Source organism: Streptomyces sp. NRRL WC-3618, assembly GCF_001280005.1.
Classification (GTDB): domain Bacteria; phylum Actinomycetota; class Actinomycetes; order Streptomycetales; family Streptomycetaceae; genus Streptomyces.
The window spans coordinates 1-55,556 of the sequence record NZ_LGDW01000314.1 but is presented as its reverse complement, the minus strand read 5'-3'; the positions used below and the strand labels follow the sequence as shown (position 1 = coordinate 55,556).

Below are 55,556 nucleotides of genomic sequence, written 5' to 3'. Positions count from 1 at the left end.
GAACTCCTCCCGGCCGCCGTCGAACGCGGTACGTCCGTCGTGATCGGTGGCGCCTTCAACTCCGGTCTGCTGGCCGACCCGAAGCCCGGGGCGACCTACAACTACGCGGCGGTGTCGGGCGAGTTGCTGGACCGCGCCCTGCGCATGAAGTCCGTCGCCGACCGCCACGGCATCACCCTGCGAGCGGCCGCGCTCGCCTTCTGCGCGGCGCACCCGGCCGTCGCCGGCGTCCTCGTCGGCACTCGTACGGCGGCCGAAGTCCGCGACTGCGCCGAGCAGTTCGCCGTGCCCGTGCCCGAGGCATTCTGGCAGGAACTCCGGGACACGGGCCTGCTGACCACCGAAGCGCCGTAGGAGGGACTGTCCTGACCGCGACCAGCGTCTACGGCCTCTGAACCCGGCTGCGGGCAAGCCGCGTCGGAGGCATGAACTCCCGTACGTACACCCGCTCCCAGTACGCGCCCGTCGCTCGCCGCTCCCGCCAGGTCGTGTACCGGTAGCGGAAGAGGCGGGCGCGGATGTAGCGCGGGGGTGCGTTCGGTGGGAACGGGGAGCGGCGCAGCAGCCGGAGGGTGTCCTGGTCGTTGTCCAGGAGCCGTTCGACCATCGGGCCGAACCATGTACCGGCGTACGCGGGCGACAGCGCGGCGAACCACATCATCCAGTCGAGCCGCAGATGGTAGGGCGCGAACTGGCGTGGCCTGCGCGCCGGTTCACCCGGCTTGCCCTTGAACTCGTACTCCCGCCAGTCGGAGTCCTCGCGCGGTACGTCGTCGGCCGTGCCCTCGACGATCACCTCGTACCGGATACGGCTGACGCTGCCGAAGGCGCCGTAGGTGTTGACAAGGTGGAGCGGGTCGAAGGAGCGGTTCATGACCTGGCGGCGCGAGAGCATGTTGCGGACCGGGTGGTAGCTGAGGGCCACCAGTGTCACGGCGATCGTCAGGACCACGATCTCGTACCAGAGCGGGGTGTCCGGGAGGGTCTTCGGTGCCGTGTCCGGGAGGCGCACCGCCGACAGTCCCAGCACGATCGTGAGCCAGTTCAGCCAGGCGAAGTTGCCCGACAGAACCAGCCACAGCTGGGTGACGATCATCAGGGACGCGGCGGCCGTAGCCACCGGCTGCGGAGTGAACAGCAGGACGGGGACGCCGAGTTGGGTGACGTGGTTGGCGGCGGTCTCGATCCGGTGCACCGGCCTCGGGAGGCGGTGGAAGTACCAGCTCAGCGGGCCCGGCATCGGCTGGGTCTCGTGATGGAAGTCGAGGCAGGTCAGTTTCCGCCAGCAGGCGTCGCCGCGCATCTTGATCAGACCGGCGCCGAATTCGACGCGGAACAGGATCCAGCGCAGCAGGAACAGCACCACGACCGGCGGCGCCACCTCGTCGTTGCCCAGGAAGACGGCGAGGAAACCGACCTCCAGGAGCAGCGACTCCCAGCCGAAGCCGTACCAGGTCTGGCCGACGTTGACGATCGACAGGTACATCCCCCACGGCAGCAGCCACAGCGCCATGCCCGCCCAGAGCGGGAGTCGCGAGTCCAGCCCGGCGAGCAGCGCCACCGACACCGCACAGCCGGTCCAGGACCAGACAGCGAAGAAGCGGTCGGAGTAGTGGAGTTGGAACACGCTCGGTGCCTGCCGGAAGCCGACCCGGGCGACCAGACGGGGAACCGGAAGCATGCCCCGCTCGCCCATCAGCGCCCGGAACTGGAGGGCCGCCCCCAGGAACGCCACGAGGTAGAGGCAGGCCAGGCCGCGCTGGAGGACCAGTCGGCTCAGCCAGTAGTCGGGTGCGGTGAACCACTCCACGGTGCTCGCTCCTCTCTCCCACCAGTGTGGCGCTGGGTGACTGTTCTCCGCTTGCGTGCGCCGAGCGGGTGACGCAGACAATGGGGGATGCGCCGAACTCTTGTCACGACGTGCGTACTCTCCGCAGCCCTGATCGTCGGGGGCTGGGACGGCGACCCGCCGGGGGAGGAGATCCTGCCCTCGGACGACTCCGGCGTCGGTACGGCCCAGGACCCCTGCGACGAGATGGGCCCCGACACCGTCCCGGACATCCCCGACCTCCCGGACGGCGGCGGCCAGATCCCCGACGACGACACCGCGTACGGCCCCTATGCCGAGGCCGACCCCTGCGAGGGCGTCGGCGAGTGAGCGGAGGCCTGGCGAACCACGCCGGACAAGTCGAAGAATCAGCCGAAAACTGGCAGGGTGGGCGCATGGCTGATCGGGGAGCGAGCGCCCTGTCACTCCCGGAGGACTGGCCCGATCACCCGGATCCGGTCCTGGCGCTCAACCGCATGGGAACGTTCGACTGGGACCTGGACACAGGCCTGTTCACCATGGACGCACTGGCGTTCGAGATCTTCGATCTGCGCCCCGACGAATACGACGGCCACCCCGAGAGCCTGGCCCTCAGAGTGCCCCCGATGGAGGGCCGCCGGCTCGACTCGGTCGTCGCCGAGGCCATGAAGGACGGCAGCGAGAACTACGGCGCCTACTTCCGCCTCCGCCGCCGCGACGGCGCCACGCAGTGGACCCACACCCAGGGCTACATCCGCCGCGACGAGACCGGCCGCCCGCGCCGGGTCATCGGCATCGTCCGCGACGCCACGCAGGAGCTGCGGGACAGCCAGGCCCGTAACGAACAGGCCGCCCATGACGAGGTGCGACGCCGCCAGACGAACGTCGTGCAGGTCATCACGGCGGCCCTCGCGCACGCCCGCACCGTGGCGGACGTCATCGACGTCCTCACGGACTCCCACGGAGTCCCCCACCTCGGTGCGGCCAGTCTGGTCATGGGCCTGGTGGAGGCCGGCCGCATCCGGCTGGTCGCCGAGGGACCGGCCGGCGCCTCCGTGCCCGGCACCCGCATCACCCGTATCGACGAGCCCTACCCGATGGGCGACGTCGTACGGACCCTCAGCCCGCGTTTCATCGAGTCGCCGGAGGAGTTCGCCGCCGGGTACCCGGTCCTGTGGCCGCATCTCACCGATCTGCAGATCACCTCCGCCGCCTATCTGCCGCTCATCGCGCAGGCCCGGCCGATCGGCGCGATGGGCCTGCTCTACAACGACCGGTACGGCTTCTCGGCGGAGGACAGGGCCGTACTCGTCGCGCTCGGCACCAGCATCGCGCAGAGCCTCCAGCGGGCGATGCTCTTCGAGCAGGAGAAGGACCTCGCCCAGGGCCTCCAGCAGGCCATGCTGCCGCGCTCCATCCCCAACATCCCCGGCGCCGACATCGCCGTCCGCTACCGCGCCGCCTCCTCCGGCGGCCAGCTCGGCCGGGACATCGGCGGCGACTGGTACGACGTGATCCCGCTGCCCGGCGGCCGGGTGGGCGCGGTCATCGGGGACGTCCAGGGCCACGACACGCACGCGGCGGCCGTCATGGGCCAGCTGCGGATCGTCCTGAAGGCCTACGCGGCCGAAGGACACCCGCCCGCGACGGTGATGGCCCGCGCCTCCGTCTTCCTGCACGAACTCGACACCGACCGCTTCGCGACCTGCCTGTACGCGGAGGCCGACCTGTCCACCGGCGTGGTCCAGGTGGTCCGCGCCGGCCACCTCGACCCGCTGGTACGGCACTCCGACGGCACCTGCCGCCGCGCCCACGTCGAAGGCGGGCTGCCACTCGGTCTCTCCGCCGAGTTCGGCCGCCTCGCCTACCCGGTGGCCACCTTCGAACTGGACCCCGGAGAGACCCTGGTGCTGTGCACCGACGGGCTCATCGAACAGCCCGGCGCCGACATCGCCGACGGCCTGCGCACCCTCAGGACGCTCATCGCCGCCGGCCCGGAGAACGTCTGGGAACTGGCCGACCGGTTGATCGAGGTCGCCGACGAGCGAAGCGGGGACGACGACGTGGCCCTGCTGCTCCTGCGCCGCCGGGGCCTGGCCGCCGTACAGTCCGGCGGGCGGCTCCAGCAGCACGTCGGGGTGGCCGACCCCGACGCGCTGATCGAGGCCCGGCACATGATCGGCGCGGCGGTCCGGGCCTGGGGCGCCCGGGAGCGCGCCGACGAGGTCGAACTGGTGGCCGACGAGCTGATCACCAACGCCCTGATGCACACCGAGGGCGCGGCGGTCGTCACCCTGCGCGTGCTGAGCGGCTCCGAACGCCGGCTGCGCGTCGAGGTCGAGGACTCCTCCAGCGCCCTGCCGCGCCGCCGGGAGGCGGGGGAGTCCGGGGTCTCCGGGCGCGGTCTGCTCCTGGTCGACCTCCTCGCCGACGACTGGGGCGTGGAGGCGCGGGGCGGCGGCAAGGTCGTGTGGTGCGAGTTCGCGGTGCCGCCCACGAGCTGAGCACCGGGTCGGGCGGTGGCACTCTGGACGTATGCCGGAACTTCCCGAGGTCGAAGCGCTCAGGGACTTCCTCACCGAGCGACTCGTGGGCCATGAGGTGGTCCGGGTGCTGCCCGTCGCGATCAGTGTCCTGAAGACGTACGACCCACCGGTCACCGCCCTCGAGGGCCGTGAGATCACCGCCGTGCACCGGTACGGCAAGTTCCTCGACCTGACGGCGGACGGCGGCCCGCACTTCGTGACCCATCTGGCCCGCGCGGGCTGGCTGCACTGGCGCGACCGCCTTCCCGACGGCCCGCCGAAGCCCGGGAAAGGCCCGCTCGCACTGCGTGTCGCCCTGGAGACGGGCGAGGGCTTCGACCTCACCGAGGCGGGCACCCAGAAACGGCTGGCGGTGTACGTCGTCCACGATCCGCAGGACGTGCCCGGCGTGGCCCGCCTCGGTCCCGACCCCCTCGCCGACGACTTCGACGAGGCGCGCCTCACCGGTCTGCTGGCGGGGGAGCGGCGCCAGCTGAAGGGGGCGCTGCGCGACCAGAGCCTGATCGCGGGCGTGGGCAACGCCTACAGCGACGAGATCCTGCACGCCGCGCGGATGTCCCCGTTCAAGCTCGCAGCCTCGCTCACGCCCGAGGAGTACCGGCGGCTGTACGAGGCGCTGCGCACGACGCTCACCGAGGCGGTCGAGCGCTCCCGGGGTCTCGCGGCCGGACGGCTGAAGGCGGAGAAGAAGAGCGGGCTGCGGGTGCACGGCCGGACCGGCGAGCCCTGTCCGGTGTGCGGCGACACCGTCCGCGAGGTCTCCTTCAGCGACTCCTCGCTCCAGTACTGCCCCACCTGCCAGACGGGCGGCAAACCGCTCGCGGACCGCCGTATGTCACGCCTGCTGAAGTAGCCCGACGGCCGCCCCAGGAGGGGCGGTTCGGATCAGGAGAGGTCCAGGGTCACCAGGTGCAGACCGTCGTTGGAACGCAGCTCGTACTTGTCGATCTGGTTCGAGTGGAGGGTCGACGCGCCCATCATCGTGCTTTCACGGGCGTCATGCTTGGGCACGTTCCAGTTGGTGAGCGTCTCTTCCGTGCCGTCGTTCGCGATGGCGACGAGATGGCAGGCACGGGGGCCGGCGCCGTCCTTGACCTTCAGTTCGATCTGGCTGCCCCAGACCGTGTCCTCACTCGTGACCTGCGCCCATACGCCCGAGCGCTCGTCGGTCGCGGCGACCTGCTGCGTCCGGTCGACGTCGCCGCCGCTCGCCATGATCGCGATGCCGGGCCCGGCCACCGCGAAGACCACCGCGGCGGCCACGGCGTACAGCCAGCGCCGCCGGTCGGCGCGGCGGCGGTTCGCCACTTCGCCGAGCAGCCGGTCCAGAAACCTGGGACCGGGTTGGGCCATGGGGTGCACAGAGCGCGGCGTCGCCCGTCGGTACAGCAGCAACTGCCGTGTGGCGGGACCGAATTCGGTCACATGGGCGGCGCACTCAGGGCACTCCATGAGGTGGTCCTCGAAGCGGAAGGCGTCCGCCTCGTCGAGCACGCCCAGCGCGTATGCGCCGACGTCGCGATGCCGTTCCAGGGACCTCATGCCGAATCCTCGTGCCGATGGTACGGGTGGGGTGGTGTTGCTCCCACCGGTACGCACCGGACACCAGAATCACTCAAGCCGCATACCGAATCGAGACCAAAGTGTTCGGAGCGGAGGGGACCGCGGATTGGTCGGATTCTAAAAAAGATGGATCGCCAGATGACCGAGAGGCAGTCCCAGCCGCCAGGCCGGGGTCCAGACCTTCGGTCCGTCGTCCTCACCGAGCACGGGCCCGCCACCCGGCACGGCGTCGAGATCCGGGGCGAGCAACTCGGTCTCCTCCAGCCAGCGCCAGGCGGCGGCAGCCAGGTCCAAGTCGGGTGCCGGCGCCCTCGATTCGAGTGCGTCGGCCGCCAACCTGGAAATACGTGTCCGAACCCAGTCCTGCCAGGGCTGGTCGTACGCCGTGAGCGAAAGCCACTTCTCCAGTTGCGTGATGACCCGGATGCCCGAAAGTTCACCTCTGGTGTCGGACAGGAAGATGGTGAGTGCCAGCGCGTCCCGACCCGCGCGGAACTCGAAGGACGTGGGCGGCATCAGGTCGCCCGTCCGCAGCAGCTCGTCGGCGATGTACTCGGCGTACAACCAGGCCATGGGGATGGTGAGTTCGTCCCCGCCGGTGCCGTCCGTGCTCTCTTGACCTCTGTGCAGCATCCCTTCCTGCCTTCCTCCGGTGCGTGCGCGTCGCCCGACCCCGGGCCTCCGGGACTGTCGCCCGGTTCGGACACGGATGAAGACAGCTGATTGCCCAACCATGGTCCTCAGCAAGGCGCTTTACCGAGGTTTGACCCGACCATTGGTTTCACCGCAGGTCGGCTGCATAACCCGGAAGCACTCGGCGCAGGGCGCGCAGCGCGTAATACGCGCGAGATTTCACCGTACCGGGCGGGATGCCGAGTGCTGTCGCGGCCTCCGCCACACTCGCCCCGTGGAAATACACCAGCACCAGGACTTCACGGTGCTCGGGAGTGAGTGTCTTCACAGCCTCCCGCACATCGAGCGTCGCCGCTGACCGTTCCGCGTGATCGGCACACACCCGCGCGTTCTCCAGGACCGCGTCCCCGACCTCGGCGGGCCGCGCCTGACGGGCCCGCCGCGCGTCGATGGCGAGCCGCCGCCCCACGGTCAGCAGCCAGGGCCGTACGGACGCGAAGTCGTTCGCGCGCAGCGCCTCCGGATGCTGCCAGGCGCGTACGAGGGTCTCCTGCACCAGGTCCTCGGCGCGCTGCCGGTCGCCGTCGCACAGGCGCAGCAGCAGGGCGAAGAGCGGTCGGCCGTGCTCGCGCTGCAGCGCGGCCAGCTCGTGCTCGGCGGTCGTCGTCCCGGGCGTGATGGTGGTTCCGGCCGTCATGGCCGTATGGCATCGCAAGGTCCCGATTCGGGACAGTGCGTGGACCGGAGTCTGCGGCGGACGGTCGGACCCGTCGGCGAACGGTGCGACGAACGGTCCGAACGGGAGGTTCCCCCTCCGGCTGAGCCGGGGCGCGCGCCGGGACGGCGGACCGACAGGGCCTACGGCACGACCGTGACCGGCCAGCGGCCCGACTTCACCAACCGGATCGCGACCGAGCCGATGATCCGGTGGCCCGCCTGCTCGGACGCGCCGACGACCACCGCGTCCGCCTTGAGGTCGTCGGCGGCCTTCACCATGCCCGTGTACGGGTCCCCGCGGAAGGTGTGGAACTCCCACCGGACATCGAATATCCCCTTGACCTGCTCGGTCGCCTCCCGGATCTGCGCGATGAGATCCTCGGCGACCCCGCCCGTCGTCTCCGCCACCGGCACCCCGAACGCGGCGCCGGCCGCCATCACCGGTTGTACGTACACCAGGGCGAGCAGCGCGTGCTGGCGCCGGGCGAGGCCGGCGGCGTAGGACGCGGCACGGAGCGAGGACTCGGAGCCGTCGACGCCGGCGACGATGACCTTCGGCCCGTCCGTGCCCCGCTCGAACTGATGCTCACCCTGAGGTGAGTGCTGCTGTTCCGTCACACGTTCGAGGCTAGCGGGCGCCGGGGGTCCGCCGGGCACCCGGGGGAGGACATGATCGACACCCGGCCTCCGGGACCGGCCGGCGCTGCGCTCTGGCAGCCGCGGGCGCCCACTGGTCCCAACGGGTGCTTTCCTGCCGCCGCACCGGTGTCGAAGCGGGGCGTCAGGTCCGTACCGGGCGAGTGATGAGTCATGACGAAGGATCAGTTGCTCACACGGCGCCGGGTGTTGATGATCGGCGGAGCCGCCGCCGTGGGAGCGGCCGGTACGGCCGCGCTGCTCACCGCCGGCCCGGACGGAACCCCGCCCGCCCGGTCCGCCGCGGGCTCCCCGGCGCTCCGCGCGCTCAAGCCCTCCGCATACCGCCTCGAACCCCTCACCGGCTACGGCCCCCCGCACGCCACCGCCCACGGGCGCACCCTGGTCCGCCACGAACCGCTGCTGCGCGTGTCCGGACGCGGCCGCACCATGGTGCTGACCTTCGACGACGGACCCGACCCCCGCTACACCCCGGGCATCCTCCGGACCCTCCGGGAGCACGACGTCCGCGCGATGTTCTTCGTGTGCGGGGAGATGGCGGTCAACAACAAGGATCTGCTCGCTGAGATGACCGAGGACGGACACGTCGTCGGCAACCACACCTGGTCCCACCCGCTGCTGACCCGCCTCACGCGCTCCGAGATCCGCTCCCAGATGGCACGCACGTCCGAGGTCATCGAGGACGGCTGCGGAGAGGCCCCCGTCTGGTTCCGCGCCCCCTACGGCGCCTGGAACCGGGCCGCCTTCCAGATCGGCGCCGAACTCGGTATGGAACCGCTCGCCTGGACCGTCGACACCCTCGACTGGATGGCCCCGGGCACCCGCAGGATCGTCGACCGGGTCGAGCAGGGCGCCGCCCCGGGCGTCGTGGTGCTCTCGCACGACGCGGGGGGCGACCGCTCGCAGAGTGTCCGGGCGCTGCGCGACTATCTGCCGGAACTGCTGAAATCCGGCTACCACATCACTGTACCGACGCGGCAATACACGTAGTCGCGGTTGACGGAAATCGCCGGTCACGGGCTTTCGCCCGCCCGGCCGAGGAACGCTCAGCGAACCTCGACCAGGCGGGCGAACACCACGACATTCCCGTTGTAACCGTTCTGCTTGGAGAAACCGCCCCCGCAGGTGATGACACGCAATTCGGGGGTGTTCTTGCTGCCGTAGACACGGTCGCCGGGGAAGTTGCTCTTCTGGAAGACCTCGATGCCGTAGATCTCGAAAACGGCGACCTTCTTGTCCTGGCGCTGGACCTCGATGCGATGTCCCTTCTTGAGGGCCCCGAGACCGTAGAACACGGCGGGGCCCTGTTTGTTGTCGACATGTCCGACGATCACCGCGGTGCCCTTCTCGCCGGGCGACACGGCGCCGGTGAACCAGCCCGCCAGATTCGGGTCCTCCGGCGGCGGGGCGTCCACCCAGCCGGCCGCGTCCAGGCCCACCGGCAGCACCGGCGCGTCGACCGAGATCGACGGGATCCGCACGCGGTCGACCACCGAGTACGGCAGCTCGGCCGGCGCACTGGAGAAGGTGCCGTCGGGAAGGCGGCTGTCCGCCGCCGCTGCCGCCGCGGGCTGTGGCGGACCCACGTCGAACTCTCCCGAACCATTTCGGATGAGAGCGAGGCCGGTCAGCAGAACAAGCGCTATCACGCCCCATGGAGCACGCTTTTTCTGCCGCTCCTCCTCTTCCGCCAGCTCGGACGCAGACATTCGCCATCCCCTCTCGACCCGGCCGTCGCCGTGTCTTTCGCGCATACGAGAACGCTAAGTGCCCGGCGGGAAACCGGCGACGGGGCAGCGGCGAACGGGTGGCGGACGTGTCGTTCGTGCGCCATCCGAGTTGCCGGGGAAAGTATTTTTCTGACGGTCCGTGACCTGCGGCAATATCTGATTGTGTGGTCTTCCGTCGGCGTGTCCCCTCACCAGGACGGACCATTCCCGAAATGCGGCTGAGCGCACGGCATCTGAGGGTTCGTCTGGGAGGCGTTTTCTCGCCGATCGACCGGGGACGGGTCCCGGGGCGCCTTCCGCGGAGGTTCACATGCGTACTACTCGTGCCTTGGTGGTGGCTGCCGCCACGGCCGCCGCGGTGGGGCTCGCCGCTCCGGCGGCCTCGGCCTGGGACCAGCCGTCCAGCGTCACCGCCGCACCGAGCGTCATCGCGCCGGGCGGTCAGCTGGTGCTCACGGCCAACGGCTCGGCCTGCACCGTGGCCGGCAGCACCATCAGTTCCAACGCTTTCCCGACGACCAAGTTCAGGTCCATGGGCGGCAACTCGGCGACGGCGACGGTGACCGTCAACGCGAACGCCACCCCGGGTTCGTACAGCGTCACCACCAACTGTGAGAACCAGACCAGGTCCTTCAACAGCGTGTTCACCGTCATCGGCGGTGTCCGGGGCGGACTCGGTGGCAGCAGCTCCACCGGGGCCACCCCGGCCGACCTGGCGATCGGTGGCGGGCTGGTGGCCGCCGCGCTCGTCGGCGGTGGTGTGTTCTGGATGCGCCGCCGCTCCGAGAACCGGCTCTGACGCCCAGCACCTTCGGGCGCGCACCGACAGCCCTTCGCCCCGGAACCCGTCAGGGTCCGGGGCGAAGGGCTGTGCCGGTGCCGCCGGGTCAGGCGTTGTCGTCGCCCGCGCGACGGCGTGAGAAGTGGTACGCCACCGTCAGCGCCCCCGCGATGAGCGCCGCTCCGATGCCGATCTCCTTGAGGTCGAAGCCTGCGACGCTGCCGCCCTCACCCGCGTGCACACCCCGCTGGATCGGCAGCGGATACTGCGTGGGCTCGCTGGGACGCCCGATGGCGATGCTGAGGTCGGTGTGGCCGCTCTCGCCGCCACAGGTGAACGTCACCCGGTAGGTCGCCCCCGGTTTGGCGTCCCAGTCGACCTTCGCCGTCGCCGACGAGTGACCCCTGGGGATGGTGACCGGATCGAAGACACCGGAGGACACCCGGGTGTCGTCGTTGCAGTTGTCCACGCGCAGCGTGACCTCTCCGCCCGCGGCGACGGTCGACGGCACGACACTGAAACCGAACGACGTGACGCTGTTGCTCGCGACGACCGCGTGAGCGACGGGTGCGCTGAGGGCGAGGGCGGTGATGGCCGGCAGTGCGGCCGAGGCGACGCGTATCGCGCGCATGTGTTCCTCCGGGTCCCCGAGGAGCAGCCGCGGACCTTTTCCGCTCGCGCCGTACCGTTCGCGCCAGGAATGCACCTCGATATCCGAAACGCTAGGAACGCGTGTGCGTATGCGCGATCGGTGTCGGGCGAATGGGTCATGTATGTGGGCCACTCAGGGGACCCAGGGGCCTGTCGCACAAGCCGGGGGACACCCGCGTGTGGCGAGTGTCCCCCGTCGACTCGTGTGGTGAGGAACCGTCAGCCGGTCCCCGCCCGGTCGTGGCCGGTCAGTGGCCCGCGCCCGGGAAGAGCATCAGGAACGGATCGGCCGTGGCCGTGATGCCACGGCTGTAGGGCGCGTCGAAGTCCCAGATCAGGAAGAGCAGGAAGGCGATCAGGGTGGAGAACAGCCCGGCGAGGACCAGTTCGCGGGTTGTACGACGGATCTGGAGCGCGAAGATCATCCCTACCGTGATCACGGCCCCGGAGATCAGGCCGAACCACACGACGCCCGGCATGGTCGGCCCGGTCGAGTCGGCGCGGGCCGCGCGGGCCTGGTCCGCCGCGGTCACCTGGTCCACGAGCGGCTGGTAGGCCTGCGCCTGGAAGTCCGTCTTCGGCTCGTAGTCCGTGACGTCGACGCGAATGCGCTGCATCAGCTGGTCGCCGCGCTTGGTGAGCCGGCCGTTGTCCGCCATCTCCTGCCACTCGGTTTTGACGACGTGTCCGACGTACGCGTTGACGTCGTCCCGAATGCGGTCGCGGATGTCGGGCGGATAGACCCGGACCCTCTCGGAGATCTCGTGCAGTGCGTGGGCCTCGGTCGAGACCTGGTCCTGGGCGACGCCGCGTGCCTCCCAGACACCGGCGATGGCCAGGCCCAGCACGATGGCGTACACCACGCCGATCCACATCGTCATGTACTCAATCACGTCCGGGGTGTCGGACGGATCCTCGTCCTCAGGGGCCCTGCGGTCCCGTACGAAGGTGATGAGGATGACGACCGCACACGCGGCCGCGATCGCGACGGCGAGAACAAGCCATTCCGACAAGAGAATGCCTCCAAGGGGTCAGCGCGGACGCAGTGCGGCGACGGCGATCACGGCGGGAAGGGCGACGAGCAGCATGTAGGAGACCGGCGAGGTGCCACTGCGGACGGTCCGTCTGTGGGCGGACACGCGGTACGGCGGATAACTCACCGGAGCCGGAATCGGTGACGCGGTCGGGCCCGGGCGCGGCTCGGCGGCGCGCTTCGGTGTGTGCGTGGGGCTGGGCGCGGGAGCGGGAGGCGGCGGCGGACTCGGGGCCGGCCGGGGTGCCGGTGCGGGCGGCGCGGCCGGTGGCTTCGGCGCTGGTGCCGGCGACGGCTTCTTCGGGGGAGTGGGCTTCGGGGTCGGGGTGGGTGCGGGCCTCGGTTTCGGTGGCGGCGGAGGTTCCGGTGTCGGTGTCGGCGTGGGCGTGGGTGTCGGCGGAGGAGTCGGCTTCGGGGTCGGCGTAGGAGTGGGCGTGGGCGTCGGGGTCGGGCAGGGCGGCGACGGTGTCGGGCTCGGGCACCAGGTGCCGGTGCCGGCGACGACCGCCGTACCGTTTCCGGTCGCGGCCGCCCCACCGTTGCCCGCGACGACCGACCAGCCGTCTCCCGTGTCGACCGGGACGCCTGTGCCGACCGTGACCGTGGCGCCGTGCCCGGTGACCGTCACCGAGGTGTCGCTGCCCGAGCCGGTGGAGACGGAGACGCAGGTCGTCGCCTCCACCGCGCCGACCGGTACGCCGACGAGCAGCCAGGTCAGGGCCAGCAGCGCCAATACCCGTATGGCGAGGGCGAATCGGGTCCGTGTGGGTCCATACACGACGAAGATCATGTGTGCTGGGTGCTTCCGCGTGCGCGGGAGCGCGAGGAGATTGCCCCGAACGAGTGACATATGTCGTGCGATGGTTTGGAACGCGCGTTCTGGGCGGGCCTGGTGATCGTCCCTGTGTGCGGGTGTGACGGGTGGGGCCGCAGGGTTTCGAAAGAAATTTGAGCGGTGGTTGAACACAGTGACCACCCCCGCCCGTACCTAGGACCGTGCGGCGGCCCAGCAGGGCGTCGCAACACCCTAACGATTACGGGGAGTTTCACAATGAAGACCTCCTGGCGGAGCGCCTCACTCGTAGCCTCAGCTGCGGCCGTGCTGGCGCTGACGACGGCGTGCGGTCAGGACAAGGCCACCGACACGAGCAGCCAGAACGTCGGCGCGGCGGCCCCGGCGGCCGGCGGCTACGGATCCGTGGGCGGCACGGCGGGTGCGGCCGGCACGGCGGGTGCGGGCACGGGTACCGGAACGGACACGGGCGCCGACACAGGTACGGACACGGCTGCCGGCAACGGTGCGGAAGCCAACGGTGAGCAGGCCGCCGCGGGCAACTCGGCCGCGGCGGGCCAGCTGAACGTGGTCACCAACGCGAAGATCGGCAAGGTGCTGGCCAGTGGCAGCGGCCGGACGATGTACCGCTTCGACGCGGACACGGCCGAACCGCCGAAATCCAACTGTGACGGCGACTGCGCCACCGCCTGGCCGCCGGTTCCGGCGGACGACGTCTCGGCCGGTACCGGTGTCGACGCCGCACTGCTCGGCGAGGTGACCCGGTCCGACGGCAGCAAGCAGCTCACCATCGGCGGCTGGGCCGCGTACTACTACGCCAAGGACACCTCGCCCGGCGACATCAAGGGCCAGGGTGTGGGCGGCAAGTGGTACGGCCTCGCTCCCGACGGCAAGAAGGCGACGCTCGCCGCGCAGCCCGGCCTGTCCACCCGCAACGACCCCAAGCTCGGCACGATCGTCGTCGACAAGAACGGCATGACGGTCTACCGCTTCCTGAAGGACAAGGCGTGGCCGAAGCCGGTCTCCGCCTGTGTCGGTGCCTGCCTGGAGAAGTGGCCGGTCGTCGAGCCGGTCGCCTTCAAGAGCACCAAGGGCATCAAGGAGAAGGGCTACATGAACTTCACCCGGCCCGACGGCGCCGAGCAGCAGACACTCAACTGCTCGCCCATCTACACCTTCATCAACGACAAGAAGCCCGGTGACACCAACGGCCAGGGCGTCGGCGGCACCTGGTACGCCGTGGCACCCGACGGCAAGCTGGTCGGCGCGCCGAACCAGTAGGAACCAGCAACCGGCAACAGGGGAAACCGACCTCTGAGGGCCTGTTCCCTTCGTGTCCCGCACGCTCTGTGCGGCACGGAGGGAGCAGGCCGCTTCGGCATGTCCGGAACACGACGGCGGGCAGAGCGATGTGCCGCTGAATCGTCCCCGACTCGCCGTATTTCAGCGGGAGTCGGCAACCCCGCTTTCGTGACTTTGAGAACTCTTTGGAGCGCTCCGGCCACTTTTCGTGGAGAGTTCGCGGTACGTCAATTCGGCACGTGCCGCAGGCAGTGACCGGTAACGGATGGTCAATTTCCGTTTCCGCTCGCTCCTTTGGCGGGCGATCAGTAACCTCAGCTCGAACACTGGAGCGCCAACACCCTGCCAACTCCTGGAGAGAGATAGATGGAGCGTCCCGCCTGGGCCCCCCGGGGCATCGACATCTCGGTGCCGAGCGTGTCCCGGATCTACGACTTCTACCTGGGCGGTTCGCACAACTTCGAGGTCGACCGGGAAGCCGCCCGCAGGGCCATGGAGTTCATGCCGGGACTTCCGAAGATCATGCAGGCGAACCGTGCTTTCATGCGCCGGGCGGTCCGTTTCGCCGTCGCCGAGGGCATCACCCAGTTCCTCGACATCGGCTCCGGCATTCCCACCTTCGGCAGCGTCCACGAAGAGGCGCAGAAGGCCAGCCCCGAAGCGCGGGTGATGTACGTCGACCACGACCCGGTCGCCGTCGCGCACAGCCAGGTGGTCCTGGCCGGCAACGAGCGCGCGGACGTCCTCGCCGCCGATCTGTGCAAGCCCCGGGAGATCCTGGACAGCCCCCAGGTACGGGGCCTGATCGACCAGAACCGGCCAGTGGCCCTGCTTCTCGTTGCCATACTGCACTTCGTGGAAGACACGGACGACCCATACGCGGCGGTCGCCGAGCTGCGCGACGCGCTCGCGCCCGGCAGCCTGCTCGTCCTGACGCATGCCTCGTACGAGGGAATCCCGCTGCCGCCGGAGCGGGCCGAGGGCGCGGTCGACGTATACAAGGACATCCGCAACCCGCTGGTCATGCGCTCGCGTGACGCGATCGCGCGGTTCTTCGAGGGGTACGACATGGTGGAACCGGGACTGGTGGCGATGCCGCACTGGCGGCCGGAGACGGCACCGGAGGACGAGGACGCGTACGCGTTCTCCGGATTCGCCGGCGTGGGACGCAAGGCGTGACCGCCGAGCCGGACGGCCTCCAGGACAGACTGCGCAGGTTCGCCACCATCTGGAGCCGGGCGGTCTACCAGGTGACCTCCACGTCGCTCACCCGGGTGGAGCTCGAGGAGCGACTCCTGCCGCTCGCCGGGCGGTTGAGCCAGGCGCTGCGGGCCAGGACGTTCGACGCCGAGGAGGGCAGGGCGGTCGGCGCCGCGCTGGTCTCCGCGCACTGCACCGACCCCGAGTCGCTCAGCCGTTCGCTCGACTGCGTGGACGCCTACCTGGTGCTGTACTGCGGAGAGGACGGCCCGCAGGAGGACCTGCGCGCCCGTTCCTCGCGGCTCCAGCACGCCATGGCCGCCGGATACGCCGGCGCGCTGCGTGACCGGACGCTGGCCGAGCAGGAGGCGATCGCGTGGGCCGCGCAGAGCGCCCGCAGCGCGGTCGCCGAGGCGCTGCACGACAGCGAGGCCCGCTTCCGGGCGGTCTTCGAGGGCGCGGCGATAGGGATCGGCATCGCCGACCTCGACGGGAACATCCTGCAGATAAACGGCGCGCTGCAACGCATGTTCGGCGGCTCGGAACAGACCGTCCGGGGCCGCAGTGTCACGGACTGGACGCACCCGGACGACGCCCCGCAGGTCTGGAAGCTGTACGAGGAACTGGTCCGCGGCGAGCGCGACCACTACCACGTCGAGAAGGCGTTCTACCGCCCCGACGGAACGGTCCTGTGGACCAACCTCACGGTCTCCCTCCTCCGGGACGCCGACGGCCGGCCGCAGTACCAGCTCGCCCTGATGGAGGACACCACCGAGCGCCGGCTCCTCAATCTGCGGCTGCGGTACGAGGCCACGCACGACGCGCTCACCGGGCTGCCCAACCGCACGCTGTTCTTCGAACGCCTGGAGAAGGCGGTGTCGGCGGGCAAGGGCCAGCGCTTCGGCCTGTGCTATCTCGACCTCGACGGCTTCAAGACCATCAACGACAGCCTCGGTCACGCGGCCGGCGACCGGCTGCTCGTCGAGGTCGCCGACCGGCTGCAGTCGTGCGCGACCGCGCCGGGCGAGATGGTGGCCCGGCTGGGCGGCGACGAGTTCGTGGCGCTGACCACGGGCCCCGACACCGAGGCCGAGGTCGACGACCTCGCCGCCCGCATCATGCACGCGCTGGTCGCCCCGGTCAGCGTCGAGGGCCGTGAGCTGACGGTGCGCGGCAGCATCGGCATCGTCGAGGGTCCGGCGGGGGAGCGCGGCCCGGCGGAAGTGCTGCGCAGCGCCGACATCACCATGTACCGGGCGAAATCCGCGGGCGGTAACCGCTTCGAACTGGCCGACCCCGAGGCCGACTTGAAGGCGATCACCCGACACGGGCTCACCACGGCACTGCCGGCGGCCCTGGACCGCAGCGAGTTCTTCATCGAGTACCAGCCGCTGGTCCACCTCGGCGACGGCAGCGTCCGTGGCGCCGAGGCCCTGGTGCGCTGGCTGCATCCGCAGCACGGCGTCCTCGGCCCCGACCGCTTCATCCCGCTCGCCGAACACACCGGCCTGATCGTCCCGCTCGGCCGCTGGGTCCTGGAACAGTCGGTGCGCCAGGCCCGCGACTGGCAGGAACAGTACGGCGGACATCCGGCCGGCGGCCCGCTGCGCATCAACGTCAACCTGTCCCCGTGCCAGCTCACCCACCCCGGTCTGGTGCAGGACACCGTCGACATCCTGGAACGCGCGGGCCTGGAACCCGAGGCACTGTGCCTGGAGGTGACGGAGTCGGCGTTGATCGGCGCCGACGACGACCTCCTCAAGCCCCTGCGCCGCCTCGCCGAGATGGGCGTCGACATCGCCCTGGACGACTTCGGTACCGGCTACTCGAACCTGGCCAACCTGCGCCGTCTCCCGGTGAGCATCCTCAAGCTGGACCGATCCTTCACCCAGGGGATGCAGCAGTTCCCGGCGGACCCCGTCGACCTCAAGATCGTCGAGGGGATCGTCTCCCTCGCCCACAGCCTGGACCTCACGGTCACGGTCGAGGGCGTGGAAACGGGCGCCCAGGCGGAGCAGCTGCGCATACTGGGCTGCGACACGGCCCAGGGCTGGTACTACGCCCGCCCGGGCCCACCGGAACGCCTGCACGATCTGGCGCTGGCGGACGCGACGGGGTGATCCGGTGACCCAGGAATCAGCAGACGTGAACGAGGCCATCGCGGGTGAACTGCGCCTGATGGACCCCGAGTTCCGTTCCTCCGGAGGGGCCGCCCGCCTGCTCGACCCCGAGTTCGTGGAGGTCGGCGCCTCCGGCCGCCGCTACACGTACGAGGAGATGAGCGCTGAACTGCCCGGCAAACCGGGCAGCACGGCGGACGGCCCACGCTACGAGCCGTCGGCGATCACGGGCGTCGTCTTGGCCCCCGGTCTGGTGCACCTGACATTCGAGACCGTCTTCGACGGCCACAGGTCGCGCCGAAGCTCCCTGTGGCGCAAACGCGACGAGGAGACAGGCTGGCGCATGTACTACCACCAGGGAACGCCGGTGCGCGCCCCCTAGGGGCGCGGGGAACTGCGCGACAAGCCACGTACGACGTGAACCAGTCCACGGCCTCTGCGCCCAGCCAGCGCAGCGCTACCGTTCAAGCAGCATCCGCTGCAACTCCCGAGCCGCCCGAGGCGGAGCCACATCGCTGCGATGGGCCAGCGCGATCGCCCGGAACAGCCCAGGCCGGGCAAGAGGCGTAACCCTGAGCCCCCGCCCCGACCGGCTCGCCACCATGCGCGGTACGACGGCCACGCCCAGCCCCGCCCGCACGAACCCCAGTACCGCGTCCATCTCCCCGCCCTCCACCGCGAAGTCCGGCTCGAAGCCCGCGGAGCGGCACGCGGCGACGGTCAGTTCGCGCAGGTCGTAGCCGTGCCGGAACATCACCAGGCGTTCGCCCGCCAGGTCGGCGATGCGGACCGTGCGCCGGCCCCGGCCGGGGGCGGGTGCCTCGGGGGACGACACGACCACCAGGTCCTCGCGCAGGACCTCCACGGTGGTCAGAGCCGGTGACGGTGTGGGCAGCGGGAGGACGATCAGGGCGAGGTCCAGGGCACCGCGCGCCAGCTCCCGTACGAGGTCGTGCGAGCCGCTCTCCTCGATCAGCAGCCGGATGCCGGGATAGCGGTCGTGGAAGGCGCGCAGCACATCCGGCAGCAGACCCGTGCACACGCTCGGGGTCGCGCCCAGGCGAACACGGCCGGAGCGGAGATGGACCAGTTCCCGCACCTCGTGCCGGGCCGTGTCCGCGTCGGCCAGGATGCGCCGGGCCAGCGGGAGGAGCGCCTCGCCCGCGTCCGTGAGCGTGATGTTGCCGCGTGCCCGCAGGAACAGCTCGGCCCCCAACTCCCGTTCCAGCGACTTGATCTGCTGGGACAGCGACGGCTGCGCGACATGGACGAGATCCGCGGCGCGCGTGAAGTGCCGGGTCTCGGCGACCGCCACGAAGTACTGGAGCTGCTGGAGTTGCACACGCCCAGGATACGACCTCCATAGGCTCTGCCTATGGAAACGAGCCGGACCATGTCTTGGACCGATGAGCATCCCGCGGCCTAGCGTCTGACCCATGGCTCTGGCAACGCGGACGGACCGACGGCCGTCCATGGCACGCACCGTGTGGGACAGCTCCGTCGGCAAGAAGACCGTGATGGCCGTGAGCGGCCTGATCATGCTGCTGTATCTCGTCGTCCACATGATCGGCAACCTGAAGATCTTCTTCGGACCCGGCGAGTTCAACCACTACGCCCACTGGCTGCGCACGGTCGGTGAGCCCTTCATGCACGACGAGTGGACGCTCTGGCTCGTCCGGATCGTCCTCGTGGCGGCCGTCGTCGCCCACGCCACCTCCGCCTACCAGCTCAGCCACCGCGACCTGAGGGCCCGGCCCAGCAAGTACGCGCACCGGAAGGCGCGGACGAGCTACGCGACGCGCACCATGCGCTGGGGCGGGATCATCCTCGGCCTCTTCATCGTCTGGCACCTCCTCGACCTGACCACCGGCACCGTCCACTCGGGCGGCTTCCAGCCGGGCCACCCCTACCAGAACGTCGTCGACACCTTCTCCACCTGGTACGGCAACGTCATCTACATCGTCGCGATGCTCGCCCTCGGCCTGCACATCCGGCACGGCTTCTGGAGCGCCGCCCAGACCCTCGGCGTCGGCAGCCGCACCCGCGACCGCGCCCTCAGAACCGTCGCCAATGTCCTCGCGCTGCTGCTCACGGCCGGCTTCCTCGCCGTGCCCGTGGGCGTCATGACCGGAGTGGTGAACTGAAATGAGCACCGAATACACGCAGTTCATGACCGGCGAGCCCCTCGTCGACCACAAGGCGCCCGCCGGCCCGGTCAACGAGCGCTGGGACACCCGCCGTTTCGAAGCCAAGCTGGTCAACCCGGCCAACCGGCGGCGGCACACCGTCATCGTCGTCGGTACCGGTCTCGCGGGCGGCTCCGCCGGGGCCACGCTCGCTGAACAGGGCTACCACGTCGTCCAGTTCTGCTACCAGGACTCCCCGCGCCGCGCCCACTCGATCGCCGCACAGGGAGGCATCAACGCGGCGAAGAACTACCGCAACGACGGCGACTCCGTCCACCGGCTGTTCTACGACACCGTCAAGGGCGGCGACTTCCGCGCCCGCGAGTCGAACGTCCACCGGCTGGCGCAGATCTCCGTCGAGATCATCGACCAGTGCGTCGCCCAGGGCGTTCCCTTCGCCCGCGAGTACGGCGGGCTGCTCGACACCCGCTCCTTCGGCGGCGTCCAGGTCTCGCGGACCTTCTACGCCCGCGGCCAGACCGGCCAGCAGCTGCTGCTCGGCGCCTACCAGGCCCTCAGCCGGCAGATCGCCGCCGGGAACGTCGAGATGCACGCGCGCACCGAGATGCTCGACCTGATCGTCATCGACGGGCGGGCCCGGGGGATCGTCGCCCGTGACCTGGTCACCGGGGAGATCTCCAGCCACTTCGCGGACGCCGTCGTCCTCGCCTCCGGCGGCTACGGCAACGTCTTCCACCTCTCCACGAACGCCATGAACTCCAACGCCACCGCCGTCTGGCGGGCGCACCGGCGCGGCGCCCACTTCGCCAACCCCTGCTTCACGCAGATCCATCCGACCTGCATCCCGCGCACCGGCGACCACCAGTCCAAGCTCACCCTGATGAGCGAGTCGCTGCGCAACGACGGCCGGATCTGGGTGCCGAAGGCCATGGGGGACACCCGGCCCGCGAACGAGATCCCCGAGGACGAGCGCGACTACTACCTGGAGCGCGTCTACCCCTCCTTCGGCAACCTGGTGCCACGTGACATCGCCTCCCGCGCCGCCAAAAACGTCTGTGACGAGGGGCGGGGCGTCGGACCCGGCGGGCAGGGCGTCTACCTCGACTTCGCCGACGCCGTCCGGCGGATGGGGCGCAAGGCGGTCGAGGAGAAGTACGGCAACCTCTTCGACATGTACGCGCGGATCACCGCAGAGGACCCGTACACCGTCCCCATGCGGATCTATCCCGCCGTGCACTACACGATGGGCGGCCTCTGGGTCGACTACGACCTCCAGACCACCGTCCCCGGCCTGTTCGCGATCGGCGAGGCCAACTTCTCCGACCACGGCGCGAACCGGCTCGGCGCCTCCGCGCTGATGCAGGGTCTCGCGGACGGCTACTTCGTCCTCCCGGCCACCATCAACGACTACCTGGCCCGCAACCCCGGCCACCGCCCGGTCGACGCGCAACACCCCGTCGTACAGGAGGTGTTGGCGGAGACAGCGGACCGGCTGAACCTCCTCCTCGCCGTCGACGGCGACCGCACCCCCGACTCCTTCCACCGCGAACTCGGCGAACTGATGTGGGAGTTCTGCGGTATGGCCCGCAGCGACAGCGGGCTGCGCAAGGCCCTGGAACGCATCCCGCGGCTCCGCGACGAGTTCTGGCGCCGGATCAAGGTCCCCGGCACCGGGGAGGAGTTCAACCAGTCGCTGGAGAAGGCCAACCGCGTCGTCGACTACCTGGAACTCGCCGAACTGATGTGCCTCGACGCCCTGCACCGCGCCGAGTCCTGCGGCGGCCACTTCCGCGAGGAGTCCCAGACCCCGGACGGCGAGGCGGAGCGCGGGGACGACGACTTCTCGTACGTCGCCGCCTGGGAGTTCACCGGTACGGGCACGGCCCCCGTCCTCCACAAGGAACACCTCGTCTTCGAGTACGTCCACCCCACCCGGCGGAGCTACGCATGAAACTGACCCTGCGCGTCTGGCGGCAGCGCGCCGCCGCCGCCGCCGGCGCCATGTCCACGTACGAGGTGGACGGCATCTCGGCCGACATGTCCTTCCTGGAGATGCTCGACACCCTCAACGAGGAACTCATCCTCAAGGGCGACGACCCGATCGCCTTCGACCACGACTGCCGCGAGGGCATCTGCGGCGCCTGCTCACTCGTCATCAACGGCGACGCGCACGGGCCCGAGCGCACCACCACCTGCCAGCTCCACATGCGGTCCTTCACGGACGGCGACACCATCGACGTCGAACCGTGGCGCGCCGCCGCCTTCCCGGTGGTGAAGGACCTCGTCGTGGACCGGTCGGCCCTCGACCGGATCATCCAGGCCGGCGGCTATGTCACCGCCCCGACCGGCGCCGCCCCTGAGGCCCACACCACCCCCGTACCCAAACCGGACGCCGACTTCGCCTTCGAGCACGCCGAGTGCATCGGCTGCGGGGCCTGCGTGGCCGCCTGCCCGAACGGCGCGGCGATGCTCTTCACCTCCGCCAAGGTCAACCACCTGAACGTGCTGCCGCAGGGGGCACCCGAGCGGGAGACCCGGGTCCTCGACATGGTCGCCCAGATGGACGAGGAGGGCTTCGGCGGCTGCACCCTCGCCGGGGAGTGCGCCACCGCCTGCCCGAAGGGGATCCCCCTCGTCTCCATCACCGGGATGAACAGGGAGTGGCTGCGGGCGACGCGCAAAGTGTCCGGACGCTGACCCCAAGACGTTCGCCGACAAGGTGCGGACGGGCGGGACCGGAGTGGTGCTCGACCCCGGTCCCGCCAAGCACCCCTGGCATTCAACAAGCCCACATCCGCACTCTCCGCGAGAGTCACGCGCCGGACAGCCACGGTCGGAAGAACTGATACGGCCGGACGTAACGGGACCGGCCAGCTCGCCGCTTCGCCGTCCCCGGCCCGTGACCAGGAGAGAGCCATGACCGGCGTTTCCACCATCGAACGTCCCCCGCTCCCCGCCACACCCAGCCGCTACACCGTCACCCTCGCCCGCGACGAGGACGACGTACGAGCCGCGCAGCGGCTGCGGCACGACGTCTTCGCCGGTGAGCTCGGCGCCCTGCTGTCGTCCCCGCAGCCCGGCCTCGACATCGACCCCTTCGACGCCTACTGCGACCACCTGCTCGTCCGCGACACGCTCACCGGTCAGGTCGTCGGCACCTACCGACTGCTGCCCCCGGAACGGGCCGCGATGGCCGGACGCCTGTACTCCGAGGGCGAGTTCGACATCACCCGGCTCGACGCGATCCGCCCCGGACTCGTCGAGGTCGGCCGCTCCTGCGTCCACCCCGAGCACCGGGACGGCGCCGTCATCGGCCTCATCTGGGCCGGGATCGCGCGCTACATGGTCGACCGCGGCCACGAATGGCTGGCCGGCTGCTGCTCCATACCGCTCTCCGACGGCGGCACACTCGCCGCCGGCACCTGGGACCGCGTACGGGAGAAGAACCTGGCCCCGGAGGAGTTCCGGGTACGCCCGCTGCTGCCCTGGTCCGCCGACGGCGTGACCCGTCCGGCCGGCCGCACCGAACTTCCCCCGCTGCTGCGCGGCTACGTCCGGCTCGGCGCCTGGGTGTGCGGGGAGCCCGCCCACGACCCGGACTTCGGGGTCGCCGACATGTACGTGCTGCTGTCGATGCGCCGGATCAACCAGCGCTATCTGCGGCACTTCCTCTCCCTCGTCCCGGCCTGATGAGCGTCTGGCTGCCCAGCGCGCCCTGCACCCCGAGGGCGTGCGTGGAGACGTCGGGTGCCACGACGGCCCTGCCCGTGGCCGTCCTGCGCCTGCTGACCGTCCTGGTCGTCCTGGTCGCCGGGATCTCGCTGTGCCCGCTCGGCAGGAGGATCCCTGCCCGGTGGGTACGGCGCTGGGCCCGCACCATCGTGCGGGCGGCGGGTGTCCGGCTCCAGGTGACCGGCCCCGCCGCCCCCACCGGGGGCGTCCTGCTGGTCGCCAACCACATCTCGTGGCTGGACATCCCGCTGCTGGCCGCCGTACGACCGGCCAGGATGCTCGCCAAGGCCGAGATCCGGCAGTGGCCGGTGGCGGGCCCGCTGACCGCGTCCAGCGGCGCGCTGTTCATCGAACGCGACCGGCTGCGGGCGCTGCCGCAGACCGTCGCCAAGATCGCCGGCGCACTGCGTGAGGGTACGGCGGTCGTCGCCTTCCCCGAGGGCAGCACCTGGTGCGGCAAGGCCCAGGGCCACTTCCGCCGGGCGGTGTTCCAGGCCGCGCTGGACGCCGGGGTCCCCGTCCAGCCGGTGCGTCTGCACTACCGGCTCAGCGGGGGCGCGTCCAGCACGGCGCCCGCCTTCGTCGGCGAGGACTCCCTGCTCACGTCGGTGTGGCGGGTGGTGTCGTCCCGCGGCCTGATCGCGGAGGTCGAGGTACGGGACCCCATAGCAGCGGGCAGCCACCCGGACCGGCGGTCCCTGGCCCTGGCGGCACAGCTGCCGCCGGTGGGTCCGCATCCGGTTGTGGGCGGGTGCGGGTTCGTTGTGGCCGGTCGCGCAGTTCCCCGCGCCCCCAGAAGCAGAGGCCGGCTGCGCCACCTCAGCTTCTGGCCGGCCGGTCACCTCCGGAACAGTGCCGCCAGCCGTCGGTAGGAGTCCAGCAGGGCGTCCCGGTCGAACGTGCTCGTCGTGACCAGGACCTCCTGCGCGCCCGTCTCCTTCAGCACCGTCTCCAACTCGTCGGCCACCTCGTCAGCCGTACCGGCGAGCTGGCCCACAAGCCCCGACTCGTAGAAGCCGCGCTCCTTGGCGGTCATCGTGCGGGACTCGACCTGTTCGGCGGGCGGCAGCGGCGGGAAGGTGCCGTGGGTGCGGGAGTACGCCATCGACCAGGCCTCGGGGACCAGGAGCCGTCGGGCCTCCTCGGCGGTGGCGGCCACCGCGACCGTCCCCGAGATGACGACGTACGGCTCGTCCGCCCGGGCCGAGGGACGGAAACCGGCACGGTAGGTGTCGATGGCGCGCAGCATCCGCTCCCGGCCGCGCAGGTCGCCGATCACCATCGGCAGGCCCGCCCGGGCGGCGATCGCGGCGCCCTCACCCATGGCGAGCACGAAGGGCGGTACGGCGATCCCCTCGGCGGGACGGGCGTGCACCCCCGTCGAGGAGGTGCCATCGAACCAGCCGAGCAGATCGTCGAGTTGGGCCGAGAAGTCGTCGGCCACGTCCTTGTCGCGGCCCAGCGCCCGGCGTACCCCGTCCGTGAAGCCGACCGAGCGGCCGAGCCCCATGTCGATCCGGCCCGGGAACAGGGACTCCAGGACGCCGAACTGCTCGGCCACGACCAGGGGTCGGTGATTGGGCAGCATGACGCCGCCGGTGCCGACCCGGATCGTGCTCGTCGCGGCTGCCACGGCCGCCGCCAGCACGGTGGGCGCGGAGCCGGCGACGCCGGGCACACCGTGGTGCTCGGAGACCCAGAACCGGTGGTAGCCGAGCCGTTCCGCCTCCCGGGCCAGCGCGACCGTGTCCCGCAGGGCCTCGGCGTCCGGGTGGCCTTCCCGGGTACGGGACCGGTCGAGGACGGAGAACCGGGTCGCGGACAGCACCGACCCCGGACCGGATCGCGGTGACCGCTCCACCTGATCTGCTGGGTTCGGCATGACGGCTCCGGACGTCCTCGGGTGTGTTCTGTCAGTGATCTGTCAGCGATCTCCCAGCCGCCGGTATTCCTCGCGGCCGAGCGGGCACCTGTGCGAGGGTGCAGAACATGTCGACTACACCGGACGGCCGCCTCATACCTCCCGCGCACGCCGACGAACGCGCCATGCTGAGCGCCTGGCTCGACTTCCACCGCGCCACACTCGCCCTCAAGTGCCAGGGCCTCGACGACCGGCAGGCGCGCCTCGCCTCGGCGACGCCCTCGGAGATGACGCTGCTCGGACTCGTCCAGCACCTGGCCGAGGTCGAACGGAACTGGTTCCAGCGGGTGTTCGCCGGCCTGGACGTGCCCCTCGTCCACCAGGAGGGGAAGGGCGACGGTTTCACCCTCGTCCCCGAACGCGGTCTCGACGAGGCGCTCGCCGTCTGGCGCGCGGAGATCGGGCGGAGCCGGGAGATCGTCGCCGCGGCGGCCTCGCTGGACGAGTCCGGGCGGCTGTCGGAGAGGGAGGCGGCCCTGGCCGGCATGCAGCGGCTCTCGCTGCGCTGGATCATGGTGCACATGATCGAGGAGTACGCCCGCCACAACGGCCACGCCGACCTCCTGCGTGAACTCGTCGACGGGGCCACGGGGATGTGAGACCCCGGCCGGGGTCGAACGAGCGACGCAACCGACCAGCAAGGAGATCCAACGTGTCTGCGCCACGCCTGCGGGCGACCCCGCTGCCGGGCATCGGGGTTCAGTACGACCTGATCACCCGTGAGCACCGGCATCTGTCGGTCGTGGCCCACCGCGACGGCGGCCGTACCCTGAGCCTGTACCGGGAAGACGATCCGGACTCGTGCGCCCAGTCGCTGCGGCTGACCGCGCCCGAGGCCGCTTCGCTGGTCGACGCGCTGAGTCCCTCGCACCACAGCCCCAGTCTGCTGTCCACCACCGCGCTCGGGCTGGTGGCGGAGCGCGTGGAGGTGGCCGCCGGTTCGCGCTGGAACGGACGGGTGCTCGGGGAGACGCGGATGCGCACGGAGACCGGCGCGTCCGTGGTCGCCGTGCTGCGGCGGGCCGAGGCGATACCGTCCCCGACGCCCGCGTTCCGGCTGGCCGGCGGGGACGTCGTCATCGTGATCGGCACCCGCGAGGGCGTCGACGCCGCCGCGGCGATACTCGGACGGGAGTGACACCACCATGCACTCCCAGGTTCTGCTGATCGAGTTCGGCGCCATCATCCTCGCGCTCGGGCTGCTCGGCCGGATGGCCGCCCGGCTCAGCTTCTCCCCGATACCCCTCTATCTGCTCGCCGGTCTCGCCTTCGGCGAAGGCGGGCTGCTGCCGCTCGGCGCCAGCGGGGAGTTCATCGCCACCGGTGCCGAGATCGGCGTCATCCTGCTGCTGTTGATGCTCGGGCTGGAGTACACGGCCAGCGATCTCGTCTCCAACCTCAAGTCCCACTACCCGGCCGGCCTGGTGGACTTCACCCTGAACGCGCTGCCCGGCGCCGCCGCCGCGCTGCTGCTCGGCTGGGGCCCGGTCGCCGCCGTCGTGCTCGCCGGGGTCACCTGGATCTCGTCCTCCGGTGTCATCGCGAAGGTGCTGGGCGACCTGGGCCGGGTCGGCAACCGGGAGACCCCGGTGATCCTCAGCATCCTGGTCCTGGAGGACCTGGCGATGGCGGTCTACCTGCCCATCGTCACCGCGCTGGTGGCCGGTGTCTCCCTCGCCGCCGGCAGTGTCACCCTGGCGATCGCGCTGGGCGCCGCCGGACTGGTCCTGTTCATCGCCGTCCGCTTCGGCCGGGTCATCTCCCGCTTCGTCTCCAGCGACGACCCCGAGAAGCTGCTGCTGGTCGTCCTCGGGCTGACCATCCTCGTCGCGGGCATCGCCCAGGAGCTCCAGGTGTCCGCCGCCGTAGGGGCGTTCCTCGTCGGGATCGCACTGTCGGGGGAGGTCGCTGAGGGGGCACACACGCTGCTCAGTCCGCTCCGGGACCTGTTCGCGGCCATCTTCTTCGTCTTCTTCGGGCTGCACACCGACCCGGCCAGCATCCCGCCCGTACTGCTGCCGGCCCTCGCCCTGGCCGTCGTCACGGCGGGCACGAAGATCGCCACCGGATACTGGGCGGCCGGCCGCGCCGGGATCTCGGTCAAGGGCCGCTGGCGCGCGGGCGGCGCGCTGGTCGCGCGCGGCGAGTTCTCCATCGTGATCGCGGGCCTCGCGGTCACCGCGGGCATCGAGCCCGACCTCGGCCCGCTGGCCACGGCGTACGTCCTGATCCTGGTCGTCGCCGGCCCCCTCACCGCCCGCTGGACCGAGCCCCTGGCGGCCCGGGCCGGCACATGGCGAGCCGAGCGCGCCCGCCCCGATCCCCCGGCCACGGCCCCGACGGACGAGACGGTACAGCCGACGACAGTCGGCGACTGAGGAACAGGCGGGCGAGGCCGCCGACTCCGGTGGGGGTGGCTGCGCCCGGACGACTCGGCGGGTCGGGCGGCGCCGGGACGGGTGGTGATAGCGGGGGAGGACCGGCCATCCCCCCGGGCGGTGCCGCCGATGCCTGGTGACGCGGGCGAGGACCGGCGACACCCCCAACACCCCCGGCGGTGCCGCCGATCCCGCCACCGGCGGACCCGCCCGGGTCATCTTCGGTACGCGAGTCGGCGCGGCCAGCCACCACCGGATGGGTGGCCCTGTCGTCCCGTGGCGCAGGACTCCTGCGGCGGCCAGGCCCGCACCAGCCCCGACTGGTGGGCGACCACCCGGCGGGCCCGGTCGCGGGCGCCACTGTGGTCACCATGACGGCCGTACGCGGATTGCTGCGCCTCAGCCGCACGCCCGCGCACGCGCCGACGGCGATGATCGCGGCGGCCTGCGGTCCCTGCCGCAGGGCAGGGTGCCCCGGGCGCCGGTGCCGTGGTCGCGCGGGTTGCCGTTGGCCTCCCCGCGCGGACCCTCGCAGGCGCGCGCCCCTGTGGGATCTACTCGGCGTAGTACGTCGCGTCCTGCTGGTCGAGCGAGGTGCTGAGCGGCTGGAGTTGCAGCAGGCCGTCGTAGTGCCGGATGTAACGGCCCGGGAAGTTGTACGACTCGAAGGACACCCCGGCCGAGTCGGCGAGGCCCGCCCGCTGGGTGAAGGAGGCGTCGGCCTGGAAGGTGGCCGTGCCGTCGTTCTTCTCCACCCACAGCTCGTAGTGCTTGTGCCGGAGGTAGTAGCCGGGGAAGTTCGCCGACTCCAGCGAGACGGTCCCGGAGCCGGTCAGCCCGGTCACGACCCGGAACTGCGAGTCGGCGAGGTTGGTGACGTTCGCCTCGATCTTCGCCCGGTACTCCCAGTGGCGGATGTACCGGTCCGGGTAGTTGAACGACGAGAAGCGGACCGGGGTGAGACCGTCGGAGACCGGGATGCCGAAGTTCGGGGTGCCGTCGGCGTTCCAGTAGATCTTCTGCACGCGGGTGCGGCGGTTGGGGTCGTTGAGCGGGGAACCGGTGATGTTCTTGTAGCTGCGGTCGTGGTAGACGAGGATGTCCGACTTGCCGTCCTCGGAGACCGTGAACTGGTTGTGCCCGGGGCCGTACTGGCTGGTGGCGGCAAAGGTGGCGAAGACCGGGCCGGTGCTCTTGGTCCACGACGAGACGTTGAGCAGGTCGGCCGAGGCGGACGCGGTCAGCATGCCCATGCAGTAGTTGAAGTCGGTGGCGCTGGCCGAGAAGGTCAGGAAGACCTTGCCATTGCGCTGGAGCACGGCCGGACCCTCGTTGACCGTCTCACCTCCGGCGGTCTCCCACGCGGCGGTCGGCCGGCTGAGCATGACCGGGGTGCCGGTGATGGTCCACGGACTGGACATCTGTGCGAGGTAGATGTTGGTGCCGGGGCCGACGGCCGGGTCGTTCTGCGCCCAGGCGAGGTAGCGGGTGCCGTTCACGGCGAAGGTCGTCGCGTCCAGGGAGAAGGTGTCCAGCGGCAGGGCGATACGGCCCTTCTCCGTCCAGGTTCCCGTGATCGGGTTCGCGTCGGCGCACTCCAGGACGTAGGGGCGGATGTGCCAGACGTCGTTGGCGTCACCGGCGGCGAAGTAGACGTACCACTTGCCGTTGATGAAGTGGATCTCCGGGGCCCAGATGTAGCCGCCCATCGTGCCGGTGGCGTGCTTGGTCCAGATGGTGGTCTCGGCGGCCGAGGCCAGCCCCTGGATGGTGGTGGCGCGGCGCAGCACGATCCGGTCGTACGCGGGGACCGTGGCGGTGAAGTAGTAGTAGCCGTCGGTGTGCTTGAAGATGTGCGGGTCCGCGCGCTGCTCTGCGATCGCGTTGGTGTAGGTGACGGCCGGGGAGGCCGGGACGGCGGCGAACGCCGGGGTGCCGACGGTGACGGGCACGGTCACGGCGACGACCAGGGCCGTGCAGGCCTTGAGGAGCGTCCGTCGACTGGTCGAGCTGTTGCGGGTGCGGTCCACGGCGGGTCTCCTTCGGCGGCCTGTTCCCGGGCCGATGATGTTCGATATGCGGAACGACGTGCGGAGGTTCGACCGAAAGATAGGTAGGGGATGCGAGTGAGTCAATGTTTCCGGCAGATCAAATTGCGGTTGACCGCAGATGTCTCCCGAGATGTCTTCGCAGATCGCCTCGAAGCGGGCGCCGATGTTCGTACTCCGGCGTGCGGAAAGGAAGTTGGGGACCGCGGGCGGCCAACCGTCCGCGCGACGCCCGCCCGTGACGGCCGCCGGGTGAGGCCCTAAGGTCGGTGACCGTGACGCAGAACAGCAGCCCGAGGAGCGGCAGACCGCTCGCCGTGTTCGACCTCGACAACACGCTCGCCGACACCGCGCACCGGCAGCGGTTCCTGGAGCGCAGGCCGCGCGACTGGGCGGCCTTCTTCGCCGCCGCGCCGCACGACCCGCCGCTCACCGAGGGCGTCGCACTGGCGCTGGAGAGCGCGAAGGAGTGCGAGGTCGTCTACCTCACCGGACGGCCCGAACGCCACCGCCGGGACACGGTCGCCTGGCTCGCCGCGTACGGACTGCCCGAGGGCCGTATCTGGATGCGACGCGACGACGACCGCAGACCCGCTCGCAGCACCAAACTGGAGACCCTGCGCCGACTGGCCCAGAGCCGCGAGATCCGCGTCCTGGTGGACGACGACGAACTCGTCTGCCAGGACGCGGAACGGGCCGGCTTCAGGGTCGTACGGGCCCGCTGGGCGGCCGAGGCGAGTGCCCTGAAGGAGGCGCAGGAGGCCGAGGGCCGGACCTGAGCGAGCGGGCCCGGGTGCGGGCCCAGGTGTGAGCCCTGGTGGGGTTACTCGCCGTCCTCCAGCCGGAAACCGACCTTCAGGCCGACCTGGTAGTGCTCGATCTGCCCGTCCACGATCTGACCCCTGACCTGCGTGATCTCGAACCAGTCCAGGTTGCGCAGGGTCTGCGAGGCCCGGCTGATGCCGTTGCGGACGGCCTGGTCGACGCCTTCGTGCGAGGTGCCGACGATCTCGGTGACCCGATAGGTGTGGTTCGACATGCGGGTGCTCCTCTTCGCGGTACGGGAAGTGCTGGGCCTTCCTGACGGCATTCCACATTCCACCGTGCCCCATGTGACGGTGGTTCGCGAGGTGTCGCTAACGCGCGACGCTCAGCGAAAGGGCGAAACGGCCCTGCTCGTCCGTCCACCACCGGATCGGCTCCAGCCCGGCGGCGGACAGTTCGGCGCCCACACCCTCCTTCCGGAACTTCGCCGACACCTCCGTGCGCATCTCCTCGCCCGCCGCGAAGTCCACGGCGAGGTCGAGCGCGGGGACCTTCACGGTCTGTTCGGCGAGCGACCGCAGCCGCATCTCGATCCACTCGTTGTCGGCGTCCCACAGCGCCACATGCTCGAAGGCGTCGGGGTCGAAGTCGGCGCCGAGTTCGCGGTTGACGACGGTCAGCACGTTCTTGTTGAACGCGGCCGTCACACCCGCCGCGTCGTCGTACGCCGGGACCAGCACCGACTCGTCCTTGACCAGGTCCGTGCCGAGCAGCAGCGCGTCGCCGGGCGACAGCAGGGAACGCACCGACGACAGGAACGCGGCCCGCTCGGGCGGCAGCAGATTGCCGATCGTGCCGCCGAGGAACGCCATCAGCCGGGGCCCGGGCGTGCCCGGCAGTGCCAGACCGCCGGTGAAGTCGGCGATCAGGGCGTGTACGGAGAGCCCCGGCCGCTCGGCGACCAGCGCCTCACCGGCCTGCCGCAGCGCGCTCTCACTGACGTCGACCGGGACGTACGACTCCAGCTCCGGCAGCGCGTCCAGCAGATGCCGTGTCTTCTCCGACGAGCCGGAGCCGAGCTCGACCAGTGTGCGCGCGCCGGTCGCGGCGGCGATCTCGCCGGCCCGGGCGAGCAGGATCTCGCGTTCGGCCCGGGTCGGGTAGTACTCGGGCAACTCGGTGATCTCGTCGAAGAGTTCACTGCCGACGGCGTCGTAGAACCACTTCGGCGGCAGGGTTTTGGGGGTGCGGGTGAGCCCGTGGAGCACGTCGGCGCGCAGGGCGGCCTCCGTGGCGTCCTCGGGCAGGGTGCGGGTGACCAGGTACGGACTCACGTACGAAGCTCCTCGGGTGGTGCGGATGCCAGGTCGTCGCTCATGTCCTGGAGCGGGGTGAGCCGGACCTCGGTGCGGCTCGCGATGACGAGGGTGCGGTCGGGTATCTCCTGCCAGCGGGGATCGTCGTCGTACGGTTCGGACGCCAGCACGATGCGGGGGCCCGGCCCGGTCAGCTGGAACAGGGTGTCGCCCCAGGTGGTCGCCGCGATCGTCGTGCCGTCGGTGAGCAGCAGGTTGAGGCGGGAGCCGGGGGCCGCCGCGTCGACCTCCAGGACGGTGCGGGCCAGCGCCCGGCCCACGTCGTCACCGGCGTGCAGCCGGTGCAGCACCAGGGCCCACAGGAACGCCGAGTCGGAGCGCGCCTCCATCGACAGCAACTCCTCACCGGGCAGGGCCTGTACGAGGGGTGCGAGGGATCCCGGCCAGCCCTTGACCGCGCCGTTGTGCCCGAACAGCCAGGCACCGGCGGCGAAGGGCGCCGCGGCGGCCTCCGCGTCGGCGCCGGCCAGTGTCGCGTCCCGTACTGCGGCGAGCAGCGCGGTGGTCCGTACGACCCGGGCGAGGTCGGCGAAGGACTGGTCCGCCCAGACGGGCCCGGCACGCCGGTAGCGGGCCGGCACCGGATCGCCCTCGGCGTACCAACCGACCCCGAAACCATCGGCGTTGACGGTCCCGTACCGCTGGTGCCGGGGTGCCCAGGACTGGCGGTACAGCCCGTGCGGCGGCTCCACCACCACGTCGCCGATCGCCTCCGGGGACCCCAGGAAGGCAAGTTGACGGCACATCAGCTTGCCTCCGGGGTACGGGCGGTGCGGAACCCGGAGAAGATCTGCCGCCGGATCGGATAGTCCCAGTTGCGGAACGTCCCCCGGCAGGCCACCGCGTCCACGGCGAACGAACCCCCGCGCAGCACCTTGTACTCGGGCCCGAAGAACACCTCCGAGTACTCCTTGTACGGGAACATGCTGAACCCCGGGTACGGCGCGAAGTCGCTCGACGTCCACTCCCACACGTCACCGATCAACTGCCGTACGCCGAGCGGTGATTCGCCCGCCGGATAACTTCCGGCGGGCGCCGGCCGCAGATGCCGCTGACCGAGGTTGGCGTGCTGGGGGCCGGGGTCGGCGTCGCCCCACGGGTAGCGCGTCGAGCGACCGGTCGCCGGGTCGTGCCGGGCGGCCTTCTCCCACTCCGCCTCCGTGGGCAGCCGGCGCCCGGCCCAGCGGGCGTACGCGTCCGCCTCGTACCAGCACACGTGCACGACGGGTTCGTCGGGCGGCACCACCTCGGTGACCCCGAACCGGCGCCGCAGCCACTGGGCGCCGTCCCGGAACCAGAACTGCGGTGCGTACAGGGAGTGTTGGCGAACGTGCGCCCAGCCGTCCGGCGTCCACCAGCGCGGGTCGTCGTAGCCGCCGGCCGCGATGAACGCCTGGTAGGCGGCGTTCGTCACCGGCGTCGTGTCGATGAAGAAGGACGCCACCTCGCGCCGGTGCGCGGGCCGTTCGTTGTCCAGGGACCACGGCTCGGTGGAGGTGCCCATCGTGAACGGGCCACCGGGGACCAGCACTTCGGCCGGACCGGTGAACGGGGGAGCGGGCTCGGGGTCGGGCGCGTGCAGAACCGCCGGCCCCTTCCGCAGCTGATGGGTGATCAGCATCGTCTCGTCGTGCTGCTGTTCGTGCTGGGCGATCATCCCGAAGGCGAACCCCGCCTCGGTCAGGCGCGTACCCGTACCTTCGAAGGAGGCGCTCTCCAGCACGTCCAGGGCCCGGCCGCGCACCTCCGCCGCGTACTTACGGGCCTCGGCGGGCGGCAGCAGCGGAAGCGAGGGCCGTTCCGCGCGCGAATGCTCGAAGGCGTCGTACAGGCCGTCGATCTCGGGCCGCATCGCCTCCCGCCCGGCGACCGCACGCAGCAGCCACATCTCCTCCTGGTTGCCGATATGGGCCAGGTCCCACACCAGCGGGGACATCAACGGCGAGTGCTGGGCCGTGAGTTCGGGATCCTCCACGGAGGTGAGGAGCGCGGTCCGCTCCCGCGCGGTGGTGAGCGCGGCGAGCGCGCGCTCCCGGAGCGTCTCCGGATCCAGGGCGGGGTCGGTCATGTCCTGAGGTCCTTCCCGTACGAGGTCCCGTGCGCGAGCAGGTCCGTGCCGCGCAGCTGGTCGAGCAGGTCGTCGGCGGGGCAACGGCCTTGGAGGACATAGCGATCGACGTACGCGGAGACGGCGTCGAGGACCTCCTGGCTCGCGCCGAGCCGGGGCAGCGCGTCGAGCGCGGCCGAGAAGCAGACGAGGGCCACCTCCCGCAGCTCCGGGTCCGCCAGGCCGTGACGGGCCGCGTCGGCCCACAGCGGATTGTTCGGCGCGGGCTGCGACAGGGCGCGTTCGGCGAGCGGCTTGACCGCCCGATAGGCCCGTTCGGTGGCCTCGGGGTCGTCGAAGAGGGCGGCCGTGACGGCGAGCGGGACGATCCAGCCGTCGTCGCCGGGCTGGGCGTCGATCATGCGCAGCTCGAGATGGCCGCGCGGCCGGACCGGCGGAAACAGGGTGGTCAGGTGGTAGTCGAGATCCTCCCGCGTCGGCGGTCGGGGAACCCCGGTCCGCACCCACTCCCGGAACGTCAGCCCGTCCTCCGGGACGTACCACGGCCCGCTGTCCCGGCGTACGCACATCACCGGGGCGTCGAGCACATGCCGCGCCCACGCCTGGCGCGGGTCGGCGTCCAGCGGCGGTGCCCCCGCCCTCCCGGCGCCGATCTCCATCCACAGCACCTGCCGGGTGGAACGCCAGCCGGTGGGGCCCTGCTCGGCGAGCGGGGAGTTGGCGAAGGCGGCCACGAGGACCGGGCCGAGCTGGTTCGCGAGCCACCAGCGCCGTCCGTGGCCGAGGGGGCCCGGCTCCTCGTGGCCGGCGTCGAGACACACCTGCACGGAGGCCGAGGTGCACATCATGGCGCGGCCGGCCGGACCGGTGAGGTCGAGGCACTGTTCCAGGGCGTCGTAACGGGGCTCGTGCAGGAAACGGCGGGGCGAGTGCCAGGGGTCCTGGCCGAGGCCGACGAGACCGAGACCGTCCTCGCGCAGTACCGCGCGGACGGCGTCCAGGTCGGCGGAGACGGACCCGATGCACTCCATCAGGGAGCCGGCGGGAGCGGAGCTGAGCTCCAGCTGACCGCCCGGTTCGACGGTGAGCGCCGACCTGAGAGGCAGGGTCCGCAGTGCGGCGTAGGCCGCTTCGAGCCGTTCGGGTGTCACGGGGAGCTGGGGGCGCCGCAGCTCGTGGACGAGCCATTCCACCTCGACACCGAGGGTGCGGGGCGGTCCCGTCTTGAAACAGATACCCCGGACCAGGGCCTCGACCTCGGCCTCGGACAGGGCGGTGCGTGGTGTCGAACAGTCACTCACCGAATCGGACATGTCGGTTTCCTCCTGAGATTCCAGCATGCCGCCGGCCCGGCGTCGGGTAGGCCGGACAGGCATCGCTCGTCCCACCCAAACCCCTCGCATCGAATCGCACAAGGGTGCGCATGGGTGCTTTCGGGACGATGGATCTACGTTTCCATGGAGTTTCCAGACCGTTCGCGTACCCGGGAAATCCTGTTGCACCGCCCGTCCAGCATCACCCACGATGCGTGCGGGGGCACTGCGGGGGAGCCGGCGGGGGGACGAGCACCGGGCACGGTCATGGCGCACACGGGGGTGGCGCCATGACCGCGCCTGCGCGCCCTCGCCCGTCCCGTGGCGGTCCTGCATTCCCCTCGGCGTCGTCCGCCTCACCGAACGACCATTCCGAAGTTCATCCCATGTCTACCCATAGGGGAACTGGTCGCGCGGCTGCGATGGCGCCGCTTGTCGCTAAAATCTGCCGCACCTCTAGACGGCGGCCCGTTGATCCTTCTTAATTCGTCCAATGTCTCGGAGGGGTGTAACGGTGCGCCGCCCGGGCGGCGTGACCGTCCGGCACTCCGCTGTCTCCACTCAGAGCCGAGTCGAGCCCACAGTTCAGACAACGGAGTCCGCATCATGGAACTGCCCGACGGCCCCCTCAACCGGCGCCGCTTCCTCACGGCCACCGCCCTCGCCGTCGGCGCCGCGGCGCTGCCCGGTCTTGGGTACGCCGACAGCGCCGCCGCGGCCGTGCCGCCTCAGGTCACGCTCCCGGCCCGGGGCATCTGGGACAACGCCACCGCCTCGACCTGGACCGACGGCTTCCTGAGCGGCAACGGCGAGTACGGCGCCGTCTACTACGGCGCGCCGACCCTCGAAAAGATGATCGTCAACCACCACCGGTTCGTGCTGCCCAACGGCACCCGCAACGTCATGCCCCCCGTGATCTCCGGCAAGCTCGAAGCCGCCCGGGACAAGGCGCTCGCAGGCGACTACTCCGGAGCCGCGTCGACGTTCGACAACGGCTGGTCGCTCAAGTGGACGCAGACCTTCCACCCGGGCTACGAACTCCGGTTGAGCACCCCGGGCATGACCACCGTCAACAACTTCGCCCGTATCACCGACTTCCGCACCGGCGAGGTCACCCACACCTGGACCGACCAGTACGGCACCTGGCAGCGGCACGTCTTCGTCTCCCGCGCCGACCAGGTCATCGTCCACGAACTGCTGCCCGCCACCGGCCGCACCGTCGACACCACCCTCAGCGTCAACACCGCCCTCGACGGCGTGCCGACCAGCGTCTCGTACGCCACCACCGCCACGGTCACCGGCGGCGACGGCTACCTGAACCTGCGCGGCACCTACCCCGCCGGCGGCGCCTACGGCTACGAAGGCGTCACCCGGGTCGTCGTCTCCGGCGCCAACGCCTCGGTGACCGCCGCCGGGGAGACCCTGGTGGTCGCCAGGGCCACCAGGGTGCTGCTGCTGACCAAGCTCGGCCGGTACGAGACCGCCACCGCCTGGGACGCGAAGCCGCTGCAGACCGCCCTCGCCGCCCTCACCGCCGACTACGCCACGCTCCTCGGCCGCCACACGGTGCCGCACCAGGCGATGTACGACCGTTCCACCCTCGACCTGAACGTCCCCACCGCCGACCGTCAACTGCCCACCAGTGAACTCGTCGCCCGCCAGAAGAACAACGCCTCGGCCGTCGACATCGCCCTGCTGGAGCGGATGTACGACTCCGGCCGCTACCTGTTCGTCAGCTCCTCGGGCGTCCTTCCACCGCGCCTGACCGGCATCTGGACCGGCACCTGGAACGGATCCTGGGCCGACGACATCACCACCGACGCCAACATCAACCTCCAGGTCGCCGGCGGCAACATCCTCGACCTCGGCGACGCCATGCAGGGCTACTTCGACCTGATCCTCGGCCAACTCGCCGACTGGCGCGACAACGCCAGGAATCTCTACGGCGCCCGCGGCTTCCTCGCCCCGTCCCGCACCGACGGCGAGCACGGGCACATGCTGCACTTCGACAACGGCAGCTTCCCCGGCGAGGCCTGGACCGGCGGCGCCGACTGGCTGCTCTACCCCCTCCTTGAGCACTACCAGGTCACCGGTGACGCCGCCTTCCTCAAGAACAAGCTCGGCCCGGCCCTGATGGAACTCGCCCTGTTCTACGAGGACTTCCTCACCCGCAAGGACGCGAACGGGAAGACCGTCTTCGTCCCCTCCTACTCCATGGAGAACACCCCCTCCAGCACCGGCCAGGCCTTCTCCATCAACGCGACCGGCGACATCATGGCCGGCCGGCACGCCCTGCAGGCCGCCATCGACGCCGCGAACACCCTCGGCCTCGAACAGGGCGGCGGTCAGGGTGTGGCGCGCTGGACGGCCCTGCTCGCCAAGCTGCCCGACTACACGGTCAACGGCGACGGCGCGCTCGCGGAATGGTCCTGGCCGGGCCTGGCCGACCGCTACAACCACCGCCACATCCAGCACCTGTACGGTGCCTGGCCGCTGCACGAGATCAACCCCGAGGACAAGCCCGACCTCGTCAAGTACGCCCGCAAGGCCCTGGACAAGCGCGGTGACCAGAACTACTCGGCCCACGGCAGCCTGCACCGGGCCCTGGCCCGCGCCCGTCTCAAGGACGGCCCCGGCGTCTACGGCAACCTGCTGAAGATCTACGGCCGGAACATGGTGTGGCGGTCCCTGATGACGTCCCACAACCCCAACCTGGACATCTACAACTGCGACGCCGCCAACGCCGTCCCCGGCATCCTCGGCGAAGCGCTCGTCTACACCCGCCCCGGCGTCCTGGAGATCCTCCCCGCGCTCCCGGACCAACTGGCCACCGGCACCATCAAGGGGGTGCGCGGACGCAACCGCGTCACCGTCCAGTCGCTGTCCTGGGACACCGCGGCCCGCACCGCCACCGTCAGGCTCACCTCGGACATCGACCAGGACATCACGTTCATCTGCCGACGCGGCATCACGTCCGTCAGCACCGGAGCCACCGTCACCGCGTCGGCCCTGGGCAACCACGCCCGCGTGGTGTCGTTGACCGCCGGGACGAGCACCACGATCACGATCGGCCTGCTGACCGGCGGCTTCAAGCTGGTCAACCGTAAGAGCGGCAAGGTCATGGACGTCTCGGGCGGATCGACCGCCAACGGCGGTGCCGTCATCCAGTACCCCTGGGTCGGCAGCACCAACCAGCAGTGGAACCTGCTGCCCGATTACGACGGCTCCTACCGTCTGTGCAACGTCAGAAGCGGCAAGATGCTGGACAATCCGGGTTCCTCCACCAGCTCGGGCACCGCCCTGGACCAGTACTCGGACACCGACAGCACCAACCAGTGGTGGAAGCTCGTTCCCGCCGCCACCAGCGGCCACTACCGGCTCGTCAACGTGAAGAGCGGGCTGTGCGTGGACGTCCAGGGCGGCTCCACGGCCGACGGCGCGAAGCTCGTCCAGGGGCCGGTCAGCGGCGACGCCGGCCAGGAATGGCAGCCCGTGGGAGTGTGAGGCGGAGGGCGGACGGCCGGGCGGCCGGTGTCCGAAGACACCGGCCGCCCGCCAAGCCTCAAAGGCCAGTCCGAAGACTCACTCCCACCCGTACCGCTCACGCAGCCGCCGTACGACGGCGTTGAACCGCATCCGGTCCAGCGCACAGGCCTCGCGCCGCATCCCGTCCTCGAACAGCCGCAGGACCCGGTCCACATCCACCCACGAGTCGCGTCCGGTCCGGTCCCACGGTCCGCTCCCGATCGGCACCCACTCCCGATCCCCGTCGTGCCGCTTGCTGGACAGCTGAACGGCGAGGAAAGTCCCTCCGGCCTCGCGTGCGACAACCAGCAGGGGCCGGTCTTTCCCCCTCCCGTCGTTCTCCTCGAACGGCACCCAGGTCCACACGATCTCCCCGGGATCGGGATCCCCGTCGTGGGCGGGCGAGTACTCCGTACGCACCCGCCCCACATCGCGAGGGTCGGCCTCGGTGGTGGCGGAGGGGCCATAACGCCCCGGAACTTCGGCATCGGGAAAGGCAGTCACGAGGCTCACGTTAGAGCCTGCGCGCTGCCTCTCACCGCGGCGCCCCACACTTCAGCGCACCGCCCTCACCGCATCACCCCTCGTCCACCTCCACCGTCACCTTCTGCACGCCGGGCGCCGCGATCCCGTTCAGCGAGGAAGTCCCGTTCGCTGTCGGCCCGTTCGGCGTCTGTCCGGTCTGGTTCATGGACGCGAGCAGCTGCCGCGCCAGGCCCAGTCCCGTACCGCCCATGGTGAGCGCCTTGGCGAGCATCTCCGCCATACCGTCCGCGCCGTTGAGCACCACCATGTTGTCGACGCTGCCGAACGCGGACGCACCGGCCTTGACGATCTCCGGCCAGTTCTCGGCGAGTTGCTGGGCGACCACCGCCTCCTGGTTCTCCGCGAGCGCGGCGGCCCGCGCCTTGATGGTCTCCGCCTCCGCGAGCCCCTTCGCCCGCGTCGCCTCGGCGACGGCGAGCCCCTTGGCCTGCGACGCGGCGGCCTCGGCCTCACCGGTCGCCCGGGTCGCCATGGCGGCGGCAGCACCACGTGCCTTGGTCGCCTCGGCCTCGGCGGTCGCGGCCGTCGTGATGCGGTTCGCCTCGGCCGTCGCCGCGAGCTCTGTCTCCTTGGCCTTGGCCTGCGCCGCCGAGATACGCGCGTCACGCTCGGCCTCGGCCCGCGCCCGCGTCTCGTAGGCCTGCGCGTCGGCCGGCTTGCGGACGTCCGCCTGGAGCTGCTGTTCCCGGCGCAGGGCGTCGAGTTCGGCGATGCGGGTCTCCTGGACGACGACGTCCTGCCGGGCCGCCGCGTCGGCGAGCGGCCCGGCCTGGCGGGCCTTCGCCGCCGCCTTGTCGCGCTCGGCCTGGTAGCCGGCCTGGAGGATCTCGCTGTCCCGGGTGGCCTCCGACATCCGCGCCGCGGCCTTCTGCTCGGCCTCCGTGGCGAGACGATTCGCCTCCGCCTGGGCGATCCGCGCGTCCCGCTGTACGGCGGCGGCGTGCGGCATGGCGAGGTTCTTGATGTACCCGGTCGGGTCCTCGATCTCGTGGATCTGGAGGGAGTCGACGATCAGGCCGAGCTTCTCCATCTCCGTGCCGCACGCGGCCCGGGTCTGCCCGGTGAGCTTCTCGCGGTCGCGGATCATCTCCTCGACGGTCAACCCGCCGACGATGGACCGCAGATGACCGGCGAACACGTTGTGCACACGCTCCGCCATCATCTTCTGCTGGTCGAGGAACCGGCGACCCGCGTTGGCGATCGACACGAAGTCGTCGCCCACCTTGAAGATCACGACGCCCCGCACCTTGAGCGGAATGCCCTGGGTGGTCACGCAGTCCACGTGCAGCTCGGTCTCGTTCAGGTCGAGCGAGATCTTCCGCACCGCCTGCACGCCGGGCAGCACGAGCGTGCCCCGACCGGTGACGATACGGAACCCCATGCCTGCTTCAAGGCCTTCGGTCCTGTGCTTCGAACCGGAGATGATGAGTGCCTCGTTGGGTTCAGCGACCCGCCACATCATCTTGAAAACACCGATGAGTGCGAGGACGGCAACTACCGCGACCCCCGCAACGACGCCGACGAACATCGGCATACGCCCCCTTTGCCTGGTGCCCTTTCGGCACCGAACGACGCAAGGGTGCTCCTGCCGGAGCCCGGGGTACAGCGGCAGACGAATCCTTGTTGCAACCTTGACGCATACGTGATCATCCGCAGACGTACGGGCCGCACGGCGGCACGTTGGCGGACGTCAGCTGTCGTACGCGGGAGTGACGTACACCGTGCGCGGCGGCAGGTACTCGACGACCATGACCACCGTCCCGCGCTCGATACGTTCCTGTGCCACAGCCGGATACGCCAGGAAGTGTTCGGCGCCACCGCGCACCCGGACGATCACCTCGCCGACCAGCCCCGGCCCGATCGTGCCCGTCACCCGCCCCATCAAGCCGACCATCGGCGCGTCGTCCATGGTCACAGCGTACGGGCCCGGGCGCCCTTGTGGCGCTGCCGGGTCGGCAGTCGCGGGGGAGCGGCAGTCGTCGGCGCGAGGAGTACGTCGTATCTCCCAACAAGGCTGGCCTCTCGGCGAGTTGGACGCTCCGGCCCCTGTGTCGGCTGCGAGGGACGCGCCCGTGCTGCGGGTCGATGCCGATCGGACGGGTCCGCGACCGGGGACGCGTCGCACCGCGCCGGTGCGTTCCCCAAAGCGATTCCACAGCCTCGCCGCCGCACGCCGACGGCGCTGTGTCCAGGCAGAAGTCCGCAGGTCCGGCACATGTCCGAGCTATTGACGCGTGTACGACTCGGGCTTACGGTCTGACCGATTTACCGAACTGCGTTCGCAATGTCGAACGCGGAGAGCCGTCGGTTGGATCACCAAGGAGCCGCACATGACCAGTCCCCGCCCCACGCCCTCCCGTCGCAGCCTGCTGCGCGCGCTGGCCGTCCTCCCCGCCTCGGCGCTCGTCCTGGGCGAACTGCCAGGACTGCTCGGCACGGCCGCCGCGGCGGCCCCGCCCAGTGGCTCCGCGACGCGCTACACCATCGTCCCGTTCCTCGACAGCAACGACGGCACGGTGAACGTCTACCAGTCCGACGACGCCACCGACTTCCGGCTGGTGAAGGCCTCGGCCTACACCCCGCCCAGCAACCGCATCCGCGACGCGAGCGTCTTCAAGCACACCGACGGCTTCTACTACGTCACCTACACCACGCACGCCTGGCAGGACGTCAGCACCACCATCGGCTTCGCCCGCAGCTCGGACCAGGTCAACTGGACCTTCCTGTACGACTACACGGTCCCGATCGCCGGTCTGTCCCGTGCCTGGGCACCCGAGTGGTTCGTCGACAGCGACGGCAGCGTGAACATCATCGTGTCCTGCTCGGTCACCAGCGACGAGTGGATCTTCACCCCGTATCTGCTGAAGGCCACCAACACCGCGCTCACGGCGTGGACTTCACCGGTTGCGCTGTCAGGTATCGGGCCTAACCACATCGACACGTACATCGTGAAGATCGGTTCCACTTACCACGCCTTCCCGAAGAACGAGACGACGAAGTACATCGAGTACGCCACCGCCACCAGCCTCGCCGGCCCCTACACGATCAGGAAGACCGGCGACTGGGCCGGCTGGGGCAGCTACCGCGAAGGCCCGGCCGTGATCCAGCTCGACAACGGCGCCTGGCGGATCTTCTTCGACGGCTACGGCGACCGGAAGTACTACTACAGCGACAGCTACGACACCTTCGCCACCTGGACCGCCCCGAAGGCGCTGCCCTCGATCTCCGGAACGGCCCGGCACTTCTCGGTGGTCAAGGAGACGGTCAGCGGCGGCCCGAGCCTGTCGAAGGGCATAACGCGCTCCTTCCAGTCGGTCAACTACCCGACGCGGTACTGGCAGGAGCAGTCCGCGCTGCTCAACCTCCCCGTGGTGAGCGGCTCCAGCACCACCGCGCTCAAGCAGGCGTCCACCTTCACGGTCGTCGCGGGACTGGCCGACGCGGGCGGCTACTCGTTCCGCGACAGCTCCGGCAACTACCTCCGCCACTGGGACTACCGTGCCCGTTTCGACGCCAACGACGGCACGTCGATCTTCGCGAAGGACGCCACGTTCATCGCCAGGACGGGCACGGCATCGGGGTCGGTGCGCTTCGAGTCGTACAACTACCCGGGTTACTTCCTGCGCCACTACAACTACCAGTTGCGCGTGGAGGTGACGGACGGCACGGACACCTTCCGCCAGGACAGCTCCTTCGTCCCGGTGACGGCCTGGGCGTAGCCGCTCCAGCCGCACCAGGCGGGGGATGATGGGGGCGGAATGACGGAACGCAAGGGCAGGAGCTTCCATGGCGAAGCGGGTTCACCAACCCCGTGAGGACGCGGAGTTCGATTTCATCCTCGGGATGAGCAAAGTTCCGGTCCTCGCGTACTTCACCGGGACATGGCCCAAGGCGATCGAGCCCTGCCGGGAGATGGACCTCGTCGTGGGCGGCATCGCCGACGACTACACGGGCCGCCTGACGGTCGTCCGCACCGACATCACGCGCTGTCCGGCCGCAACCACGCGATACGGGATCACGGGAGCCCCGTCCTGCGTCCTGCTGAACGGCACGGGAGAGCCGGTGGCGACGAGCACGGGGCCCATGACCACCGCCCAGCTGCGGGAGCTCGTGGACGACTGCCTCTGAGCGCCACCGCATCCGCGACACGTGAGCCGGGACCCGCCGCTACAGGCGGGCCCCGGCTTCGCCGCCCCTTCAGGCTTGACTTCGTGTGCGCTCCAGGATCTAGCGTCGCTGCTGGAACACCGCTGGACGAAGGCGATCGGAGACGGACATGCGACTCGGCGTGCACATCAATCGGTTCAACCACTCCGGAGGGGTCGCCGCGCTCGGCCCCGAGCTGGCGGCGGTCGGTGGCGCGGCCGAAGCGGCGGGCGTCCACCGGCTCACGGTCATGGACCACTACTTCCAGATGGAGTTCAACGGCGGCGCCGAGGACCCCATGCTGGAGGCCTACACGACCCTCGGCTTCCTCGCCGCCCACACCTCGACCGTTCGCCTCGGGGTGCTTGTGACCGGCGTCACGTACCGCTTCCCCGGTCTGCTCGCCAAGATCGCCACCACGCTGGACGTCCTGTCCGGCGGCCGGGCCACCCTCGGTATCGGGGCGGCCTGGTACGACCGTGAGCACGAGGGTCTCGGGGTGCCGTACCCCGCGACGGCCGAGCGGTTCGAGCGGCTGGAGGAGACGCTGCGGATCTGTCTCCAGATGTGGGACCCGGACGACAACGGGCCCTTCGAGGGCACCCACTACCGGCTCGCCGAGACCCTCTGCGTCCCGGCGCCCGTCAGTTCACCGCGCCCGGAGATCATGATCGGCGGCGGTGGGGAGCGGAAGACCCTGCGGCTGGTCGCCCAGTACGCGGACGCCTGCAACCTGTTCGCCAGCACCCCGGAGGAGGTCGGGCACAAGCTCGACGTCCTGCGTGGCCACTGCGACAGCGTGGGACGCCCGTACGACGACATCGCCAGGACGCTGCTCTACATGGGCGGCCCGCTGGCCGAGAACGACGTCGACGGGTTCGTCCGGGACATCGAGGGCTACGCGAAGTTCGGCATCGAGACCGTGATGCTGGGGCCGAGCACGGAGGCGCCGGCCGCCTGGATCGAGGACTTCGTGGCCCCGGCGGTGCTGCGCGCGGCCGAGTTGGGCTGAGGCCGGGGGCGAGCCGGGAGGGCATGACAAGAGAGCCGGAGCCCGTGAGTGCGGCTTCGGCCCGCTTGTCATACGTACGTCATGCGTACGTAGATCAGGCGGCGGCCGGCGCGGCCTCGCCCTGGATCTGGCCGATGACCTCCACCAGCTGCGCGGCGACCTCGGCGTCGTCGGCGGGGTGCGTCTCGGCGAAGCGGACCACGGAGCCGGGGATGGAGAGCTTGACGCCTTCCAGCACCTTGGCACCGGCGATGCCCGCGGACTTGCGGGCCTCGTCCTGCGCCCAGAGGCCGCCGAACTGGCCGTAGGCGGTACCGACCACCGCGACCGGCTTGTCGGTGAGGGCGCCGGCGCCGTAGGGGCGGGACAGCCAGTCGATGGCGTTCTTCAGTACGGCCGGAATCGTGCCGTTGTACTCGGGGACGAAGAGCAGCAGGGCGTCGGCCGAGCCGGCGGCCTCGCGCAGTGCGACGGCGGCGGCCGGGAGGCTGCCTTCCACGTCGATGTCCTCGTTGTAGAACGGGACGTCGGACAGGCCTTCGAACAGCAGTACCTCGGAGCCCTCCGGGGCGTGCTTCACGGCTGCCTCGGCGAGCTGACGGTTGTGCGAACCGGCACGCAGGCTGCCGACGAGGGCAAGAATGCGAACAGACATAAGGAACTCCACAGGGAGGGGCTGAAATATTGCCGTAACGATCCGGACCGGGGTCCGTTTAGAGTTGTACCAGCGAAACGGACCGGGGTCCAGTTTTCTTCCCGGGGCGTTACGCTGCTTACATGTCCGACGACATCCTGCCGCCCCTCCCGAAGCCCCCGCTGTGGCCCGAGGTGCCCCAGTTCCTGGAACTGGCCACCGGTGTCGGCGCCCACGCGCAGGCCGACGAGCCGTGTCTGCGCGCCGATGCCGCGCGCAACCGGGCCCGCCTGCTGGAGGCCGCCGCCCGGCTGGTGGCGCAGCACGGCCCGGCCGGCGTGACCATGGAGGCGGTGGCTGTCGAGGCGCACGTGGGCAAGGGGACCGTGTTCCGGCGTTTCGGTGACCGCACCGGACTGTTGACGGCCCTGCTCGACCACTCGGAGAAGAGGCTCCAGGCCGGCTTCCTGACCGGTCCGCCGCCGCTGGGACCCGGGGCGCCGCCCGTGGAGCGGCTGCGCGCGTTCGGGGTGGCGGTGCTGCGCCGGGCCTTCGATGACCTGGAACTGCAGTTGGCCGCCGAGGGTGGAGCGGGCCGCCGCTTCGCGTCCGCACCCCACCTGGTCCGGTCCGGTCACGTCGCCATGCTGCTGCGACAGGCGATTCCGGACGCCGACTGCGAACTCCTCGCGAAAACACTGATGGGATATCTGGACCCGTCGCTCATCCACCACCTGACCAAGCAGTGCGGGATGCCGTCGGCACGGCTGGAGGCGGGCTGGATCGACCTGGTCGACCGGATCACGGGCGGTCCGACCTCGCTTTGAGACGCGATTTTCGGCCAATCGCGCCGGACGTGCGGTGATGTTCGAAGATGGTCAACCCCGCCAACCTGTCCGGGACTTGGCGTCGGCTGTCCGGAAAGCGCGTTCGGCGCGCGCCGGTATGCCCGGCGGCCGGGAATCTGTTGCCCAGCGGGTCGGGAGCAACCCGAAATGATCTTTATGAAGCGTTTCAGTAAAGCGCTTTCCTGAAGCGCTTACGTCAACCTTCTTTGCTATCCGGTCGATTGCGAAGTTCCCCCGGTCCAAACCATGCCCCGAGCTTCTGCAAAGATGCCATACGTCATGGTGCAGATACCGAATTCGGCCGTCCCTGCGGTACCCCAGCCACGCTCCGTGCCCACGAGCGCGGATGTGGCACGCCTGGCCGGCGTCTCACGCGCAACCGTCTCCTACGTCCTCAACAACACCAGTGCCGTGCGGATCAGCGAACCCACCCGCCGTCGCGTCCACGAGGCGGCGAAGGAACTCGGGTACGTTCCGCACGCGGCGGCCCGCAGTCTGCGGGCTGGACACAGCCGCCTGGTCCTGATGCCCGCGCCGAGCGTGCCGATAGGCCCGCTCTACAGCCAGTTCATCAACGAACTCCAATGGGCGCTCAGCCGCCTGGACTACACCGTCGTCCAGTACGCCTCCGTCGGGCTGCGCGTTGACGAGGCCGCCCGGGCCTGGGCCGAACTGCGCCCGGCCGCCGTCATCGTGCCCGTCGACGGGATCGGACCGGAGGGTGTGGCCGTCCTCAAGCGCTCCGGCGCCCGGGCCGTCGTCACCCTCGGTGCCGAGCGCATCGAGGGAGCGCACAGCCTGATCGTCGATCACATGGGCGTCGGCCGGGCCGCGGGCGCACATCTGTACGCCCGTGGCCGCCGCCGGATCGGCGTCGTCGTGCCCGAGGAGCAGGGTCTGGACGTCTTCTCCCAGCCACGCCTCGCAGGGGTGCGCGACGCGGTGGAGGGTACGGACGCCTCGGTGACCGTGCTGCCGCTCGCGTACGAGGAGGAATCCGCCGCCCGCCTCGCCGAGCGCTGGCCCGAACTCGGCCTGGACAGCGTCTTCGCGTTCAACGACGAGTACGCGATGCTGCTGATGCGGGCCTTGCAGGACGCCGGCGTCAGCGTCCCCGAGGACACCGCGGTGGTCGGCGCCGACGACCTGCTCCTCGGCCGGTTGCTGCGGCCCAGCCTGAGCACCGTGCACATCGAACTCCCGGCCGGACGGGATCTCGCCGAACTCGTCGACCGCGCGGTGCGCAACCCCGGTACCGATGCCGAGACCCACCACGTCCACGGAGCGACGCTCGTCCATCGTGACTCCAGCTGAACCGCCGTGCGTGTGGCGACTTGGGCGGCGCGGTTCCCGTACGGCGTGACTAGGATGTTGCACGCTCAACCAGTAGGGATGCCGTCGACCACCGGACGCCGCGTGCTGCTCTGCCGCGCGCCGGATCACCGCATCCCGCCCCGCGGCTGACGAACGGCCGCGAACCACACGGGACTCGCGGCTGCTCCGCGCGTCCCGCCGGTGACTGATCGGAGAGCCACAATGCCGTTGCTCGACCCCAAGACCTGGCAGTCCCACGCCGTCCGCCCCCTGTCGGGCCCCGAGTACACCGTCGTCGAGCCCGCCACCGGCGAGGCGCTCGGCACGGTCGTGCTCGCCACCGGCGAGGACGTCGGACCGGCCGCGCAGGCCGCCCGCACCGCCCAGCAGTCATGGGCCCGCACCCCGCACTTCGTCCGTGCCGGAGTGCTCCGCAAGGCGGGGGACCTGTTCGCCGCGCACGCCGAGGAGTTGCGCGACTGGATCGTCCGCGAGTCCGGTTCCATACCCGGCAAGGCCGAGTTCGAACTGCACGTCGCCGCCCAGGAGTGCTACGAGGCCGCCGCCCTCGCCTCCCGCCCGGCCGGGCAGGTACTGCCCTCCGAGGCGCCCCGGCTGTCCTACACCCGCCGGGTGCCCGTCGGGGTGGTCGGCGTCATCTCGCCGTTCAACGCCCCGCTCATCCTCTCCATCCGCTCCGTCGCGCCGGCCCTCGCGCTCGGCAACGCGGTCGTCCTGAAGCCGGACCCGCGCACCGCGGTCTGCGGCGGGCTCTCCCTGGCCGCGGTCTTCGCCGAGGCCGGTCTGCCCGAGGACCTGCTGCACATCCTGCCGGGCGGCCCCGACGCGGGCCAGGCGCTGGTCGCCGACCCGCTGGTGCCCGTCATCTCCTTCACTGGCTCCACGGCGGCGGGCCGTGCCGTCGGCGAGGCGGCCGGCCGCCACCTCAAGCGCGCCCACCTCGAACTCGGCGGCAACTCCGCCATGATCGTCCTGGCGGACGCCGACCTCGACGCGGTGATCTCCACCGCCGCCTGGGGCTCGTTCTTCCACCAGGGCCAGATCTGCATGACGACCGGCCGCCACCTCGTCCACGAGTCGCTGTACGGGGAGTACGTCGAGCGGCTCGCCGCCAAGGCCGACTCCCTCGCCGTCGGCGACCCGCACCGCGCGCAGGTCCACCTCGGCCCGATCATCGACGGCTCCCAACTCGCCAAGATCCACGGCTTGGTGGAGTCCAGCACGGCGAGCGGCGCCAGGCTCGCGGCGGGCGGCACGCACGAGGACCTCTTCTACCGGCCGACGGTCCTCGCCGACGTCGACGACCGGACCCCCGCCTACGCGGAGGAGGTCTTCGGCCCGGTCGCGCCCGTACGCCCCTTCACCACGATCGACGAGGCCGCCGCCCTCGCCTCGGCCGGCCCCTACGGGCTCTCCCTCGGCATTGTCACCCGTGACACCGCGCGCGGCCTCGACCTCGCGGAGCGCATACCGACGGGGATCGTCCACATCAACGACCAGACGGTCAATGACGAGGCCGTCGCTCCCTTCGGCGGGGTTGCCGCGTCCGGCACCGGTGCGCGGTTCGGTGGGGAGTCGAACCTGGAGGCGTTCACGGACGTGCGGTGGACCACTGTGCGCGGGGATGTGGCGCCGTACCCCTTCTAGGGCGAACTGGTGCGTGGTCGGCTGCGGGTGCGTTGTGGCTGGTCGCGCAGTTCCCCGCGCCCCTGAGGGAGGGCTGCGCCCCTCCCTCAGGGGCGCGAGCCCAGTCGGTTTACTCGGCCTGCTGGGCGGCGACCGACTTGCGGACCTCGTCCATGTCCAGCTTGCGGGCCTGCCCGATGACGTCCGTCAGGGCGGTCTCGGGCAGGGCGCCCGGCTGCGAGAACACGGCGACCTGATCCCGGACGATCATCAGCGTCGGGATCGACTGGATACCGAAGGCCTGTGCCAGCTCCGGTTGCGCCTCCGTGTCGATCTTGCCGAACACCAGATCCGGGTTGTCCTCGGCGGCCTTCTCGTACACCGGGGCGAACTGACGGCACGGCCCGCACCAGGACGCCCAGAAGTCGATCAGCACGAACTCGTTGTCCGTGACCGTCTGGTCGAAGTTCTCCTTGGTGAGCTCCACGGTGCTGCTCATGACCTGATTCCTCTTCCTGCTGTCGGCCCGTTACCGGTGGTGCCCGCAACAACATGGCCCGGCCACCGCCTATTCCGCGCACGTACCCGTGTCGCCACGGGCCCACACCAGCTACCAGACTGACCCCATGACGGAAACGGAAACCAACGTGTACGACGTCGTGGTACTCGGTGCCGGACCCGTGGGGGAGAACGTGGCCGACCGCACCCGCTCGGCCGGCCTCTCCACCGCGGTCGTGGAGAGCGAACTGGTCGGCGGTGAGTGTTCCTACTGGGCCTGCATGCCCAGCAAGGCCCTGCTGCGCCCGGTCATCGCCCGCGCCGACGCCCGCCGGGTACCAGGACTGCGCCACCTCGTCCAGGGCCCGCTGGACGCCGAGGCGGTCCTCGCCCACCGCGACTACGAGACATCCAACTGGCAGGACGACGGCCAGATCAGCTGGCTGGAGAGCATCGGCGCCGACCTCTACCGGGGCCAGGGACGCCTGTCCGGGCCCCGCACGGTGACAGTGACGGGCGAGGACGGCTCCACCCGGGTGCTGACCGCCCGGCACGCGGTCGCCGTGTGCACGGGCACCAGCGCCCAGCTGCCCGACCTGCCGGGGCTCGCCGAGGTCGGCCCCTGGACGAGCCGGGAGGCGACCAGCGCCAAGTCGGTGCCCGGCCGCCTGATCGTGGTCGGCGGCGGTGTCGTCGCCGTCGAGATGGCCACGGCCTGGCAGGCACTCGGTTCCCAGGTCACCCTGCTGGTGCGCGGCAAGGGCCTGCTGCCCCGCATGGAGCCCTTCGCGGGCGAACTGGTCGCCGACGCGCTGGCGGAGGCGGGCACCGATGTCCGTACCGGTACCTCGGTCAAGTCGGTGACCAGGGAGAACGGCACCGTCGTGGCGGTCACCGGCAGCGGCGAGCGGATCGAGGCCGACGAGATCCTCTTCGCCACCGGACGCGCCCCGCGCACCGACGACATCGGCCTCGACACCGTCGGCCTGGAACCGGGCTCCTGGCTGTCGGTCGACGACAGCCTCCGGGTCACCGGCAGCGAGTGGCTGTACGCGGTCGGCGACGTCAACCACCGCGCGCTGCTCACCCACCAGGGCAAGTACCAGGCCCGGATCGCGGGCGCCGCCATCGCCGCCCGCGCGGCCGGCGTGCCGCTCCTGGAGACCGACCCCTGGGGTGCCCACGCGGCCACCGCCGACCACGGCGCTGTCCCGCAGGTCGTCTTCACCGACCCGGAGGCGGCGTCCGTCGGCCTCTCCCTCGCCGAGGCGGAGCAGGCGGGCCGCCGGGTGCGCGCGGTCGACGTGGAGTTCGCCTCGGTGGCGGGCGCCGGTCTGTACGCCGACGGCTACCGGGGGCGCGCCCGTATGGTCGTCGACCTGGACCGCGAGACCCTGCTCGGCGTGACCTTCGTGGGCCCCGGTGTGGGCGAGCTGATCCACTCGGCGACCGTCGCCGTCGCCGGAGAGGTGCCGCTGGGCCGGTTGTGGCACGCAGTGCCGTCCTACCCGACGATCAGCGAGATCTGGCTGCGGCTGCTGGAGGCGTTCCGGGACGGCAAGTAGGAACCCGGCGGGCGGAGAAGCCGGGCGACCGGAGAAGCAGGGCGGTCAGAGGAGCCGGGTGGTCAGAGGGGGAAACCCAGCTCCTCGGCCGCCCGCGCGGGCGTCGGCTGGGCCCACCGCTCCGCCATGGCCGCGCCGGAGGACAGCGAGCGCAGCTCGGCGCGGTCGAGATAGAGGGTGCCGTCCAGATGGTCGGTCTCGTGCTGGACGATCCGGGCGGGCCACCCCGTGAACACCTCGTCCACCGCACGCCCGTACTCGTCCTGGCCCGTGAGCCGCACCGCCGCGGGCCGGGACACCACCGCCTGCCAGCCCGGCACGCTCAGACAGCCCTCGAAGAACGCGGCCCGCTCGACGCCGACCGGGGCGTACGAGGGATTCACCAGCACCCGGAACGGCAGGGGCACTCGCCCGCGCACCACCCGTACCTCCTCCGGCACCGGCGCCGGGTCCTCGATGACCGCGATCCGCAGTCCTACCCCGACCTGAGGGGCCGCCAGACCGACGCCCGGGGCGGCGCGCATCGTCTCGCGCAGCGCCTCGACGAAGCGGGCCAGCAGCTCCGCGCCGAGCTGCCCGTCGAAGGGCACGGAGACACGGCGCAGCACCGGATCGCCCGCGGCGACGATCGGCAACGGGCCGCCGACGGCGAGCAGTCGCTCGACCCGGTCGGCAAGGGCGCTCGGGTCATGGGGAGTTGCCATGGCGCCAGGATGCCACGCACGACTGACAACCATCGCCCCTTTGTGTGACGTACGCCACTTCGGAGGCGGGGAACTCGGCGGCCACGCGATCCGACTACTGAACCGCCCCCGCAGCCTTGCCCGACCACAGCCTCACCCGACCTCAGCCCTCCGGAGACGCCCGCCGATGTCCACCGCGCCCACGATCACGACGGACGAATCCCCGGACTCACCGGAGGCGTCGAAACCCTCCGCCCCGGCGAGACCGTCCGCAGCCGCCACGCTCCGCCCACTCGTCCTGCGCCTGCACTTCTACGCGGGCGTCCTCGTCGCCCCGTTCCTGCTGGTCGCCGCGCTGACCGGCTTCCTGTACGCGGGCTCCTTCCAGGCCGAGAAGATCATCTACGCCGACGAGCTCACCGTCTCCGTGGGAGACACCAAGCTGCCGATCTCCGAGCAGGTGGCCGCCGCCCGCAAGGCCCATCCCCAGGGCACCGTCGCGGGCGTGCGCCCCTCGCCCGAGGACGACGCCACGACGAGGGTCATGCTGTCCGGCGTCCCCGGTGTCGGTGAGGGACATACGCTCGCCGTGTTCGTCGACCCGTACACCGCGAAGGTGGAGGGCGCGCTCGAGCAGTACGGGTCGTCGGGCGCGCTGCCGCTCCGCACCTGGATCAGCGAGTTCCACCGCAATCTCCACCTCGGCGAGAACGGCCGCCTCTACAGCGAACTCGCCGCGAGCTGGCTGTGGGTGATCGCGGGCGGCGGCCTGGTGCTGTGGTTCGCCCGCCGCCGTACGCAGCGCAGGATACGCGGCACCAGCGGACGCCGTCGCACCCTCGGTCTGCACGGCACCGTCGGTGTCTGGGCGGCGGCAGGCTTCATCTTCCTCTCCGCCACCGGTCTGACCTGGTCGACGTACGCGGGCGCCAACATCGACGTCCTGCGCACGTCCCTCGGCCAGTCCACCCCGGCGGTCTCGGCCGCTGCGGGCGGCGAACACACCGGCCATGGCGCGGCGGCCGGCGCCGGGAGCACCACCGAGCACGGTGTCGGCCTCGACAAGGTGCTGGCCGCGGCCCGCGCCGAGGGTCTGGGTGACCCCGTCGAGATCGTCCCGCCCGCCGACGCGTCCTCCGCGTACGTGGTGAAACAGATCCAGCGCAGCTGGCCCGAGAAGCAGGACGCGGTCGCGGTGGACCCCTCGACCGGCAAGGTCCTCGATGTCCTGCGGTTCGCGGACTTCCCGGTGCTCGCGAAACTGACCCGCTGGGGCATCGACGCCCACACCGGACTCCTGTTCGGGTTCGTCAACCAGCTCGCGCTGATGGCCCTCGCGCTCTCCCTGGTGCTGCTCATCGTCTGGGGCTACCGCATGTGGTGGCAGCGCGGCCGGGCCTCCGCCTTCGGCCGCCCGATTCCGCGCGGCGCCTGGCAGCAGGTACCCCCGCTGCTCCTCGTGGCGCTGATGGCGGCCGTGGCCGTCGTGGGCTACTTCGTTCCGCTGCTCGGCATTCCGCTGGCGGCTTTCATCGCCGTCGACGTGATCCTGGGCGAGATCGACCACCGCCGGGGCAACCGCACGTACGCAGAGCGGGCGGGCGCGAAGCGGTAAGCGGCGGGGGGAAAGTCCGACGGCCCGGCTCCCGTTGCGTGGGGAGCCGGGCCGTCGGACACTCCGTCTGCCTGTCCGTCGTACGGAGATCTACTCGAACGTACGGAGATCCAAACGTACGGAGATCTACTCGAAGTCGCCCGCGAGGGCGGAGGCGAGCTTCATGTGCGGCGCGGCCTCTTCGTGCCGGCCCTGCCGCTGGAGGGTGCGTCCGAGCAGCAGCCGGGCGTACTGCTCCACCGGGTCGCGCTCGACGAGGACACGCAACTCGGCCTCGGCACGCCGTAGTTGGGCCGAGTGGTAGTAGGCGCGGGCCAGCAGCAGCCGGGGTGCGGTCTGCTCCGGGACCTCCTCGACCAGCCCGCCCAGAACGCGCGCCGCGCCGGCGTAGTCCTTGGCGTCGAAGAACAGTCCGGCCCTCTCCCAGCGCTCCGCGGCCGTTCCGTGGTGGTAGTACGCGTTCGTCGTGCTCTCCACTTGTGCCTCCTTCGGAGACGCTAACCGGATCAGGCGGTTATTCATTCCGCCCGGGTCCGGCCGGGTCCTGCCGACGTGGCCAGCTCCGCGTTCGCCCGTTCGTTGATCAGCGACAGCACCCGGCCGGCGACGGCCAGATCATCGGCGGGGATACCGGCGTAGATCCGCGCGGTGAGCGGCGCGGTTTCGGCGGTCGTGGTGCGGTACAGCTCGCGTCCCGCGTCCGTGATGGCGAGAAGGGCGGATTCGGCCGTCAGTAGCCGGGCCTCGATCAGTTCGTCGACCACCGTGCGCACGTCGGCCTCGCCGATCTTCAGCGCGTCGACGACCTCGCCGACGAGCCACTCGCGCTCGACGGGTCCGTCCGCGACGGCGACGAGCCTGAGGGCGACCGACTGCTGGAAGGTGACTCCCTGTCGGGCGAGCACGTTTTCGAGCACGGCCCGCCCGGCGTAGTGGGCGAGGGCTATGACCCGGGGGTTGAGTGTGGGTGCGGTGGGTGTGCTCATGTCTGCTCCCGCGTGACGCCGGAAGCGACCATGGGCCAGTACCCCTGGTGCCCTCTTCGGCGGTAGCGGTCAGGTCCTGATGGCGTCCGTCGTCGGTATGGGGTAGGGGACGCCGCCGGCCGACGCCAGGTGGTCCCTGAGTCCTTGCTCGGTGCTGCTCACGTGCAGCAGCGCGGCGGCCTGGCTGAGGGAGGCGTCCCGAGTACTCAGTGCCCGATAGATCGCCTCGTGCTCGGCGAGGGTGCGGCCTGCGGCCTGGGCGTCGACCAGGCCACGCCAGATACGGGCGCGCAGCGTACGGCCGGAGATCGCCTCCAGGAGCGTGAGCAGCGTGTCGTTGCCCGTCGCCGACACGACGGCGCGGTGGAAGGCCGCGTCATGGATGTTGAGCCGTTCGACGTCGTCGCTCGCCTCGCGCATGGCGTCCAGGTGCTTCTTGACCTCGGCGAGCTGTTCGTCGGAAATACGGGTGGCGGCCAGCGCGGTGGCCATCGGTTCGAGGAGCCGACGTACCTCCATGAGGTCCTGCAGCGCGGCCGAGTCCCCCTGGAGCAGTTCCACCGCCCCGCCGAGGCCCTCGAAGAGCAGCCTCGGCTCCAGACTGGTCACATAGGTGCCGTCGCCTCGGCGGACCTCCAGGATCCGGGCGACGGCCAGGGCCTTGACCGCCTCGCGGGCGAGATTGCGCGACAGACCGAGCTGCGCGGCCAGGTCCGGTTCCGGCGGGAGCTTCGATCCCGGGGGCAGCGCGCCGGTGCGGATCAGCTCACGGATCTGCTCGATGGCCCTGTCTGTCAGTGACAACGCGAACTCCTTCCATAACTGCTCTCCGTGGGCATATCCGACCTGATCAGTCCCTGGGTACGAAGATCGTCCCAGAGGCCTTGGGGGATGCGCCGACGGCGTAGTTCCGCGTTACGTGCCACCTGCTCGGGGCTCCGCATACCGAGGGTGACATTGATGATACTGGGGTGGGTGGTCGGGGGAGCCATGGCGGCGGCGGGGAGGGTGGTGCCGTGGTGCTCGCAGATGTCGGCGATGGCCTCGGTGCCACTGGGCGCCCGCAGCGAGCGCCTCGGCGAGCGGGCTAGCGGTGGTGGTGTCCGGCATGGTCAGCACCGGCACGATGCTCGGTGCCGCCCAGCACGGAAGCCGGGTCGGTGTGGGTTATCTGCCGAGCCATCCGCCGTCGATGGGGAGGGTGGTGCCGTGGATGTAGGTGGCGGCGTTGGAGGCGAGGAAGACGGTGGCGCCGG

Annotated in this window: 54 protein-coding genes and 2 pseudogenes (1 of these 56 running past the window's edge); 28 read left to right on the top strand and 28 right to left on the bottom strand. The window is 70.6% G+C overall.

The window, feature by feature from the left end; translation table 11 throughout:
* Positions 1-354: the final stretch of an aldo/keto reductase gene (locus ADL01_RS24230; RefSeq protein ID WP_053744144.1), read on the top strand. 615 nt of this gene lie to the left of the window's left edge; 354 of the gene's 969 nt are visible here — the last part of the coding sequence; the start codon falls outside the window, past its left edge; it ends in the stop codon at positions 352-354.
* A 28-nt stretch (positions 355-382) separates the two neighbouring features.
* On the opposite strand, the gene ADL01_RS24225 is transcribed toward ADL01_RS24230, so the two are convergent.
* A complete protein-coding gene (locus ADL01_RS24225) occupies positions 383-1,810 on the bottom strand; it encodes a lipase maturation factor family protein (RefSeq protein WP_053744133.1) in 1,428 nt (475 codons plus the stop codon).
* A gap of 87 nt (positions 1,811-1,897) precedes the next feature.
* Here ADL01_RS24225 and ADL01_RS44875 point away from each other — a divergent pair, with 87 nt between their 5' ends.
* From ADL01_RS44875 to ADL01_RS24210, 3 genes are all read left to right on the top strand, one after another.
* Positions 1,898-2,158, top strand: coding sequence for a hypothetical protein (locus tag ADL01_RS44875; RefSeq protein WP_053744132.1), 261 nt, complete (start codon positions 1,898-1,900; stop codon positions 2,156-2,158).
* Positions 2,159-2,223: 65 nt separating this feature from the next.
* Positions 2,224-4,311, top strand: a complete 2,088-nt coding sequence (locus tag ADL01_RS24215) for a SpoIIE family protein phosphatase (RefSeq protein WP_053744131.1) — start codon at positions 2,224-2,226, stop codon at positions 4,309-4,311.
* Positions 4,312-4,342: 31 nt separating this feature from the next.
* Positions 4,343-5,206, top strand: a complete 864-nt coding sequence (locus ADL01_RS24210) for an Fpg/Nei family DNA glycosylase (protein WP_053744130.1) — start codon at positions 4,343-4,345, stop codon at positions 5,204-5,206.
* A gap of 32 nt (positions 5,207-5,238) precedes the next feature.
* Here ADL01_RS24210 and ADL01_RS24205 read toward each other — a convergent pair whose 3' ends face one another.
* From ADL01_RS24205 to ADL01_RS24190, 4 genes are all read right to left on the bottom strand, one after another.
* The gene (locus ADL01_RS24205) at positions 5,239-5,895 is read right to left on the bottom strand and encodes a zf-HC2 domain-containing protein (protein ID WP_053744129.1); all 657 of its coding nucleotides are present in this window, start codon (positions 5,893-5,895) and stop codon (positions 5,239-5,241) included.
* A 138-nt stretch (positions 5,896-6,033) separates the two neighbouring features.
* Entirely contained in the window at positions 6,034-6,549 is a 516-nt protein-coding gene (locus ADL01_RS24200; RefSeq protein WP_053744128.1) for a hypothetical protein, read from the bottom strand.
* Positions 6,550-6,697: 148 nt separating this feature from the next.
* Positions 6,698-7,246 (bottom strand): sigma-70 family RNA polymerase sigma factor, encoded by a 549-nt coding sequence (locus ADL01_RS24195; RefSeq protein WP_053744127.1) that lies wholly within the window; start codon positions 7,244-7,246, stop codon positions 6,698-6,700.
* 161 nt (positions 7,247-7,407) lie between these two features.
* Entirely contained in the window at positions 7,408-7,884 is a 477-nt protein-coding gene (locus ADL01_RS24190) for a universal stress protein (protein WP_053744126.1), read from the bottom strand.
* 192 nt (positions 7,885-8,076) lie between these two features.
* On the opposite strand from ADL01_RS24190, the gene ADL01_RS24185 reads away from it, so the two are divergent.
* Positions 8,077-8,913, top strand: coding sequence for a polysaccharide deacetylase family protein (locus ADL01_RS24185; RefSeq protein WP_053744125.1), 837 nt, complete (start codon positions 8,077-8,079; stop codon positions 8,911-8,913).
* A 56-nt stretch (positions 8,914-8,969) separates the two neighbouring features.
* Here ADL01_RS24185 and ADL01_RS24180 read toward each other — a convergent pair whose 3' ends face one another.
* The gene (locus ADL01_RS24180) at positions 8,970-9,632 is read right to left on the bottom strand and encodes a class F sortase (protein WP_053744124.1); all 663 of its coding nucleotides are present in this window, start codon (positions 9,630-9,632) and stop codon (positions 8,970-8,972) included.
* A 331-nt stretch (positions 9,633-9,963) separates the two neighbouring features.
* Between ADL01_RS24180 and ADL01_RS24175 the strand changes: the two genes are divergently transcribed.
* Complete coding sequence (locus tag ADL01_RS24175; protein WP_053744123.1) at positions 9,964-10,452, top strand: hypothetical protein; 489 nt, start codon at positions 9,964-9,966, stop codon at positions 10,450-10,452.
* An 88-nt stretch (positions 10,453-10,540) separates the two neighbouring features.
* Here the strand turns inward: ADL01_RS24175 and ADL01_RS24170 are convergent, their stop codons facing one another.
* The 3 genes from ADL01_RS24170 to ADL01_RS24160 all read right to left on the bottom strand — a co-directional run bounded on the left by ADL01_RS24170 (position 10,541) and on the right by ADL01_RS24160 (position 12,908).
* Complete coding sequence (locus ADL01_RS24170; RefSeq protein WP_053744122.1) at positions 10,541-11,065, bottom strand: hypothetical protein; 525 nt, start codon at positions 11,063-11,065, stop codon at positions 10,541-10,543.
* Positions 11,066-11,333: 268 nt separating this feature from the next.
* Positions 11,334-12,098: a DUF4239 domain-containing protein gene (locus tag ADL01_RS24165; RefSeq protein ID WP_063783576.1), complete on the bottom strand. Its 765-nt coding sequence runs from the start codon at positions 12,096-12,098 to the stop codon at positions 11,334-11,336.
* Positions 12,099-12,116: 18 nt separating this feature from the next.
* The gene (locus ADL01_RS24160; RefSeq protein ID WP_053744121.1) at positions 12,117-12,908 is read right to left on the bottom strand and encodes a hypothetical protein; all 792 of its coding nucleotides are present in this window, start codon (positions 12,906-12,908) and stop codon (positions 12,117-12,119) included.
* 261 nt (positions 12,909-13,169) lie between these two features.
* On the opposite strand from ADL01_RS24160, the gene ADL01_RS24155 reads away from it, so the two are divergent.
* The 4 genes from ADL01_RS24155 to ADL01_RS24140 all read left to right on the top strand — a co-directional run bounded on the left by ADL01_RS24155 (position 13,170) and on the right by ADL01_RS24140 (position 17,915).
* Complete coding sequence (locus ADL01_RS24155) at positions 13,170-14,192, top strand: SCO0930 family lipoprotein (protein ID WP_053744120.1); 1,023 nt, start codon at positions 13,170-13,172, stop codon at positions 14,190-14,192.
* A 387-nt stretch (positions 14,193-14,579) separates the two neighbouring features.
* Positions 14,580-15,392 (top strand): SAM-dependent methyltransferase, encoded by an 813-nt coding sequence (locus ADL01_RS24150; RefSeq protein WP_053744119.1) that lies wholly within the window; start codon positions 14,580-14,582, stop codon positions 15,390-15,392.
* Positions 15,389-17,533, top strand: a complete 2,145-nt coding sequence (locus tag ADL01_RS24145) for a putative bifunctional diguanylate cyclase/phosphodiesterase (RefSeq protein ID WP_053744118.1) — start codon at positions 15,389-15,391, stop codon at positions 17,531-17,533. The genes ADL01_RS24150 and ADL01_RS24145 overlap by 4 nt, the downstream gene beginning before the upstream one ends.
* A 58-nt stretch (positions 17,534-17,591) precedes the next feature.
* Positions 17,592-17,915 carry a DUF4440 domain-containing protein gene (locus ADL01_RS24140; protein WP_053744142.1) on the top strand — a complete coding sequence of 108 codons (324 nt, stop codon included), beginning with the start codon at positions 17,592-17,594 and terminating at the stop codon, positions 17,913-17,915.
* 75 nt (positions 17,916-17,990) lie between these two features.
* Here ADL01_RS24140 and ADL01_RS24135 read toward each other — a convergent pair whose 3' ends face one another.
* The gene (locus tag ADL01_RS24135; RefSeq protein WP_053744117.1) at positions 17,991-18,875 is read right to left on the bottom strand and encodes a LysR family transcriptional regulator; all 885 of its coding nucleotides are present in this window, start codon (positions 18,873-18,875) and stop codon (positions 17,991-17,993) included.
* Between the two features lie 130 nt (positions 18,876-19,005).
* Here ADL01_RS24135 and ADL01_RS24130 point away from each other — a divergent pair, with 130 nt between their 5' ends.
* The 5 genes from ADL01_RS24130 to ADL01_RS24110 all read left to right on the top strand — a co-directional run bounded on the left by ADL01_RS24130 (position 19,006) and on the right by ADL01_RS24110 (position 24,284).
* Positions 19,006-19,677: a succinate dehydrogenase gene (locus tag ADL01_RS24130; protein WP_053744116.1), complete on the top strand. Its 672-nt coding sequence runs from the start codon at positions 19,006-19,008 to the stop codon at positions 19,675-19,677.
* A 1-nt stretch (position 19,678) separates the two neighbouring features.
* Positions 19,679-21,631 (top strand): fumarate reductase/succinate dehydrogenase flavoprotein subunit, encoded by a 1,953-nt coding sequence (locus ADL01_RS24125; RefSeq protein WP_053744115.1) that lies wholly within the window; start codon positions 19,679-19,681, stop codon positions 21,629-21,631.
* Positions 21,628-22,377, top strand: a complete 750-nt coding sequence (locus ADL01_RS24120; protein WP_053744114.1) for a succinate dehydrogenase/fumarate reductase iron-sulfur subunit — start codon at positions 21,628-21,630, stop codon at positions 22,375-22,377. The genes ADL01_RS24125 and ADL01_RS24120 overlap by 4 nt, the downstream gene beginning before the upstream one ends.
* A 219-nt stretch (positions 22,378-22,596) precedes the next feature.
* Positions 22,597-23,370: a GNAT family N-acetyltransferase gene (locus ADL01_RS24115; protein WP_053744113.1), complete on the top strand. Its 774-nt coding sequence runs from the start codon at positions 22,597-22,599 to the stop codon at positions 23,368-23,370.
* Positions 23,370-24,284, top strand: a complete 915-nt coding sequence (locus tag ADL01_RS24110; protein ID WP_078960729.1) for a lysophospholipid acyltransferase family protein — start codon at positions 23,370-23,372, stop codon at positions 24,282-24,284. Before ADL01_RS24115 ends, ADL01_RS24110 begins: the two co-directional genes overlap by 1 nt.
* On the opposite strand, the gene ADL01_RS24105 is transcribed toward ADL01_RS24110, so the two are convergent.
* Positions 24,251-25,294: an LLM class flavin-dependent oxidoreductase gene (locus ADL01_RS24105; protein WP_053744112.1), complete on the bottom strand. Its 1,044-nt coding sequence runs from the start codon at positions 25,292-25,294 to the stop codon at positions 24,251-24,253. The genes ADL01_RS24110 and ADL01_RS24105 overlap by 34 nt on opposite strands.
* Positions 25,295-25,401: 107 nt before the next feature.
* Here ADL01_RS24105 and ADL01_RS24100 point away from each other — a divergent pair, with 107 nt between their 5' ends.
* From ADL01_RS24100 to ADL01_RS24090, 3 genes are read left to right on the top strand one after another with little or no spacing between them, the layout of a single operon-like run.
* Positions 25,402-25,932: a DinB family protein gene (locus ADL01_RS24100; protein WP_107090977.1), complete on the top strand. Its 531-nt coding sequence runs from the start codon at positions 25,402-25,404 to the stop codon at positions 25,930-25,932.
* 53 nt (positions 25,933-25,985) lie between these two features.
* Complete coding sequence (locus ADL01_RS24095) at positions 25,986-26,471, top strand: cation:proton antiporter regulatory subunit (protein ID WP_053744110.1); 486 nt, start codon at positions 25,986-25,988, stop codon at positions 26,469-26,471.
* A 7-nt stretch (positions 26,472-26,478) separates the two neighbouring features.
* Entirely contained in the window at positions 26,479-27,711 is a 1,233-nt protein-coding gene (locus tag ADL01_RS24090) for a cation:proton antiporter (protein ID WP_053744109.1), read from the top strand.
* A 554-nt stretch (positions 27,712-28,265) separates the two neighbouring features.
* Here ADL01_RS24090 and ADL01_RS24085 read toward each other — a convergent pair.
* Positions 28,266-29,681: a family 43 glycosylhydrolase gene (locus ADL01_RS24085; RefSeq protein ID WP_053744141.1), complete on the bottom strand. Its 1,416-nt coding sequence runs from the start codon at positions 29,679-29,681 to the stop codon at positions 28,266-28,268.
* Positions 29,682-30,034: 353 nt separating this feature from the next.
* Here ADL01_RS24085 and ADL01_RS24080 point away from each other — a divergent pair, with 353 nt between their 5' ends.
* Positions 30,035-30,538: a nucleotidase gene (locus tag ADL01_RS24080; protein ID WP_053744140.1), complete on the top strand. Its 504-nt coding sequence runs from the start codon at positions 30,035-30,037 to the stop codon at positions 30,536-30,538.
* 44 nt (positions 30,539-30,582) lie between these two features.
* Here the strand turns inward: ADL01_RS24080 and ADL01_RS24075 are convergent, their stop codons facing one another.
* From ADL01_RS24075 to egtA, 5 genes are all read right to left on the bottom strand, one after another.
* Positions 30,583-30,798 carry a dodecin gene (locus tag ADL01_RS24075; RefSeq protein WP_053744108.1) on the bottom strand — a complete coding sequence of 72 codons (216 nt, stop codon included), beginning with the start codon at positions 30,796-30,798 and terminating at the stop codon, positions 30,583-30,585.
* 97 nt (positions 30,799-30,895) lie between these two features.
* A complete protein-coding gene (egtD, locus tag ADL01_RS24070; RefSeq protein ID WP_053744107.1) occupies positions 30,896-31,858 on the bottom strand; it encodes an L-histidine N(alpha)-methyltransferase in 963 nt (320 codons plus the stop codon).
* Positions 31,855-32,646 carry an ergothioneine biosynthesis protein EgtC gene (egtC, locus tag ADL01_RS24065; protein WP_053744106.1) on the bottom strand — a complete coding sequence of 264 codons (792 nt, stop codon included), beginning with the start codon at positions 32,644-32,646 and terminating at the stop codon, positions 31,855-31,857. The genes egtD and egtC overlap by 4 nt, the downstream gene beginning before the upstream one ends.
* Positions 32,646-33,968 (bottom strand): ergothioneine biosynthesis protein EgtB, encoded by a 1,323-nt coding sequence (gene egtB / locus ADL01_RS24060; protein ID WP_053744105.1) that lies wholly within the window; start codon positions 33,966-33,968, stop codon positions 32,646-32,648. Before egtB ends, egtC begins: the two co-directional genes overlap by 1 nt.
* Complete coding sequence (egtA, locus tag ADL01_RS24055) at positions 33,965-35,281, bottom strand: ergothioneine biosynthesis glutamate--cysteine ligase EgtA (RefSeq protein WP_053744104.1); 1,317 nt, start codon at positions 35,279-35,281, stop codon at positions 33,965-33,967. Before egtA ends, egtB begins: the two co-directional genes overlap by 4 nt.
* A gap of 606 nt (positions 35,282-35,887) precedes the next feature.
* Here egtA and ADL01_RS24050 point away from each other — a divergent pair.
* A complete protein-coding gene (locus tag ADL01_RS24050; protein WP_053744103.1) occupies positions 35,888-38,785 on the top strand; it encodes a glycosyl hydrolase family 95 catalytic domain-containing protein in 2,898 nt (965 codons plus the stop codon).
* A 78-nt stretch (positions 38,786-38,863) separates the two neighbouring features.
* Here ADL01_RS24050 and ADL01_RS24045 read toward each other — a convergent pair whose 3' ends face one another.
* The 3 genes from ADL01_RS24045 to ADL01_RS24035 all read right to left on the bottom strand — a co-directional run bounded on the left by ADL01_RS24045 (position 38,864) and on the right by ADL01_RS24035 (position 41,267).
* Entirely contained in the window at positions 38,864-39,310 is a 447-nt protein-coding gene (locus tag ADL01_RS24045; protein WP_053744102.1) for a type II toxin-antitoxin system PemK/MazF family toxin, read from the bottom strand.
* Positions 39,311-39,383: 73 nt separating this feature from the next.
* Positions 39,384-40,886 carry a flotillin family protein gene (locus ADL01_RS24040; protein WP_053744101.1) on the bottom strand — a complete coding sequence of 501 codons (1,503 nt, stop codon included), beginning with the start codon at positions 40,884-40,886 and terminating at the stop codon, positions 39,384-39,386.
* 156 nt (positions 40,887-41,042) lie between these two features.
* The gene (locus tag ADL01_RS24035; protein WP_063783575.1) at positions 41,043-41,267 is read right to left on the bottom strand and encodes a hypothetical protein; all 225 of its coding nucleotides are present in this window, start codon (positions 41,265-41,267) and stop codon (positions 41,043-41,045) included.
* Positions 41,268-41,682: 415 nt separating this feature from the next.
* Between ADL01_RS24035 and ADL01_RS24030 the strand changes: the two genes are divergently transcribed.
* From ADL01_RS24030 to ADL01_RS24020, 3 genes are all read left to right on the top strand, one after another.
* Positions 41,683-43,071, top strand: a complete 1,389-nt coding sequence (locus tag ADL01_RS24030) for a glycoside hydrolase family 43 protein (RefSeq protein ID WP_053744099.1) — start codon at positions 41,683-41,685, stop codon at positions 43,069-43,071.
* A gap of 67 nt (positions 43,072-43,138) precedes the next feature.
* Positions 43,139-43,480, top strand: coding sequence for a thioredoxin family protein (locus tag ADL01_RS24025; RefSeq protein ID WP_053744098.1), 342 nt, complete (start codon positions 43,139-43,141; stop codon positions 43,478-43,480).
* 148 nt (positions 43,481-43,628) lie between these two features.
* Positions 43,629-44,510, top strand: coding sequence for an LLM class F420-dependent oxidoreductase (locus ADL01_RS24020; protein WP_053744097.1), 882 nt, complete (start codon positions 43,629-43,631; stop codon positions 44,508-44,510).
* A gap of 94 nt (positions 44,511-44,604) precedes the next feature.
* Here ADL01_RS24020 and ADL01_RS24015 read toward each other — a convergent pair whose 3' ends face one another.
* Positions 44,605-45,165, bottom strand: coding sequence for an NAD(P)H-dependent oxidoreductase (locus ADL01_RS24015; protein ID WP_053744096.1), 561 nt, complete (start codon positions 45,163-45,165; stop codon positions 44,605-44,607).
* A gap of 122 nt (positions 45,166-45,287) precedes the next feature.
* On the opposite strand from ADL01_RS24015, the gene ADL01_RS24010 reads away from it, so the two are divergent.
* The 3 genes from ADL01_RS24010 to ADL01_RS24000 all read left to right on the top strand — a co-directional run bounded on the left by ADL01_RS24010 (position 45,288) and on the right by ADL01_RS24000 (position 48,974).
* A complete protein-coding gene (locus tag ADL01_RS24010; protein WP_053744095.1) occupies positions 45,288-45,971 on the top strand; it encodes a TetR/AcrR family transcriptional regulator in 684 nt (227 codons plus the stop codon).
* Between the two features lie 288 nt (positions 45,972-46,259).
* On the top strand, positions 46,260-47,306 hold the full coding sequence (locus ADL01_RS24005) for a LacI family DNA-binding transcriptional regulator (protein ID WP_199834914.1): 1,047 nt from the start codon (positions 46,260-46,262) through the stop codon (positions 47,304-47,306).
* Between the two features lie 222 nt (positions 47,307-47,528).
* Positions 47,529-48,974 (top strand): benzaldehyde dehydrogenase, encoded by a 1,446-nt coding sequence (locus ADL01_RS24000; RefSeq protein WP_053744093.1) that lies wholly within the window; start codon positions 47,529-47,531, stop codon positions 48,972-48,974.
* A 109-nt stretch (positions 48,975-49,083) separates the two neighbouring features.
* On the opposite strand, the gene trxA is transcribed toward ADL01_RS24000, so the two are convergent.
* Positions 49,084-49,452 (bottom strand): thioredoxin, encoded by a 369-nt coding sequence (gene trxA / locus ADL01_RS23995; protein ID WP_053744092.1) that lies wholly within the window; start codon positions 49,450-49,452, stop codon positions 49,084-49,086.
* Positions 49,453-49,579: 127 nt separating this feature from the next.
* Here trxA and ADL01_RS23990 point away from each other — a divergent pair, with 127 nt between their 5' ends.
* Positions 49,580-51,016 carry a dihydrolipoyl dehydrogenase family protein gene (locus ADL01_RS23990; protein WP_053744091.1) on the top strand — a complete coding sequence of 479 codons (1,437 nt, stop codon included), beginning with the start codon at positions 49,580-49,582 and terminating at the stop codon, positions 51,014-51,016.
* 62 nt (positions 51,017-51,078) lie between these two features.
* On the opposite strand, the gene ADL01_RS23985 is transcribed toward ADL01_RS23990, so the two are convergent.
* The gene (locus ADL01_RS23985; RefSeq protein ID WP_053744090.1) at positions 51,079-51,720 is read right to left on the bottom strand and encodes a peptide deformylase; all 642 of its coding nucleotides are present in this window, start codon (positions 51,718-51,720) and stop codon (positions 51,079-51,081) included.
* 166 nt (positions 51,721-51,886) lie between these two features.
* Here ADL01_RS23985 and ADL01_RS23980 point away from each other — a divergent pair, with 166 nt between their 5' ends.
* Positions 51,887-53,314, top strand: coding sequence for a PepSY-associated TM helix domain-containing protein (locus tag ADL01_RS23980; protein ID WP_053744089.1), 1,428 nt, complete (start codon positions 51,887-51,889; stop codon positions 53,312-53,314).
* A gap of 126 nt (positions 53,315-53,440) precedes the next feature.
* Here the strand turns inward: ADL01_RS23980 and ADL01_RS23975 are convergent, their stop codons facing one another.
* From ADL01_RS23975 to ADL01_RS46520, 5 genes and pseudogenes are all read right to left on the bottom strand, one after another.
* On the bottom strand, positions 53,441-53,791 hold the full coding sequence (locus ADL01_RS23975; protein WP_053744088.1) for a tetratricopeptide repeat protein: 351 nt from the start codon (positions 53,789-53,791) through the stop codon (positions 53,441-53,443).
* A gap of 41 nt (positions 53,792-53,832) precedes the next feature.
* Positions 53,833-54,300, bottom strand: a complete 468-nt coding sequence (locus ADL01_RS23970; protein WP_053744087.1) for a hypothetical protein — start codon at positions 54,298-54,300, stop codon at positions 53,833-53,835.
* A 69-nt stretch (positions 54,301-54,369) separates the two neighbouring features.
* Positions 54,370-55,104 (bottom strand): FadR/GntR family transcriptional regulator, encoded by a 735-nt coding sequence (locus ADL01_RS23965; RefSeq protein ID WP_053744086.1) that lies wholly within the window; start codon positions 55,102-55,104, stop codon positions 54,370-54,372.
* Positions 55,095-55,343 (bottom strand): annotated as a pseudogene (locus tag ADL01_RS46525) (aldo/keto reductase); the annotation flags it as partial. The pseudogene ADL01_RS46525 and the gene ADL01_RS23965, both read right to left, overlap by 10 nt.
* Before the next feature lie 124 nt (positions 55,344-55,467).
* A pseudogene (locus tag ADL01_RS46520) lies at positions 55,468-55,556 on the bottom strand (2-deoxy-D-gluconate 3-dehydrogenase); the annotation flags it as partial.

Coding starts and splice junctions, on each gene's coding strand:
- ADL01_RS44875 (WP_053744132.1), top strand. CDS start 1,898: ATGCGCCGAACTCTTGTCACGACGTGCGTACTCTCCGCAGCCCTGATC.
- ADL01_RS24215 (WP_053744131.1), top strand. CDS start 2,224: ATGGCTGATCGGGGAGCGAGCGCCCTGTCACTCCCGGAGGACTGGCCC.
- ADL01_RS24210 (WP_053744130.1), top strand. CDS start 4,343: ATGCCGGAACTTCCCGAGGTCGAAGCGCTCAGGGACTTCCTCACCGAG.
- ADL01_RS24205 (WP_053744129.1), bottom strand. CDS start 5,895: ATGAGGTCCCTGGAACGGCATCGCGACGTCGGCGCATACGCGCTGGGC.
- ADL01_RS24200 (WP_053744128.1), bottom strand. CDS start 6,549: ATGCTGCACAGAGGTCAAGAGAGCACGGACGGCACCGGCGGGGACGAA.
- ADL01_RS24195 (WP_053744127.1), bottom strand. CDS start 7,246: ATGACGGCCGGAACCACCATCACGCCCGGGACGACGACCGCCGAGCAC.
- ADL01_RS24185 (WP_053744125.1), top strand. CDS start 8,077: ATGACGAAGGATCAGTTGCTCACACGGCGCCGGGTGTTGATGATCGGC.
- ADL01_RS24180 (WP_053744124.1), bottom strand. CDS start 9,632: ATGTCTGCGTCCGAGCTGGCGGAAGAGGAGGAGCGGCAGAAAAAGCGT.
- ADL01_RS24175 (WP_053744123.1), top strand. CDS start 9,964: ATGCGTACTACTCGTGCCTTGGTGGTGGCTGCCGCCACGGCCGCCGCG.
- ADL01_RS24170 (WP_053744122.1), bottom strand. CDS start 11,065: ATGCGCGCGATACGCGTCGCCTCGGCCGCACTGCCGGCCATCACCGCC.
- ADL01_RS24160 (WP_053744121.1), bottom strand. CDS start 12,908: ATGATCTTCGTCGTGTATGGACCCACACGGACCCGATTCGCCCTCGCC.
- ADL01_RS24155 (WP_053744120.1), top strand. CDS start 13,170: ATGAAGACCTCCTGGCGGAGCGCCTCACTCGTAGCCTCAGCTGCGGCC.
- ADL01_RS24150 (WP_053744119.1), top strand. CDS start 14,580: ATGGAGCGTCCCGCCTGGGCCCCCCGGGGCATCGACATCTCGGTGCCG.
- ADL01_RS24140 (WP_053744142.1), top strand. CDS start 17,592: ATGGACCCCGAGTTCCGTTCCTCCGGAGGGGCCGCCCGCCTGCTCGAC.
- ADL01_RS24130 (WP_053744116.1), top strand. CDS start 19,006: ATGGCACGCACCGTGTGGGACAGCTCCGTCGGCAAGAAGACCGTGATG.
- ADL01_RS24125 (WP_053744115.1), top strand. CDS start 19,679: ATGAGCACCGAATACACGCAGTTCATGACCGGCGAGCCCCTCGTCGAC.
- ADL01_RS24120 (WP_053744114.1), top strand. CDS start 21,628: ATGAAACTGACCCTGCGCGTCTGGCGGCAGCGCGCCGCCGCCGCCGCC.
- ADL01_RS24115 (WP_053744113.1), top strand. CDS start 22,597: ATGACCGGCGTTTCCACCATCGAACGTCCCCCGCTCCCCGCCACACCC.
- ADL01_RS24110 (WP_078960729.1), top strand. CDS start 23,370: ATGAGCGTCTGGCTGCCCAGCGCGCCCTGCACCCCGAGGGCGTGCGTG.
- ADL01_RS24105 (WP_053744112.1), bottom strand. CDS start 25,294: ATGCCGAACCCAGCAGATCAGGTGGAGCGGTCACCGCGATCCGGTCCG.
- ADL01_RS24100 (WP_107090977.1), top strand. CDS start 25,402: ATGTCGACTACACCGGACGGCCGCCTCATACCTCCCGCGCACGCCGAC.
- ADL01_RS24090 (WP_053744109.1), top strand. CDS start 26,479: ATGCACTCCCAGGTTCTGCTGATCGAGTTCGGCGCCATCATCCTCGCG.
- ADL01_RS24075 (WP_053744108.1), bottom strand. CDS start 30,798: ATGTCGAACCACACCTATCGGGTCACCGAGATCGTCGGCACCTCGCAC.
- egtC (WP_053744106.1), bottom strand. CDS start 32,646: ATGTGCCGTCAACTTGCCTTCCTGGGGTCCCCGGAGGCGATCGGCGAC.
- egtB (WP_053744105.1), bottom strand. CDS start 33,968: ATGACCGACCCCGCCCTGGATCCGGAGACGCTCCGGGAGCGCGCGCTC.
- egtA (WP_053744104.1), bottom strand. CDS start 35,281: ATGTCCGATTCGGTGAGTGACTGTTCGACACCACGCACCGCCCTGTCC.
- ADL01_RS24050 (WP_053744103.1), top strand. CDS start 35,888: ATGGAACTGCCCGACGGCCCCCTCAACCGGCGCCGCTTCCTCACGGCC.
- ADL01_RS24040 (WP_053744101.1), bottom strand. CDS start 40,886: ATGCCGATGTTCGTCGGCGTCGTTGCGGGGGTCGCGGTAGTTGCCGTC.
- ADL01_RS24030 (WP_053744099.1), top strand. CDS start 41,683: ATGACCAGTCCCCGCCCCACGCCCTCCCGTCGCAGCCTGCTGCGCGCG.
- ADL01_RS24025 (WP_053744098.1), top strand. CDS start 43,139: ATGGCGAAGCGGGTTCACCAACCCCGTGAGGACGCGGAGTTCGATTTC.
- ADL01_RS24020 (WP_053744097.1), top strand. CDS start 43,629: ATGCGACTCGGCGTGCACATCAATCGGTTCAACCACTCCGGAGGGGTC.
- ADL01_RS24015 (WP_053744096.1), bottom strand. CDS start 45,165: ATGTCTGTTCGCATTCTTGCCCTCGTCGGCAGCCTGCGTGCCGGTTCG.
- ADL01_RS24010 (WP_053744095.1), top strand. CDS start 45,288: ATGTCCGACGACATCCTGCCGCCCCTCCCGAAGCCCCCGCTGTGGCCC.
- ADL01_RS24005 (WP_199834914.1), top strand. CDS start 46,260: ATGCCATACGTCATGGTGCAGATACCGAATTCGGCCGTCCCTGCGGTA.
- ADL01_RS24000 (WP_053744093.1), top strand. CDS start 47,529: ATGCCGTTGCTCGACCCCAAGACCTGGCAGTCCCACGCCGTCCGCCCC.
- trxA (WP_053744092.1), bottom strand. CDS start 49,452: ATGAGCAGCACCGTGGAGCTCACCAAGGAGAACTTCGACCAGACGGTC.
- ADL01_RS23990 (WP_053744091.1), top strand. CDS start 49,580: ATGACGGAAACGGAAACCAACGTGTACGACGTCGTGGTACTCGGTGCC.
- ADL01_RS23985 (WP_053744090.1), bottom strand. CDS start 51,720: ATGGCAACTCCCCATGACCCGAGCGCCCTTGCCGACCGGGTCGAGCGA.
- ADL01_RS23980 (WP_053744089.1), top strand. CDS start 51,887: ATGTCCACCGCGCCCACGATCACGACGGACGAATCCCCGGACTCACCG.
- ADL01_RS23970 (WP_053744087.1), bottom strand. CDS start 54,300: ATGAGCACACCCACCGCACCCACACTCAACCCCCGGGTCATAGCCCTC.